Below are 57,671 nucleotides of genomic sequence, written 5' to 3' on the forward strand. Positions count from 1 at the left end.
GTAGAGCGTCTGCCTTACAAGCAGAATGTCGGCGGTTCGATCCCGTCAGCGCCCACCATATTCCCTTATCGTAAAAACCTTGCTTATCTCAAGCTGTTTTCATACACTTCTGTGCAATAATAATTTTAAAATATGACAGATTTATGAGAAACCCATATCAACGCAAAGCTGCGTCTAAAAATCAAAATATTGCTTACGATCCTCTTGAAATCTATCGTCTTTTTATCGAAACTATCGTGCATCAAGGCCATGTTATTGCCTTATACCAAGATGGCTGGGCTTTATGTGCTACGCCAACCGGTCAACGTTCATTTGCGATGTGGCAGAGTAAAGGTTTAGCACAGCTTTTAGTGAAAGATAATTGGGCAGGCTACGAAATCCAGAGTATTGGTCTTAGCGATTTAGTCGAAAAAGTGATTCCATTCTTACGTGCAGAAAAAACCACGGTCTCGATGAATTTAAGCCCAGAAGGGCAGAATGTCTTGGTTGCACCAGAAAAATTATTATTAGATATCAAAAACTATTTATATCAATTTTCAATGCAGAAGCCTGAATTATTTAAACAATTACAATTACCATCGCCACGGACAATTCGCCTCCATTAATTCAAGATGATCCCATTTTAGTATTCATTGAGTAGCCAACCACTCCAATACGCAAAATATTCACGTAACCATGCATTATAGCGAGTGGCAAGAGGTGTCTGAGCGCTGATCATGATGGGCGTTTGATAACCCTGACGTATGGCTATAGCCCGGCTACGAGGGATATGAAAATCGCTGGTCACAATAGCAATCGGTTGCTGTAGAGAAATATGCTGCTTGGCTAAAATCTTTTTACTATTGATCAAATTTAACTCAGTACTGGTGCTTTGATCTTCGGTGTAAATACGTTGTGCTGGGATATGCTGTACATCAATCAGATACTGCCGCATTGCTTCAGCTTCACTATTTTTTTGCTGAAAGGAGAGGCCGCCACTGACGACCATAATACTGTTGGGATGGTGTTTGGCATAGCTTGCCGCTTGATCTAAACGGCTGGCCAATGTTGGACTCGGTTTGCCATGCTTCAGACCACTCCCAAGAACTACAATAGCGGGTGCAGCATGAGGGGTATTTTGTTGATTTGAAAACCCTAAAAAGACGAAGAAAATGACTAAGCTAAAAACCCAAACAAAGAAAATCGCCCAAGCCCAACGCCATATTGATTGTCTGATTGTATTGGTTTGAATATAGGCGATAAGTTTAGGATAAGCCAGTGCATAAATGATTAGACCTAGTCCAATCAATAAGGGCAAGAGGGTGCCAAAATTAAAGCGTAGTTGTAAAACAAAATACAAGCCGTCTGCGAACAGTAATGACCCGATAATAAAACTAATGACTCTTTTTGATTTTTGCATATAGGCTTGTGGGTTATCGTTTGCATGATTCTAGCAAATTTACGCATGAAAAAACCGAGCGCTGTGGCTCGGTTTTTTCATTTAGACTTAGTGTTTAGTAAACATCGCGACGATAACGACCTTCTTGACGGAGTTGATCTAATTTTTCTTCGCCTAAGATTTCAATTAGGGCAGCATCGACATCGCTCGCCATACCATTAATGCTACCGCAGACATAAATTACGGCACCATTTTCAACCCATGTTTTAAGCTCAGTGGCTTGTTCACGCAGTTTATGGTGTACATAGACTTTCTCTGCCTGATCTCGCGAGAACGCTAAATCTAAGCGTTGTAGCATGCCTGTGGTTTGCCACGCTTCAATCGTACTTTGATAGAAGAAATCATGTTCACGTTGACGCTCACCAAAGATCAACCAGTTTTGCGTATAGTCTAGGCGGGTACGTGCATGGAGTAGACTCATTAAACCAGCGATACCTGTACCGTTCCCAATACAAATGATAGGACGGTTGTCATTGATCAAATGGAATGATTCATTAGTACGAATACGTAGTGCGATAGGTTGCTGAAGCTCGGCATGTTGGGTTAACCAACCAGAACCTAAGCCCAGTTCACCTGCTGAATCTTGCTGTTGGCGCACGACTAAACGTAACACTTGTTGAGTCGGTACACTTGCAATTGAGTATTCACGTGTAGGTAAAGGGCTCAACTGTTCCAGTAAATGTTCCAAATTGGCAAAAGGCTCAATCTCTGTGTTGAGGTTTTTATCCCAAAGCGCTTGCTCAATGGAAATGGCTAAAGACTCAACGATGCTCTGTGCTGCAATGTGATGCTTCTGCATAAAGGCTTGGATACGTGCTGTGCTGTTACCTGGTTGAACTTCAGCAATATCACCCGCTTGCCATGTTGCATCGAAGTTGGTTTTTAGCTCAATATTATAAGCATGTGCTCCGACACTATTTGGATTGAGTACTTCACGTTGTGCCAAATTCCATTGATCAAAGGTTTTGTCAATGTTCATGGCTTGAAGCTCAAGTTTGGTTGCAGAGGCAAGAGCACTGTTCCAACGTTGAATATCATTGTTATCTGCGTTGTTGACTTCAATGGTTGCAAACAAAGCATGTGCGCGATTGGCTTTTAACCAACTATCAATGCGATGTCCAAAACTACAATAGGAATCAGGATATTCTTGAGAGCCTAAAGCCAAAACGGCATAGTGAAGGTGTGACAAATCCAAAGTTGTATTTAAAAATTTCTTTTCAAAACTACTGGCTAAGTCAGGTGCTTCACCCGTGCCATAAGTACTTGCAACAAAAAGCACTTGCTCAGCAGCTTTTAAGTCATCCTGTGTTAAGTGTTGCACAGCTTTAACGCTTACAGGTTGTCTTGCTTCTTGTAAGCTGGTTGCAGTACGCCAAGCAATTTGTTCAGAAACACCCGTTTGAGTTGCATAGGCAATGAGCCATGGTTTCGCATGTGGATCAACTGGAACATTCAACGCTCCACCACGGGCTTGCTGGGTGAGTTTCTTTTGCTTACGGCGTTTGAGATACAGCATCCAACCCGTTACAAAGAACAGTGGCATCATCAGTGATGCAAACATGGCAAAGAATTGATAAATTGGGCCAAAGAAGCTACCACGGTGCACAGGAAGCATACTGCTCATGATTTTTTCATTCAGCTTCTTCTGCTCATACAACTCCATTTTTTCAATTTGTGAAGTTTGATAATTGAAGACCGCTGAGTTTCTCGCCCGCTCATGCTGTGGAATTGCATCTACAAATGAAAGCTCAAGTGTACCGTCAGGCTTTTTCGGAATATTTAGGGTCAGGGTTGAATAGTCTCGACCAACTTGTGCGTTAAATCCTGTCCATGTTTGGGTTAAAGCAATTTGCACTTGTTCAGGAGATAAGCCTTTACGCTCGCCATGTTGTTCGCCTTGCCCACGTTCGCCACGTGCAGCGTGCTCACCTTGTGGCCCGCCACGACCTTGCTCACGTGATTCTCCACCACGAGCACCAGCCTGTTCGCCACGTGGGCCTTGAGCTGCACCAGTATTTGGACGGGGTCCTTCTTGCATTTGTGCTTGTGGGCGTTCAACGCCGAGGACTTTAAACATGCCATCGCGCCACCAATCATAAGACCAGTACAGTCCTGTACAGGCCAAGATCAGATAAAAGATCACCACCCAAGTACCAACAACAGCATGCAAATCCCAAATGAAGTTGCGTCCTTTCAATTTAGATTTAATAAAAAACCATTGTTTGATGGAATGACGTTTGGGCCAACGTAAGTACAGGCCACTCAATACAAAAAAAATAAGCATGAGGGTACAAGCGCCAGTAATTTGTTTACCGACAGGACCGACAGTTAAATTACGGTGTAACTGTTGAATAAAGTTAAAAAACTCACGGCCTTTAACTTCGGGTAAGACTTCAGCAGTATACGGGTTCACCATCATGTTATAACCACGACGTGCGCCTTCTTTCTCGATATTGACTGTACTTGAAGTGGTTGGCTCTTGAGCAATCGTAATACTATTGATTTTGATGGCAGGATCTTGTTTTTGGAAATGTAGATACAGCTCAGCAGGGGTTAATTTATTGTTTTGTATTGCTTGAACGGTATAGCTGTCTGGGTTCATCCATTTTAAGATTTGTTGTTCATAAGAATAGATGGCCCCTGTGACGCCCATAAGCGACAAGATAAGACCCGCAGTGATTCCCAAAAACCAATGCACTTGGAAAAATGTTTTTTTAAACATGGCGATACTTAATGGTGAGCGATTTGTTGTGCGCAAATTATACCTGAAGATTGAGAAGATAATATGGATTTAGAAATTAATATTTATTCTCATTATCATTTATATTCGAGAGTTTAGGATATAAAAAAACCTCCAAAAGTTGGAGGTTTTTTACAGAAGAGAAAGCAGGACTTAAAGTGGCTGCGCTTCACCGACTGTTTCTTTTAAATGTTTACGAATCGTATTAAACGAGAAGTTTTTGCTATCCATGCGTTTTGGCAGAATGTATGCACCTTCTTGGCCTTTCACTTTGAATTTAATCAACAAAAACTCAGGTGTGTTGTACCATTCGTAGATGTCTTTCCAACCGATTGCACCGACACCTTCTTGCATGCCCATTTGCTGGCGCATAATCAGACCGTGAGGTTGTACACCTAAACGAATGCCTTTAATTTCCTGAACTGGAAACTCATTCATTTTGCGCTTCACATACCATTCTAAACCGAATTTACGGACTAAAAGGTAAACCACGACGCAGGCGATTGCGACCCAACAAAAGATGGTTGAATAATTTTTGAGTAAAATTAGGCCAAGAATCGAAAGGGCTGTAACCACAGCCATGATGATCCAAGCTTTCATGCTAATTTTGTTTGTGCTACGCCAAATTTTTAATTGAGCATCGCGTTGTTCAGCTTCAGTGATTTCATAGGTCACAGGCTGTAAAGTATAAGCGTATAAATTTTTCGCGGTCATAGTGAAAGTAACAGATTTAAAACTGCAAAAAGTTTAGCATCATTTAGAGCATTTCAGTGAGTATATTGTTCCAAAATCACCCAAATTATAATGAAGCCAGTTCTGTGGCCTCATGATCCCGTTCGTGGCTTAAACTTTGCTTCAAACGACTGAACTGATTCAAGATGCTAAACATCAAGGAAAGCTGTTGTAAAATGATCAATGCTTTCTGATCTTCCTCATTATTTTGGCTTAAACGCTGACGAATGGTCTGTAGCATATTTTGCGCAGTTAAATCAGGCATTTCATCCCGCAGGAGCGCACCTTGGATATTGTCAAAAGCGCGATCCATCAATTCTAAAATTTGTGGGTCGTCAATTTTTTCGCGATGAGCCCCCAAAGCTGCAATATAGCTAATAAAGGTATGATTGAGACATAAGAACTCAAACGCCAAGCTCTTTTGCGTTGGGTCAAAGTCGGGCTCGGTGGCTAAAGTTGAAATGAGTGAAGCAACTTCGGCATCGGTATTGTGTGCAGCACGACGAACCACGCGATAATTCAGACCGTTGTTACGTCCAGACTTATACTGTTCAATTACCTCAGCTAAATAATCACATTGAGCGGAAAGCGAACGATAAATTGTGCGGGGTAGGCGACGGAACTTCCAGTCTGGGAAAATGAAACTTACACCTAACCATGCCAGTCCACAGCCAATTAAGGTATCCATCATGCGCGGAAGGGCAGCTTCGTATCCCATACCATCTAAGTTGAAATTAATCAGCGCCAAGATAGTGATGAAAGCGGTGGCTTGAGCGTATTGTTTACTGCGAAGCTCAAAGAAAAGTACCCCGCTGATGACCAATACGAGAAGTTGTCCTTCAATCGAAGGTACAAAGTACAATACGGCATACCCTAAAATGATTCCGACCAACGTCCCGACGATACGTAAACGTAAACGACGTTTAGTTGCGTTGAAATTGGGCTGACTGACAAATAGTGCTGTAAGTAAAATCCAGTACCCATATTCAATGTTGGTGACTTGAACAAAGATATATCCAACTAATAGCACGATAGACAGACGAATCGCGTGTCGAAATAACACCGACTCTGGGGTGAGATGTTGTTTAATCCGAACTTTAATGTCATCCCAGCCTTTCAGGTCATCATCTTTGAGCTGGCTTTCGATATGTTTGGTTTTATCGAGCTTAATATTGCGTTCAGTTTCTAAATTACGTAGCTGCGCATCAATCGACTTTAAGTTTTGATACAGTGAAAACAGAGCGTTGACCCAAATTTGGTCATATTGTTGTTCGTCTCTGAGCTTTTCTAATGATAAACGGAGGTTTTCAAATGCATGTTTAAAGCGCTTATTATGGGTATAGGTTTGACGGTTTAAAATGCTGCTGCTTAAGTCCTTACAGGCTTTGGCTTGTATAGATAAAATTCGTTGAAAGCGGAATAAAATATCGCTGTGTTGAAAAATTTTCGCCAGTTTTTGATAGTCAATATGTGCTGAATCTGCACGCTCGTGAATATCTTGCGCCACAAAATAATATTGCAGACTGCGACGTGTATCCCGTTGTCCACGGTCACCTTTTAAACGGGTGAGTAGGGCGGTTTTCATGTCGTTGAAAATTGCAATTAATTTACCATTTTCCAACGACAGTTCAATCATGCTCTGTTGATAGCTGTTAGCTGTCATATCGACATCAAATAGGTTGGATTTGGCAAACAGAAAATCGGCGAGTGAGGAATAACACTTCGATAGATTGTCTTGTACTTGACGAACGGGAAAGAGCAGAAAACTGATGGTTGAAATAACGCTATACCAAATTGCCCCAATCACCAGCAGAGACGGTTGTGTATACCAGTTGTCAAAAAGTCCGACACCGAGCATGGAGTAAACGGAAACCACTAAGCAACCATAGGAAATCGTGGCATAACGACGTCCCAGTGAGCCCAGTAAAATCAGACCAATACACGAAACGATTAGACCCAGTGCGAATAAAATTGGATGCGGAAATAAAAAGTAAATCGACGTTGCAGTAATGAAAAAGCCAATATAGGTAAAAATTAAATTCATGATTCGCACGGAAAAGCGGTCATCAATATCACTTAAACCCGCAGCAACTGCGCCGAGTGTCAGCGGAATAGTTGCCAGTTGAAAACCCATGAGATATGGAACAAAAGCAGTCCCTGCAAAAGTAATGACCATGCGGAGGTTATACATGAAGGTTGTATTATAAGTAGCCTGTTTTAGACTGGTCAGCCATGCTTTCAAAGGGCACCTTTGTTTGTCGCTTAGGGTTGGACAATTTTCAAATATGAGAATATGTGAAATTTCACCTGCTCTGCTATAAATCATACTATGGAGCGTGTAAACTTGTCTGCAAACTCTCCTTCCAAAACATAAATTAATCCTATGTCGACTACACAGGAAAAAGCGGTCTATTCCAACGCTTGGATTCTCTTACTTGCTTCACTGACTGCACTCGGTCCACTGTCTATTGATATGTATTTGCCCGCTTTGCCACAAATGGCGAATGACTTTGGGGTAAGCACACAAATGGTGGCCAACAGCTTACCTGCGTACTTCTTAGGCTTGGCTATTGGACAACTGATTTATGGGCCGGTAAGTGATCGAATTGGGCGGAAAAAACCGCTGTATTTTGGCCTAAGTCTCTACATTATTGCCAGTTTACTGTGTGTGTTTGCAAACAGTGAGTGGAGTCTCATTGCCGCTCGGGTTTTACAAGCCTTAGGCGGTTGTGTGGGCGTGGTGATTGCCCGTGCTGCGATTCGTGACCGTTTAGATATGCAAGCCTCAGCCCAAGCATTTGCCAGTATGATGATCGTGACCACCATCGCGCCGATTATTGCACCGAGTTTAGGCGCGCTGGTACTGAGTTTCAGTAGTTGGCATAGTATTTTCGCCTTTTTGATGGTCGTTGGCTTGGGAAGCCTGTGCTGCGTACATTTTTTCTTTGAGGAAACTCTAGATCCGAAGCGCCGTTTAAAGCTTAACTTTAATCAAGTTTTAAACCTTTATGGCGCGATTTTGCAAGATTCGAGCTTTAGACGCCCGATGTTTGTTGGATGCTTTGCTGGGGCTGTACTCTTTTGCTATATCAGTGCTTCTGCTGCCATTCTGATGGATGGTTACGGCTTAAGTCAGCAAGTTTTTGCCTATGCCTTTGGTGCCAATGCGCTTGGGATTATGCTGTTCTCAACCTTAAATAAGCGCTTGGCACAAAAGTTAAGTGTTTTTCAGCGCTTAAAATTAGGCAGTTTTTTGCAGTTGGCTGGTGTGGGGCTGCTGTTGGTAGCGGGTAGCATGACGCATGCACCGTTATATATCGTTTGCGCAGGGATGTTTCTCGCTGTCGTAGCAATCGGTTTTACAGGGCCAAATGCCATGGCGATTGCAATGTCTGAGCAGGGTGCACGGGCAGGAACGGCCAGTGCGATTATGGGCAGTATGCAATTTGGTTGTGGTCTACTTTGTGGTGTGATTCTTAATTTTCTACTCTGGTCGGCACTTTTGAATATGGCCATTGTCATGGCTATTTTTGTGGCTTTGGCTTTGTATTATGTGTTTAAGCTTGAGCACGAAAAAGCCTAAAAATTGAAGTCGTGACTATATAAAAAAAAGAGACTTATTTTAGTCTCTTTTGTTATTTAAATGAATGCTTTAAATCTCACTCATTGTTTAAGAATACTGCAAAATCTTCAACTGGTACGCCAGATGTTATAAAGCGATTGACGATCTGCTCAGGATCCGCATAACCCAGTGCCATGCCGCAGACGAGTTCAGCATCTTGTACATTGATAGCATAAAAGTGATTCCATACGACTCGTGACAAGAGTCTGAACCTTGTGCTTTGACTGAAGTCATGACATTTCTCATCATGGCAATATCCATTTTCGCGCCGATGTTTAAGGCTTGATTGACTGCGAAGAATAGTCCGACAGGTGCATCAAAAAATTGGTCATTACGTGGTTGCTGCTGTGCGATTTTCGCTTTTCACCTTTTTGAATATTAAGCAAGCCATATAAGCCCCAACCATTTTCACGGTGGCGCTCAATAAAAGGCGAAATTCATTTTTCTGGATAATATGCAAAAGCTTCTTGGTATAGTGCGGATTTTTTTGGATGTTGAAATCATTCAAATTGAACATAACAGACCTACTCAAGCATTTCGTCACGCTTTTTTCCTATGAGCACATCTTTTTGCCCTAACCGTGTATTCATGCTTGGGGATATTTTATTCATCATGCTCAATAATAGTCTGAATAGTTAGGATTTTTTGGTGCAAAGGTGTGATTTTGACCCATCATTGGGCATAGATGGCTATCTATTAGACTAAGACTTTAGTTATAAGAAAAAAATATAGATCTCAAATAAAACTCAGTCTATATTTAAGAAAATATGAAGAATTGTTACTTAATTATTGCAAAAGTCTGTCTAAATTGTAATTTGATGCTTCAAAGCCAATCGCGAATAACATCAATTATCGTTCAAAATTGCTGGCATTAGACTTTAGTGGCAAGAGTAATAAAAGGTCATATCTTAAAACATCGAAATGTGCGATTTTTCATCTTTATAAGATTACTTTGCATATGAAAAGACCAAAACGGAGTGGTCTTTTGTGCAAAAAATTTTACTGAAATGGAATTTTTGATTCACAATTAACAATGTAATAAAGGAAGTTTGTGTATGCGTTTAGCCCTCAATAAAAAGCCATTTATCGCTCAAAGCCTAGCACTTAGTGTGGCTGCTCTGATGATGACAACAACTCATGCTGCAACCAAAGAACAACAAGAACTCGCTCAGTTGCGTGCCGAAGTTGCAGAGCTAAAAGCATTAATGCAACAACAGCAACAAGTTCAACAACAACAAGCAGTTCAGATTCAACAAGTGAAAGCACAGCCAGCTCCTGTAAAAGCTGAATCTTCACTATCTTCGTTCAAATCTAAGTCTGGCGCAGACATTAACCTATATGGTTTTGTTCGTGGCGATGCAAACTACATTATTGAAGGTGCGGATGACGACTTCAACAAAGTTTCAAGCTCAAATGGCCAAACTAAAGACAAACTTCGTGCAACAGCGAAAACCACACGCTTAGGTTTAGATTTCAATACCAATGTGGCTGGCGACAACAAACTTGGCGGTAAAGTAGAAGTAGACTTTGCTGGAACGAATGAAGCACTGCGTATTCGTCATGCATATTTGACTTATAACAATTGGTTGTTTGGTCAAACCACTTCTAACTTCCTGTCAAACCACGCACCAGAAATGATTGACTTCGGCACTAACGTGGGTGGCGGTACAACTCGTATTCCACAAGTACGTTATGGCTTTAATTTGGCACCTGCAACGAAATTATTCATTGCTGCGGAAGAAGGAAATAGTTCAGCAAACCAACTTAAAGTTACCACGACTAACGGTGTAACTACGAGTGAGACTGTTAGTTCAGATGTGAAATATAGCTTACCAGTATTAACTGCGAAATTAACGCAAGGTTTTGCAGATGGTAAAGCAAATGCATCTGTTCGTGGTTTGGTAGAGCAATACAAATCTGAAACAGCTGGTGATGACAAAACTGGTTGGGGTATTGCTGCTGGTGTAAATTATCAAGTGATTGATCCGTTAAAACTCAGTGCTGATGTGTCTTATGTACAGGGTAATAGCAACTACTTATACGGAAGCAACACTGCATTTTATGTAGATAATGCGAATGGCAAGATCGAGCAAAATGAAGCATTCGGTGTACAAGTCGGTGGTACGTATAAATTCAACGAAAAATTACGTTCGACTTTAGCGTATGGCGCACTCTTTGCGGATGATGGTACTGATTACGCGCGTTTAAACACAGCTGCAAATGAAGAAGTTTACCAAGCATGGATTAACTTCATTTATTCACCAGTTAAGCCTTTGGACTTAGGTGTTGAATATATCAATGGTAAACGTGATACCTTTGCTGGGGATAGCTACAAAGACAACCGTGTTGGCTTAATGGCGAAATACAGCTTCTAATCATGTGATGAAATAGTTGCGGTTTTAAAAACAGGAGCTTTAGGCTCCTGTTTTGTTTTAGTCGACAAATTTATACAGACTAAATACATTCTGAATATAGACTTAAGTATTAGGTCAGAAAAGAATAAGTGAAATAGTTGGAAATTATTGTAAAAAAATAAAGATTATCTATAAAAAATCTGCATAATGTCGGTCTTTCGCCCATATTGTACTTTTATTGGTTGTTTTTGAGCCAATATGGGGCGGTTTTGTGATTTTTTTCAAAAAACCGTATCTGTGTCCAAACATTATTGGGCATTACGTTATTTCAGTTTACTCATCGTGTAGAACTGAACATGTTATGCATCAGATCGCTTAGTTTGTTACCAATTTACCCGTTGCCTGAATTTCCATACGCAAGACTGAGTTTGTCTCAGATTTACGAAATATCTCTTGAAGTATCAATGGATTCGGTGGCTTATTAGCCAGATAACAAAATCTAAGCATCCGCTTTATGGACAATTGTCATGGAATTTACTTTTAACGCTTTTTATACCTTGATTGCTGCTGTCATCGTTTTGTTACTTGGCCGCTTCTTGGTAAATAAAATTGGTTTCTTGAAACGCTACAACATTCCTGAGCCTGTCGCAGGTGGTTTAGTTGCAGCGATTATCTCCTTGGTTGTGCATAGTCTTTGGGGCTATAGCATCACGACCAGTAGCGAATTGCAAACAAGTTTTATGCTGATTTTCTTCGCCTCAATTGGTTTAAGTGCAAACTTTGCCAAATTGCGCGAAGGCGGAATTGGTCTGGTTATTTTCTTGATGGCTGTCGCATCATTTATTGTGGTGCAAAACTTTGTCGGCATTAGCCTTGCAACTTTATTGGGTATTGACCCACTTATTGGTTTGATTGCAGGTTCAATTACCTTAACTGGTGGTCATGGTACTGCGGGTGCTTGGGGTGAAATTTTAGAAGTTAAACATGGTATCCAAGGTGCATTAGCTTTGGGTATGGCGAGTGCGACATTTGGTTTGATTATTGGTGGTTTGATTGGTGGCCCTTTAGCGAAGTTACTCATTAACCGCTATCAATTGGCGACGCCACGTACCAATGAACAAATTGAAAAGAGTGATAACACGCCACTGACTGATATTAATTCAACAGAATATGTACCGTTTGAATATCCACATCGTGTGCGTTTAATCACTGCGGATAATGCGATTACCACATTAGGTTTGTTTGCAGGCTGTTTGGCTTTTGCTGACTTTATGACCGGCCATATGAAAGGCACAATGCTTGAGTTACCGACTTTTGTTTGGGCGCTTGCAGGTGGTGTGATTTTACGTAATGTGTTGGAAGGTATTTTCAAAGTTCAAATCTTTGACCGTGCGATTGATGTATTTGGTAATGCATCATTGTCGTTGTACCTTGCGATGGCGCTACTTTCGTTGAAATTATGGCAATTGGCTGACCTTGCAGGTCCGCTTGTGGTAATTTTAGGTGCGCAAACGATTACGATGGGCTTATATGCTGCATTTGTGACATTCCGTGTAATGGGTAAAAACTACGATGCTGCGGTGTTATCTGCGGGTCACTGTGGATTTGGTATGGGTGCAACCCCGACTGCGGTTGCAAACATGCAGGCGATTACCAACATGTATGGTCCTTCGCACAAGGCATTCTTGATTGTGCCTTTATGTGGCGCATTCTTTGTAGACTTGATTAACGTGGCTGTCATTCAGTCTATTTTGCAATATTTTAACTAATTGGAAATGCAATTTGCCCTAGGAAACTAGGGCTTTTTTGCTTTCAGGTCTCTCACAATAATTAGGATATCGAGATGAATGATCAATTAAATGAAACATTACTCGGGTGGGTGAATACACTGAATGGACCTCTGTGGGACTTTTTGGTGATTTTCCTTGTTGCGGTCGGTGTGTTTTACACGCTAATTACGGGTGCAGTACAGGTTCGCTTATTTTTGCACAGCATCAAGGTCATGAAATCAAGCCGTAAGGAATGTGATGATGATCATGGCATTACACCTTTTCAGGCTTTTGTCACTGGGCTTGCAAGTCGTGTAGGGGTAGGTAATGTTGCGGGCGTTGCGATCGCAATTGCGATTGGTGGACCGGGTGCAGTATTTTGGATGTGGGTCACTGCATTTTTAGGCATGAGTTCGGCTTTTGTTGAGTCATCTCTTGCACAGTTGTTCAAGGTGCGTGACCAAGAAAATAAACAGTTCCGTGGTGGACCTGCCTACTATATTACCCAAGGCCTGAAACAAAAATGGTTGGGGGTAGTCTTTGCCGTTGCCCTCATTTCAACCTATGGTTTCGTGTTTAATGCAGTACAAGCCAATGCAATTACAGGTGCGACAGCACATGCATGGGGATGGGATAAAGCCAATCTGGCATTTGAACTCGGCGGCATTCATATTGTGGTGTCTTGGGTTGGACTAGCTTTAGTCTTGCTGACCGCGATGATTATCTTTGGCGGAATCAAACGTATTGCCAAAGTCGCAGAAAGTTTTGTGCCATTAATGGCCTTGTTGTATTTGGCTGTTGCTTTATATATCGCCGTAATCAATTACGCTATTTTACCTGATATCTTCCAACTCATTTTCTCTAAAGCTTTTGAGTTTGAAGCTGCTGCGGGCGGTTTCTTTGGTGCGATGGTTTCTATGGCAATGATGATGGGGATTAAACGTGGTTTATTCTCTAATGAAGCAGGGATGGGGTCGGCACCGAATGCGGCAGCTGCATCGGATGTAAAGCACCCTGTAAACCAAGGTTTGGTACAAATGGTCGGTGTATTTGTGGATACCTTCGTGGTGTGTTCATGTACAGCGATTATTATTTTGGCATCAGGACTTTATCATGATGCGGGCTTTGAAGGCGTAGCGCTCACCCAAATGGCTTTAGAGAGCCAAATTGGTTCTTGGGGTGATGACTTCCTTGCAACGATTTTATTCATGTTTGCCTTTTCATCAGTCATTGGTAACTATGCTTATGCTGAAGGGAATGTGCAATTTATCAATAACAATGCCAAGGTGATGTTCGTCTTCCGTATCTTTGTTTTGATTATGGTGTATCTCGGTTCAGTGATGAGTGTGCCTCTCATTTGGAACACTGCCGATTTGTTCATGGGCATTATGGCCACCATTAACTTGTTTGCTATTTTGCTGTTAACACCATTCTTATTGATGCTGTTAAAAGACTATTTGGCACAGCTGAAACAAGGTGTGAAAGAGCCAGTGTTTAAATTGGATAACCATCCTAAATTTAAAGACAAAGTGAAATCAGACATTTGGTAATCTTTTAGCACATTAAAAAAGCCTCTACATTGATAGGGGCTTTTTTATGGCTATTTAGCCGCTAAAGTAAAACAACAGCTGATACAGTGCAAAACTTAAAATCAGGCTTAGCCAAATCGGGAGTTTGGTTCGAAGTAGTAAAATAACAGCGATTACAAAAACTAAGTCAGTCCAATGCTTGAAATAACTTTGTCCCATTTGTATCACTAAACACAGCAGTAAACTGACCACTGCCGCATTGATCCCAATCACGGCTTTTCGGATCGCAGCTTGCTGCATAAGCCAAGACCAATAGGGCAAGGTGGCAAATATTAAAAAGAATGAGGGCAGAAAGATTGCTAAAGTGGCTAGAACCACATTCAGCCAAACAAATGGCGTTAAAGGCAGTAAAGCACCTAAGTAACTGGCGAAACTAAATAAGGGGCCGGGCATGAGTTGAGCCAGCGCATAACCTAAGTCAAATTGTTCGGCAGATAAAATATGGTTGGCAACAAAGTCCTGATGTAAAAGTGGCAAAATAATATGTCCACCACCAAAAACTAAAGATGCGGCTTGGTAAAAACTAAACAGGCTCTGTGAGAAGAGTGAAGAAGATGAATGCCACACCATAAAAACTACAAAAGGCAAAACAAATGCAATCAGCCAAAGATAAGCCTGCTTTGCTTGGACTTTTGATTTTAAGCTGCTGTCTTGAAGCTTTGATGTCGAATCTGCTGCAAAATAAATACCGACGAGAGCAGCCACTAAGATGACGATAACTTGGCTGAATGACCATGGTACAAAGTAAAGAAACAAGGTGCTAAGTAACATCAGCATATATTGCCAAATGGTTTTGCAGAAACTTGTCAACATTTGCCAAAAGGCCCAGATCACTACAGCAAAAACGATCAACTGAATGCTATGTAGTGTCATCGCACTGAGTTGATTGAAATACTGCTGACCCAGTACCGCGAAACATGCCATGAGGAGCATAGACGGCAAAGTAAAACCGAGCCAAGCCGCGCACGCACCGCGGTAGCCTTGGAGTTGATAACCAATGGCAATACCCACTTGGCTGCTGGTTGGCCCTGGAAGTAATTGTGCGAGAGCAACCAACTGGGCGTATTCAACATCACTCAACCACCCAAGTTGCTGTACAAAATGACGGTGAAAAAACACCAAATGAGCAGCAGGCCCACCAAAAGACATGCAGCCCAATTTTAAAAAGTGCAGAAAAATTTGAGTGATATGCTGAGTGCACATGTTGAATTATGCTGACAAATTGAAACAGATTATAATGGGGGAATATGACGCTTTTACGAAAAGCAACAGTACATGGACTGCTGATTTTCATACACTATGCTGCTGGAAAACTTCGCTCTATCTCAACTTCGGTGAATCATGTTGAACATTAAACTTAGCCTTATGTCGTTTACATTGCTCGCTTTAGCAGGCTGTCAAAGCATGCCCAAAGTTGCTCAAGAAACGCCAAGTCAGGCATTTTTAGCTGAAACTGACTCAGGGGAACCCCAAGAGCGACTCAACCAGATTAACTTTAAACAGCTCAAAAAAGAACAAAACCGCCCAATCATTGCTTTGGTATTGGGGAGTGGTGGTGCACGTGGTTATGCACATATTGGCGCAATTCAAGTTTTAGAGCAGTCGGGGGTTCGTCCCGACTTTATCGTGGGAACCAGTGCCGGTAGTATCGTCGGTTCACTGTATGCTAGCGGTAAAAATGCCAATCAAATTCGTGATATTGCGCTGAATATGAAAGCCAATGATGTGCGCGATATCCGTTTGGACATGAAAGGTTTCTTTGATGGTCAAAAAGTTGAAGACTATGTCAATGAGCAAGTAAGCGATGTTCCACTTCAGCGCTTACCTATCCCGATGTATGTGGTGGCCACGCAGTTAAAAGAAGGTAAAAAAGTCGTCTTTAACTATGGCAATACTGGTCAAGCAGTTCGAGCATCGGTATCGATCCCGAGTATGTTTATTCCAACCAAGATTGGTGCTGATGAATATGTAGATGGTGGTTTAGTCAGCCCCGTACCTGTTGATGTGGCACGCAAGTTAGGGGCAGATATTATTATCGCGGTCGATATCTTGGCACAGCCGATGTATACCGAAACCTCAAATGTTTGGGGGCTGTTTAACCAAAATATCAATATTATGCAAAAGAACCTTGCGCAAATTGAGCTGAAAAATGCAGATATTGTGATTCAGCCAGACTTGCGTGAGAAAGTACATATTTTCGATGTCAGCGGACGTGAGTTGACCATGCAAGCTGGGGTCGATGCAACCGTTGCACAGTTAGGACAGATTCAAAAAGTTTTTGCGCAGAAAAATTATAAGCAAAAATTGAATATTCAAAATATCCAAGCGCGAACGCATTGATCTGGCGCTATGTAGAAATAAATGCTTGAATGGGCTTTTATACATCACTATAACTCGAAAAACAGTCAATCAGGCAAAAGCCATTTATATTCTGTGAAAATATCACAGCGACAATGTTTTTGAATAAATTAAAATTTAAAGAAGGCTTATAGATTCAAAAGCTTAGTGTTCTTTATATATATTTTTTTGAATGATAGTCAAATCACTATAAATAATAATGATGGTTTTGTTACCAAATTTAGCGTTCAAAACCGATATAATAAATGTCACATATCCTATTATCTTACCAATTAGAGAACGCGATGTCCCCATTAGATCAAATTGCTGCGGCTGCGGATGACCAGTCTGAACTCACTATGTCGGTCTTAATGACACCTGATATGGCGAATTTTTCAGGAAATGTGCATGGTGGCACCATTTTGAAACTGTTAGACCAAGTGGCATATGCGTGTGCGAGTCGTTTTTCAGGAAGTTATGTGGTGACCTTATCGGTTGATAAAGTTAATTTTAAAGAGCCGATTCATGTGGGCGAGTTAGTGACTTTCTTGGCAAGCGTGAACCATGTCGGTCGTACTTCGATGGAAATTGGTATTCGTGTTGAAGCACAAAATATTCAAAAGCGTACAGTACGCCATACCAATAGTTGTTACTTTACCATGGTCGCGGTAGATGAAAATGGTAAGCCAAAACAAATTCCTGCATTGAATTTGGACAATGACTGGAAGCGTTGCCGTTTTGAAGCAGCAGAACAACGTAAGGTCGCGCGCTTACAAGAGAACCATCATCCTTCGTGCAGTATTTATAAAAAAACATCGCATAGTTAAGTTTTAAAAAAAGATCTCCTACATAGGGGATCTTTTTTTATGTCTGACGTTGATGTTTTGAATAGAAGCTCATATGGGAAAACTACGCAAATTTGGTTTTCTGCACCTGTTGATCTCGAATTTCTAAAGCCCATATGCATAAATAAAAAGAAACCAAGACAGGATATATCTTGGTTTCAAGTGACGCTAAAAAGTTGTTGCGATCCAGCAGGAGAGTAAAGCCACTGGATCTCTCAACATTTCAATTATTTAGCGGCTTTTTCTTGATTCGGTTGTTCTGCTGATGCTTCCGAAGCAGGTGCATTTGCACTTAAGTCTGTAGTTTCAGCTGTTTCTTGGGTTGATACTACAACTTTGTCTTCTTGAGCTGGCGCTTGTTGAGGTGCAGCAAAAGTTGCAAAGCTCGCAGCTGTTAAAGATGTTGCAATAATTAAGTGAGAAAGTTTCATGGTTTTGGCATCCTTATATTTTATAGATAAAAATAGTTCAGACTGATCATCACATCAATTTGAACTGAGCTTCATGCTATCGCCTGAATATCTGCGGTTCAATCGAAGCAACAATGTGAAAAGTGCACATTACCTAAAACTACAGATGATGAAAAAATAGTAAGCTTTAAGTAACAAGTAGAAGTTTTTTGTGAATAGATTGAGAGGAAATGAAGAATTAATGATCAATATGGATGTTAGAAAACTCACATAAACTGTACAAAGCATGCGAATTAAGTGCGAAACCCTAATTTCAGTACTGAGTAAAATGTAAGGAAGTTTGTCCAATAGGGGTATAAATGAATGAAATGTCAGCCAACTGAATGCTGAGTGTTCGATGCCATGGATTTGAGATGAGAAAGTTGGTGATTTAAATTAAGATAAAGGCTTATTTTATTGTGCTGTTTTTATCATATTCCATGCTAGGTATAAAATTTTGAAACTGATGTCGATGCCGCAGGCGGTTCCTACGCATATTATTTCGGGCTTTCTTGGTGCAGGTAAAACCACTTTGCTCATGCATTTGTTAGGTCAGAAACCGGAACATGAAGTTTGGGCGGTACTGATGAATGAGTTTGGGCAAATTGGCGTAGATCAACAGCTCATGCCACAAACGGAAGGCTATGCGGTGAAAGAATTACTCGGTGGTTGTTTATGTTGTAGCAGCCAACTACCGATGCAAATTGCACTGTCTCGTTTGCTTTCAGAACAAAAGCCTGATCGGCTGTTTATTGAACCCACAGGCTTGGGACATCCAGCACAGTTACTAGAGCAACTGACCGAGCCTCATTGGCACTCGACCCTGCACATGCGTGCGCCGATCACGGTGCTGGATGGTTCGCGTTTACATGATCATGCATGGACAGCACAAAATCTCTATCAGGATCAATTAAAAGCGGCGCAGATTGTGGTGGTTTCGCATCAAGCTCAAATGCAAAAAACAGATCAAGATGCTCTTGAAAAACTGCAAAGTGAATATCAGCCTTATGCTCAGCAGTGGTTGATGGCGGAGCAGGGCAAGATTGAGCTTACACAAATCGATTTTGAGTACATCGGAACAAAACGATTCAAGCAGCCTTTACTGAACGTTCAGCAACAGTTGAAAGCGACTCAACAAGATTTTCCCGAGATTAAACAGTTGCCGTATCACTATGTAGAAACAGCACAAGGTTATAGTGTTGCAGGTTGGAAAATGCCGAAGCGTTGGGTTTTTAACTTTTACGATTTACTCGATTTACTTTGTGAACAGCAAGATTGGCGACGGATTAAAGGAATTTTCCATACCAATCAGGGGTGGAAGGCATTTAATTTCAATCCTGAACAATTTAACTATCAAGATGTCGAAGAAGGGATTGATAATCGAGTTGAATTGATTGTTCAAAACGAAAGAGATTGGATGGACTTTGAAAGCGCACTTTTTGAATGTCGCATAGAGCAATGACTTAAATTGTTTTAAGCAAAAAAAGCCGAAATCTTATATGCTAGTCGGCAAATTTGAGGATGGTATGTATGGCGCTTAAAGCTACAATTTATAAGGCAGATTTGAATATTGCCAATATGGATGTCCACCAATATGGGGACTATCAACTGACTTTGGCATTGCATCCTTCAGAAACCATTGAGCGTTTGATGGTGCGTTTGTTGGCATTTGCACGTTTTGCGGATGAAGCTTTAGAGTTTACCAAAGATTTATTTGAAACCAATGAGCCTGCGCTGTGGGAAAAAGACCTAACGGGTCAGTTGGTAAAATGGATTGAAGTGGGCAGCCCAGACGAAGATAAAGTGAAAAAAGCCAGTGCACGTTGTAAGCAAGTGGCTATTGTTACTTATGGCACAGCGGTCGATGAATGGTATAAGCGCAACAGTAAGTTGAAGACATTGAACAATGTTGAAATTTGGCAGTTGTCGACTGCAAGTACTGAAGCGGTTCAAGCCCTGTGTGAGCGGACCATGCAACTTCAGTTAAATGTAATGGATGGTGAGTGGACCTTAATTGGTGACAATGCTCAAGCCATTATTGAGTGGACGCAATTGCAATAAACAAGCAGTTTAACTAGATTTATTGATTGAACAGGTTGGAGCGAGAACATGAGCGCAGAATTAGAAATTATTGATTTGGTTGTCGGTGAAGGCAAAGAAGCAGTCAAAGGTGCTTTAATCACTACGCATTATACGGGCTGGTTAGAAGATGGAACCAAATTTGACTCATCTTTAGACCGCGGGAACTACTTTGAAACTGTGATTGGGACAGGCCGTGTCATTAAAGGTTGGGACCAAGGGATTATGGGCATGAAAGTGGGTGGTAAACGTAAACTCATCGTGCCATCACATTTGGCTTATGGTGAGCGTAAAATGGGCAATATTATTCCTGCCAATTCAAATTTGATTTTTGAAATTGAATTGTATGATGTAAAAACACGTGATTAATCAAAAATAGTGATAATTAAAAGAGTCAATTACAAGGATGTATTTGATTCATTTGTAAAAACACTTGGTTTTTAAGAAAAACATTTGTAGATTAATTATTAGGCAGAGCGTATTTAAGGGAAGAGTCGCTTTTGTATAGCTCATTGAGCAAACGGTCTTTGTTTGGGTTTGTTTTAAGCTGTTTGCTGGTTTTAAGTTTGATACCTTCGACGTGGGCACAATATGAAGCTGAGCCCACGCAGTATTATTTGCATCAAAAAAATGTCAATGACATTCAATTCACCGAACAAACCACCAGTTATTTAAAAGGCACATGGTCTTATTATGACCAAGAGCTGATTTCTCAGCCCAATCGTAAACTCCCTTCTAAAACTACCGAACTGCCAATTTCATTTCAAGAACTTACCGGCAGTAATACGGGTTATGGGACTTTTGTCGGTCATTTCAAGATTCCAGATGAATTTATTGGCCGAAGACTAGCCATTCATATTCCCAATCAAAATTGTGCTTATCGGATTTATCTCAATGGCGATTTTTTAGTTCGTTTAGGGGATGTCGCGGATAATGTGGGAGCACAGCAAACTGAAAATGCACCGCGGATTGCTTATTTTGTCCCTGACGGCCCCTATTTTACTTTAAGTATACAAGCCTCAAACTTTAACAATTTACGCGGCGGCCTTGAAAGCCCCATGCATATTGGCATTGCTAAAACGATTAATCGACATTATCAGCAACTGATGATGAGTATCGCCATGATCTGTGGCGTGGTGTTTGGTGTAGGAATGTTCACCACCATGTTCTCGATGTTCCGTGGTTCAGATGAACGGAATAGTAAAAGTATTTTTGTTTTTGGTATTTTTATTTTATTTCTTGCCTTACATAATCTTTTTACCGCGCCATATGCTTATACGACTTTCTTAGATATCAACTGGTTGTGGGGCATACGCTTAGAATATTTATTTATCTATTTAGCGGTCATGTTTTTTTTGAGCTATATGTATTTGCTCAATCAGCACTATTTACAGCATTGGATTTATACCGTCTCCATGTTGGTTTTGACCTTGAATATCGTCATTACCTTGTTATCCGAGCAAGTTGTTTTTGAGCAGCTGGCTTTTTATAGTGCATTCTTCAGTATTATTATTTTGCTTAATTTTGCCTATGGTTTTTACATTACTTTAAAGACCAAGCAAAAATATTCAAAACTCAATTTATACGCCGTGGTATTGCTGTGTATATCGTTCATTCATGACTTTTTGTTGACGCTACATGTAATTGATTCGATTCATCTCTCTTTTATCTCTACCAGTCTGTATGCACTCTTGGTGATGTTCCAACAATCACGTAACTATGCTTATCAGACTTACCATACCGAACGTTTAAATAATAATTTAATTGAATTGAATGATTCTCTAGACCAAAAAGTGCAACAGCGCACCTCTCAATTACATGACTTAAATGAAAAACTCGAATATCAAATTAAAATTGATGCCTTAACAGGTGCTTATAATCGGCGTGCATTGAATCAAGAAATTCAGCAGCGCTTTATTGAAACACAACAAGATAGTCATGCAACTTTGGTTTTTGCCATGATGGATGTCGATTATTTCAAAAATTATAATGATTACTATGGGCACTTAAAGGGCGACGAAGTCCTGCAAAACCTGGTCAAAGTGATTGGTGCGGTACTGCCACATAATGCTTACTTAGCACGCTATGGTGGGGAAGAGTTTGCCATTGTTTTATATAATGTCCCAATTGTGATTATTAGTCAGATTATGCAAACCGTTTTAGATGCGGTGCGTAGTGCGCGCTTTGAGCATCATAACCGCCAAGATGGCAAAGATTATGTGACTTTGAGTATGGGCGTGTCGTGGATGGATCGTGAAACGAGTTATGTCAATATTCACGACCTCATGAAAGCAGCCGATTTAAAACTCTATCAAGCCAAAGAAGCGGGCCGTGATCAGATGAGAATGCCCAATGAATCAGATGAAAATGAGTGAATTTAGTTGAGTCATACTTCTGTTAATAAACATTAGGATAAGAGTTTAACCATGGTCACCATTTGGGGATTTGGGATGTCTTGAGCATGGATTTGAAAGCCATGTTTTTGATAAAAAGAGCATGCTGTTTGGGTGCTTTCTAAACTCATTTGACGAATTTTTTTACGTTTAAGATGTTCAATAACGGTTTCTAATAAGGCTTTACCAATGCCGCGCTGTTGTTCAGCGGATGAAATATAATTAAGTAGAATACGACCTTGATCACTGACCATAATAAAACCCACTACGTGCTGATTGAGTACATAGACCCAGCTGTCGTTATAGTGCATCCACATAATCAGGTTGGATTGGGTTTTATTTTCTAGCCAAATTTGAATCGTACTTTCATGGCGATGGTGGTCTTTGATACATGATCGAATACTGTCGTGTACGACATTTAAAATTTCAGGAATGTCCTGAAGTTGGGCTGCCCGTATCATCTTTTCTTCTTAGAGCTATAGAAACAGCTATTTCATGCTAGGGACTGTATTTATTAAATTGAATTACTGTTAGTACGGATGTAACTTTGTTGTTCAATCGCACTAAGTTAATTATTTTTTATAGTGATTTTGTGAGTGAAAAATCACAGTTTGTGATGCCTTTCACGTTTGTGCGAATATGTGTTGAATCACTTGAATTGGTCTGAGAATCAACACCCAATTACAAGTCATCGAATTGAGCATTTGAGTTTATACGTAGTCTGCTTTAATTAATTTGGTGTTTATTTGAGCGATAATGTTGTATTTTAAAAGGGAATATTTGTTACGAGAGCAGAGCATGGTGACATTTTTACTGATGATTTGCACACTCATTGCTTTGGTTGCGACATCTGTTATTGGAATCAAAATTCAAAAAAAGCACCGCTTTCTGAAGCGACAAAAAAAAGCGGTTGAATCGGAAGCAGCATCTGTGCAAATGGCAACGCATACCAATAGAGCACCTCAGATTGATCGTGTTATTGAAGTTGATGCTTATGAACAAGAGCTGTTCGATGACGTGGCGACTCTATTTCTAGATCAAGCGATATTACTCACGGCTGAAGAAGATGCAACGCTGATGCAAAGCACCTTATTGGTCAAAATGCCTGCGAAAACCCAGACACAAATCCGCAAAATGGATTTAAATGAATGGTCTATTTTTTGGAGTTTCTATGATCAGTCGCTTGAATACTATGTAAGTCGTTATGGCATGTTTTGTACGCATATTGACCGCAGTGGACGCGAGCATAAAAAAAGCCATCGTACTCGTGATTGATCTCCTCGCTTAAGCCTCTTCAGCGTCCATCACAGCCATGGATAACTGTTTAAGAATTCGCTCTGCGACATGAGCCAAATAGAAGTCATCTTGTTTTAAACGTGTCATTAAAATTGCGCCCTCATAATCGGCAACACTGATTTTAGCCAGTGCCTCAGCTTGAGCAATAGGCATGACTTGCTGAAAGTAGTGCAACAACGCCAACTCCCAATCTTGGAAAATCGATTGAATTTTGAGATGTATTTGTTCGGATAAATGTGGGACTTCCAAAGACAGCATCCCGACTAAACAGCCTTGAACACCCGTATTAAAAAAGCTGACAGATTGCTGGTGCAAGTGTTCAAAGCGAACGCAATACTCTAAGTGCGTATCACACAAAATACTGAACAGTTTATGGTTTAAGTATTGCTGGCTGACTTGCAAAATATCTAAAACCAAAGCTTCTTTATTGGGATAATAATAATAAAATGCCGCTTTACTGAGCCCACAAGACTTTGCTAGTAAATCCATACTAGTGCCTGCATAACCATGGGTTTTAAAGGTTTGCATGCAGTGCAACTGGATTTGTTCTTTACTCAGTTTTTGTGGGCGCATAGAGCTTTAACGTTCCGTAGGGGTTGGTGAAGATAAATAGCCATCGAAAGTGTTCAGCATATCGTCCCAGATGGCTTCGGCCCCCTGGCGGAAATATCCCATGTGTCCAATTTCTTTTAAGCCATAGTCATTGGCTTCAATATTGAGGTAATGCATGTTCGCATGCCGATAATGCTGCATAAATGCATGCCTTGAGTTCGGTAAAGCCCAGTCATCATCCAGTGCTGAAACAGCATAGATTGGAGTTTTGACCTGTGCATATTGTTCCAGTAAGTGTTGTTGCTCGGGATCTGCAAAAAAGTAGGTCGGATTTTTACACCATTTTCGCCACTGTGTGTAGACATCCACAGGTAAATCGGTGCCCATTTTCAGCAGGCTCCAAGGCAGATAGCCCTTTAGTGCAACCATCGGCGGGAAAATAAGATTCCACATGACATGTACTTTCATTTTCTCCCGAAACGGCATATAGCCATGCCAACCCGCACCTGTGCCGAAGCAATACATCGCAGTGACTTGGTCATGGTTGTGGGTTAAACCGAGCGCTTGGCCTCCATATGAGTGTCCAACCACAAAAAGAGGTTTGTCATCTTTGCGGATAGAGTCAATGGCAGCCGACAAGTCTAGCTGCCCCCAGTCCAAATAGGACATGCTAAAACCTTTGAGTTGCTTCGGTGCAGAGAGCCCCACACCGCGATAATCAAAAGTTAGGACTTGATAACCTAGCGCTACTGCATACTCGGCAAAGCGACGATAGAACTGCTGTGGTACACCTGTTGCACTGGCAACAATGATGTTGGCTTTGATCGGCTCAGATGAGCGATAACGTGTACCAACGAGTACATAACCATCGGTTGCTGAAAATTTTTCAGGTTGTTTCTCAATTTGGGTCGAATCTAAATGGGCTGTGGCTTGCATCATTGTTTCTTCTTTTTTGTTAAATACTAAAGTCGGTTCCAGACTTTTGAGCTTTATTGCCCTTTAAACTGAGCAGGGCGGCGTTGCAGCATCGCTATGACACCTTCTTGGACATCTTGGGTTTTGAGTAGCGGGTTGAGGTGCTCTTGTAAATGTGCAAAGGCATAGTCTGCGCCGTGTTGTACTGCTTGTTGTGCAGAAGCCAGTGTGGCTTGAACGGCGAGTGGAGCAGCTTGTGCAATTGATTCTGCAAGGCTCAATGCTCGCTCTAATGCAGCATTTGGCGTGGATGCTTCTATGACCTCGGTAATTAAATTGAGATCGATAGCTACTTGCGCATTGAAGCTGTCACCTGTGAGTAGATAGCGCATAGCCTTGTTCCAACCCGCCGCTTGTACAAAGCGAACCGTTGCACCGCCAAAGGGTAAAATGCCGCGCTGTACTTCCATTTGGGCAAATTGTGTATTGGCATCGGCAATCACCACATCGGCATTGAGCATCAGTTCAATTCCGGCGGTGAAGCAAAAGCCTTGGACTGCCACAACCACGGGTTTGGCGCGGGGTCTGGAACTGGTGCCCCAAGGGTTAATTTGTGACGCAGGAAAGTCGAAAACGCCTGCAGTGAGTTTGGGTTGCAACTCAACCAAATCAAGCCCAGCAGTAAAGTGTTCTCCGTGCGCAAAAATTACAGCACAGCGCAGTGAAGGATCATCCTCATATTCGGTAAGGGCCAGTGATAAGTCATGAATCATATGGCTATCAAAAGCATTGCGCTTGGCTGCGCGATCTAAACCAATTAAAAATAATGAACCGCGAACTTCGCGACTGACACGACCTTGTTGTTCTGACATTTTGATTATTCCTGCATCGTTTTATAAGTTTTTAAACGATTGTTAGAAAACTGTCAAAACTTATGCGTATGCATTCTGTGACTCGACAGTTTGATCCGATTCCCCGAAAAAAGAGCGGTGTTTAGATTGAGCGGAATTGTCTTGCCTTTATTGAGTTTTTTTTCATAATAGCAGCACTTCTTTGAATGCCAGTTGAACCATGTCTAGCCTTGAAATATTTGCAGTCATCATTAGCTTAATTGGGGTGACGTTGACCATTAAGCGCAATATGTGGTGTTGGTGGTTTAACTTCGCTGCTTTCTTGTTATATGCCTATTTGTTTTATACCTATAAGTTATATGGCGAAACCATTTTGCAGTTTTTCTTTGTGGTGGTGAACTTTTACGGTTTTTATCACTGGCTCAAAGGCAAACAACAAGATCACGATATTCGGATTGAACCGATTACAGCTCGGCAAGTGATTTTGCAAATGCTATTTGCCGCAGCGGCTGGTGCAGTATTTGGTCTGAGCTTAAAGTATTTGACCGATGCAGCTGTACCGCTATTGGATGCGCAGCTCGCAGCGTTTAGTCTGTTGGCGACCTATTGGACCAGTCGTAAACATATTGCGACATGGGTGCTGTGGGTATTTGTCGATATTGTTTATGTCGGTATGTTTATCCATAAAGATCTGTTTCTGACCGCGGCTTTATATGCAGGCTTTGTCGGTTTGGCGGCTTTTGGTTGGTGGCAATGGACTCAGGTACGTCATAAACAACAGCTAAAAAGTGTATAGGCTGGGTAGTGTTGATTGATTTTAAACACGCACAATTGGCTCAATTTGAGTCGGCCATTGAGCGGTTAAAGGGAAGTCCAAAGCAATATTTGGACTTTGCTTCGGTTGCAGATTTTTATCAGGCCAATTGGCTGGATGACTTACCCAGCAGTGCAAGTTGGGCGGTTACAGGACTGGATGATGGGGCCGAGCATTTTGATATTCGCTTGGCCTGTTTTGAGCGCGTGGTTTTTATTTATATTGCAGATGATATTGTCATACAGAATGGTGCACATTGATATCTAGATCGCGGTATAGTCGGTGCTGGAGCATCGTCTATATTTGACCCTTCTACAGGATGACGAGATCCCGTTTTTCAGTCCTGATCAGGGCATGGATGTTTACAAAAACAAAAAATAAAGGATTTAATGTTATGGCACATCAGTTTGTAGTCAATGCCACCATCAACGGTGTTTCATTGGATGACTTCCGTCGACTCGCAGCCAATATCAGCTTACATGAAAATGTTTGTCGTCGTATTCCCGGTGAGAAGTTGGAAATTTTGGAGTCGAATAAAGTCGGCGATATTTATACCCTCAAGCGCGCGTATAATTTGGATGTCAATATTCCCGATATTGCGAAGAAATTTCTAAAAGATGCATTTCGTTTACAACGTACCGACGTCAGCAATTTAGTTGTGCTCAGTTCGGAAGTTCGTTTAGATCCCAACCTACCTTTAGAAGCTGTGTGCCAACGTAGTGTATCGGGTAATGATGAGCAGATTCACTTTCAACTGGAATGGACGGTAAAAGTGAAAGTGCCATTAATTGGCGGTATGTTAGAAAAACATGCTGAAGGTGAAATCCGTAAGTTTAGCCAAATCGAGCTGGATATTGTGGAAGATGAACTGCGTCAAAATCTGCATGCAGAAACTTTAAGCTAAAGGCTTTGACCTCATGTTTTCAAAGTAGCTTGCATAAAAAGAAACCCTTCGATTGAAGGGTTTTATTATTTTAGGGTTTGGCTTCAAACTGAGTTCGATAAACCAAAGCTGTGAAGAAGCAAACCAAACAGACTAGCCAAATATAATACATCGCGCCAATGTTGCTATAGAGACTGAGCCATTGAACCAAAGGCAGTGTGATGCCTCCCGCAATAGCATAGGCGACATTGTAGGAAAACGAAATGCCCGAAAAGCGGATTGGAGCAGGGAACATTTTGACCATGCTATAGGACACAAGCCCTACCGTGCCTGAAAAGAATCCCAAAAGCATATACAGTGCAAACACCGTAGTTGGACTGACCGCACCTAAACTGTGATAGAAAATGGTTGCGATAGCGGCGACACCGAGCGAGCCAAAAATCAAGACCTTGGCTGCACCAAAACGATCTGCCAATGTCCCAGCGAGTATACATCCCAACATTTGCATGATGATCGCAGCACTTTGCATTTGAAAAGCATCGCTACGTTCAAATCCAAAGGCACCCGTCAGTAAGTTTGGCATGGCTAAAATTAGGACTACCACACAAGCAGTTAAGAACCAGGTCAAGAGCATGCCAATCACCACGGCGGTTTTATGGTTGGCTAAGACTTGTTTCACTGGCATTTCTTTAGACAGCTCTTTACGTGCTTGCATGGCTTTGAATACTGGGGTTTCTTTCAAATAACTACGTAAATACAAGGCCACTAAGCCAAAAATACCGCCCACAATAAAGGGAATACGCCATGCCCAATCATGTATAGCTGCTTCACTAAACTGAAGAGAAATGAACAGTGACATTAAAGCACCGAGCAAGATGCCGAGTGACAAACCAGCCGTAAGTAAGCCATTGGCAAAACCAATTTTTTCAGAAGGGACATGCTCAGAAACAAAAGTCCATGCCGCTGGAATTTCTCCACCAATCGCGATGCCTTGTATTACCCGCATAAGGAGCAAAAGCAGCGGTGCAGCATAACCAATCGTTTCAAAAGTTGGCATAACCCCGATCATGAGGGTAGGTAAAGCCATGAGCAAAATAGATAAGCTAAATAGGCGCTTGCGCCCGATGAGATCACCAAAGTGTGCCATGACTACACCGCCAAGTGGACGGAAGAAGTAACCTGCGGCAAAAATACCGTAAGTATTCAGCATTGCCCAAAATGGGCTGAGCCCTGCGGGAAAGAATAGCTCAGAAATAATTTTGGCGTAAAAAACATAAATAACAAAGTCATAGAACTCAAGTGCACCACCGAGTGATGACAGCCCAAGGGTACGTTTGTCTTCTCTGGTCAAACGTGGTGTTGCATCCATGCGTATATTTCCAAAGCTGAATAAAGGTTTATATTTGATTTTAAAGAAGTCTTTTTTGAATGAATAATCAATCTTTCTTTACTGGGTTTGAACTAAAAATTATACATGAATCAACATCGTTGATTTGACGGTCAACGTAAATTTATAACGCAGGTGAGATAAAAGGCTTATGATATAAAAAGAATAAATAGGTATAAAAATTTAGGATTTGTGTATGAGTGTCATTTTACCTGTTGCACAACGTGGTGAAGATATTTTAAGACTCAAAGCTGCTCGCGTCGCAGATGCAGAATTTAATAGCGACTGGCTTATGCAGTTGGCTTCTGCCATGATTGCGACCATGTTGGAGCGGAGCGGTGTGGGCATTGCCGCACCACAAGTCTATATTTCAAAGCGGGTTGTTATTGTGGCTTCACGGCCAAATTTACGCTATCCCGATGCGCCTGAAATGGACGCCGTGGTGATGGTCAATCCTGAAATTTTAGAGTTTTCTCAAGCAATGACCTTAGGTGAAGAAGGCTGTTTAAGCGTACCGAATGAGCGTGGTCAGGTACAGCGTGCGCAAAGCATTAAGGTGCTGTATCACACTTTGACTGGTGAGGTAATGGAAAGTACTTTTGAAGGTTTTCCTGCACGCATTGTGCAACATGAAATCGATCATCTAAATGGTATTTTATTTGTCGATCGCCTGAGTGCTTAGTCGCGAGTGTCATTTTATTCATCTTTATATTTAAACTGTTGTGGGGTCTGCCCCAAATGACGTTTAAACATGGCACTAAATGCACTCGGATTGCTATAGCCAAGAGATCTTGCAATCTGCGCGACAGATTCACCACTGGCAATTTTACTTAAGGCATGGGCAATATGCATTTGCTGAACCCATGCGCGATAAGACAGCCCCGTTTCCTTTTGAAACATGCGCATCAAGGTTCTGGAGCTGGTGCCAATTTCATCTGCCCATGTGCTTAAATCTTTTAACTGATCGGGCGTACTTAATAGTGCTTGGCAAATATTCATTAAGCGTTTGTCTTGTGGCCACGGAATTTGAATGGGCAACAGATTGGCTTTATGAATTTCATCAAAAATTAAAATCTGTAAAGATCGAGACAGTTCATCAGAGCTGATCAGCTCGGAAGGTGGAATGTGTTCTATCGCATTGAGCCGAATCAATAACTCATGCAATAACTTGCTGACCCGAATAATAAAACAATGTTGCCCCAGCAGTGCAGCTGCATCGGCCTGAACCAATGCAGTATTGAGTTTAACTCGGCTTAATGAAATCACACTGTGTTCAACATGGGTCGGAATCCATAGTGCGCACATCGGCGGCACGATCCAAACGTGGTTTGGGGTGAACACTTGAATCATCCCTGTCGAAGCATACAGAAACTGTGCCCGCGAATGGGTATGCGCAGGGGTAATCTCTCGATAGGTATGCTCAGAAGAAAGCCCAATCACCAATTCGGACATTTCGGTTTGAATCAGAGAATTTGGCATGTGTGTCTTTAAGTTGTCAGTTATACAATGATTATTGGAAGATAGTCTTATGAATGACATTTTACAATCAATGCCTGATGAAAAATACATGGAGTTTGCGAGGTATGTCGTCTTCAATTCAAATGAAAGAGGGTATGGGCGAAGCTACGATCAATGAGCAGCCGCAAGGCATGATCATAAAAGTGGTGGGGGCTGTGGCGGTTGCACATCTGCTCAATGACTTGATTCAAGCCGTTTTGCCAGCCATTTATCCGATGCTGAAAACCAATTTCTCCTTAAGCTTTGCGCAAGTCGGATTGATTTCATTGGTGTATCAAATTACGGCATCGCTACTGCAACCTTGGATTGGACTCTATACCGACAAACATCCGAAACCTTATCTGTTACCACTCGGTATGGTGGTGACTTTTAGCGGCATTTTACTGTTGGCATTTTCACCAAATTTTATCGTGCTGCTCATGGCCTCAGCATTGATTGGTGTAGGTTCATCGACCTTTCACCCTGAAGCCTCACGTGTGGCACGAATGGCTTCGGGCGGGCGTTTTGGCACAGCACAATCAACCTTTCAGGTCGGTGGCAATACAGGAACTGCAATTGGGCCTTTATTGGCAGCGCTGATCATTGTGCCCTTTGGACAGCATGCAGTGGCATGGTTGATTGTATTTGCCTTACTGGCGATTTGGGTGCTGTTCGGTGTCAGCCGTTGGAGCATCAGCCACAGTAAAAAACAATTGGCTGCCAAAGCGCATCAAGTGCAAAGCAAACTGCATGGGCGTCAACTCGTCATCGCGCTGTCGACCATTTGCGTGTTGATGTTTGCCAAATTTACTTACATCGCCAGCATCAGTAACTATTTTACTTTTTATTTAATGCACAAGTTTCACCTCAGTTTGCAAAGTGCGCAGTTACATTTGTTTGCCTTTTTGGCTGCGGTGGCTCTGGGTACATTTGCTGGTGGGCCGATTGGAGACCGAATTGGACGTAAAGCAGTAATTTGGGTGTCCTTTGTCGGCATGGTACCATTCGCTTTAATGATGCCCTTTGCCAATCTATTTTGGACGACCATCTTGTCGGTGATCATTGGTTTAGTCATGTCATCTGCCTTTGCTGCCATGGTGGTATATGCGCAAGAAGCTGTGCCAGGTCGAGTCGGCATGATTGCAGGTTTAATGTTTGGCTTAATGTTTGGCGTGAGCGGGATTGCTGCAGCAGGTTTGGGCTATTTGGCAGACTTACACGGCATTGAATGGGTGTTTGGTGTGTGCTCTTTATTACCTTTACTCGGGTTTGCTACCGCCTTTTTACCGAAGACCCAAGCAAACTAACTGAATACGGCTGACCTTCAGTTTCAATCGCGCTATTTTATCAAACGAAGATGGTGCGAATACATTTCGGCAGGATGATTATCGTTATGTAAATGCACTAGGGTTGTGTGTTTTGATTTTAGAGGATTGATGTAATGACTGATCCGAATGGTGTACTCAAATTTTCATTAGGACTAGACCAACTTTCATTTGAAATGGATGGACAGCGTATCCTGCTAGATCAAGGTTTAAGCTTTATACAGTCAAAGAGTATGCGTCATGGGTTGCTGGATGAACTTGCGATTGAGTCGATGATTTATATGATTGAAGAGCTTTTAGAATCCGTTCAAATGAAGTATGCCCAACCTAAGACTGCTGCGACTTCAGATGCGTTATTCCAAAAGGTTTTAACATTGTTTTTTCCAGATCAGCAGCAAATTGACCGTGTGCAACTTGAAAGTGCTTTTAATACTTTTGTTGAGCGTAGGCAATGCTATGTGTCTAAAGTGGCCGATAATGGTCTTTCTAGTTTGGTTTACTTTATTGTACTACGGGAGATGATGCATCACTGGAATGTGGTGGAGATTCAATATGAACAGCTTTGATTTTTAGTGGAATTAAAAGCGTAAAAAGTAGGGAGCAGCAGATAAAAGTAAGCCGATACCACCTAACAAAGCATTACTTTCAATAAAATAAGGGAAAACCATTAAAACTAGACCTGCAACAAAGGACACAGTCATTTTTTGTTTTTTGCCATAGAGAAAATAGCCTAAGCCAATTGAGCTAAAGATCACACTGAGTAAAAGTTGAGTGCTGTTCATGATGATGTTTTCTGCATTGTTATTCTCTGAAAGATATTATCTCAAGATTCTTAAAAGAAGATTATACAACCTGAAATAAATATGAAATGCGATGTAGTTGAGTGTACCGAATGATCGTTAGTCAGTGATAGAAGCACCAGCAGTAAAAATACGATATTAAATGTTATAAAGTGAGGTAGTAAAACGACTTTTGAGGGTTTGGCTACAGAAATTGTCAAGTATAAAGTAGATCATTCAGATGGTGTAGTGTTGTTGGAGCGAATATATAACTGATAACAGCTTCATTATTTCTGAAGCTGTTATAAGTATAGTTATCAGTTAATTGGGTGTATTTTCCATAAATTTTAGACCTAATGCTACGATTTTTTCGGTTCTATTTCCTATTTTAATATCCCATCTTTTTTCTAGAAAATCTAACATTTTTATGCCCCTTTCCATAATTTCTTGAGCAGTCCATTCTGCCGAGTTAGAAACTTCAATTTCAGAATAACTCCCATATTTATAGCCTACAAAACTAATCTCAACCCCATTTTTCTTTAACTCAAAAGGTTTGTTTCCTAAGCTTGAATTTTTAGGTGTTGATAAAGCTAACAAATTCCCAAGTGAATTTCTAAGTGCAGTTCTTTGTCGAGTATTGTAGCTTGAGAACTTTGTAGTCCATGATACATCACGAGCACGCTGGGGATAGATATGTTCTACAGATCTATATTCAGTTCTGAAATCTTCTTTACAGAATTCAGTCCATGAAATCTTGTCTCTATCAGTTTTTGATTGATCTTTTAAATATAACTCATATTCATACAAGAAAAATCTGACTGTTTTCCAACCATAATATGAACCATTATTACTAAAAGTGTTTTGAAGAAGAGTTGATAAGTTTTCATCACCTATAGATTGTGTTATGTAATTGTTAAAGGTTGAGATGAGATCTTTGTCACTTAAATTATCACAAATATATTTGTATAATGATATTTGAACTTCATTTTCAGCAATATTGAAGTGACTTTTTGTTAGTGATTTTATAAATAAGTATCGTTCATAAGCTTTTAAAAACTCTAGTCTCTCTTGCTTTTGTTTTATTGTGGATTTATTGGATTTTAAATAAAATGTCAGCATAAGGTTATTTGAGTCATAGCCTCTGAGGCGAATAATTCTTTCAATATAAATTTTTTCATCTTCTGACATAAAGCTACAGAATGAAGGATTTGAAAGATAAAAATATATTTCAACAGATTTTTTTAAATTATCTATGTAGTCGATAATAAAGTTGTTATCTATATTTGGTAGCCAGATCTTAGGTTTTTTTATATCTTCTTGGTTTAGATTTTCTTTATTATTTATACGGCTTCTAACGAAAATAAATTCTAATAAAAATTTATTGATATTATCTGAAATAAATCTATTAATTCCAATCAAATAACCTGTTTTATTATCATCCTTAAAGTCTATCTGATTATTTGTACTCAATAGATGATTGTAGAAAAATTGAGTATGTGTTTCTAAGAAACGATCATCATTTAACTGCCTTTCTTCACTTCTACCAATATAATAATATATACTTTTCCATACCTCATTGATATTTTTCCTCAGTACAACACTCTGTTCATCATCAAAAAATGTAGTAACTAAATAAATTAATCGATTTTTTAATAATTCTAGGGTAGATAATTGTTTACCTCTATTATTCATGGTTTCAAATGCTACAAATACGTCAATTTCTTTAGAAATTTCATAAGCATTGAAAACAAGATTTTGCGTTAATTTAGCAAAAATTCTATTAGTTTCATCGTCATCTAAATTAGATATCTTCTCAATAAAAAATTTTTTTGCAGCCTCTAAATTCCGCGTATAGATAGTTTTTTCATCAGGATAATGTGAGTTTGAGCTTTCTTCAAAAATATTATTCTTTAAAAACTCGTAACTTGGATTATCCTTTTCATATCCAAAAATAAAAGTTTGTTCAGGGCTATTTGGTCGTTTTAATACAAGATATTTTTTTGATATTTCTTCTTTAGATGTGTCATTTAATATATCCAAATTTGTATGTTTTATAAAAACACTAATTAAGATGGATATAGTGGTTAAGCGTTGTTGACCATCTACAACATAGTAAGGCTTAAATTTTCTAGATTTAATTAACCATATGTCATCATTCCATGTACTCCAATTTTTTCAGATACATTTTCAAAAGTTAAAACTCCTGTGTAATGATCTTTTCCTTCACCAAGTTGGTTTAGATCATTCCAAAAATCTTCTAATTGCTCAATCCCCCATGAATATCCACGTTGAAAGTCAGGAATTCTAAATAGCGATTCATTAAAAATTCTAGAAACAGTTAATAAGTCAGTTTGCATTTTTTGATAAATAATTCGTGTTAAAGTAAATATATTATAATAATGTTTAAGTTTAATTGTCTATTTTATTTATATTTACGAAAATCTAATAAGCTTTTAATAACACTTATTAGATTTTCATTTACTGAATTTATTTTTAGTTAATCGAATCATCTAAATTCGGTGCTAACCAACGCTTCGCGACATCTAGTGACCAACCTTTACGCTTTGCATAATCCTCAAGCTGATCTTGAGAAATCTTGCCTACGTTAAAGTATTCACTTTCAGGGTGTGAGTAATAGAAACCACTTACAGAAGAAGGTGGCATCATTGCAAAGTGTTCAGTCAACTTAGTCCCAATCTTCGCTTCAGAACCCAACCAGTCGAACAATGCCGCTTTTTCAGAATGTTCAGGGCAAGCAGGGTAACCTGGTGCAGGACGAATACCGACATACTTCTCTTTAATCAGCTCTTCATTACTCAAGGTTTCATCGGCTTTATAGCCCCAGAACTCTTTACGAATACGCTCGTGTAAGTGCTCGGCAAAAGCTTCTGCAAAACGGTCTGCCAATGACTGAACCAAGATCGCCGAGTAGTCATCACCTTTGGCTTTATATTCGTTTGCCAACTCTTCCGCACCAAAAATCGATACGGTAAAACCACCCAAATAATCTTGCTGAGTTGTCGTCGGCTTAATGTAGTCCGCCAAAGACAAGTTTGGTTTGCCTGTCACTTTGTCAGACTGTTGACGTAAATGCTCAAAAGTATGCGTTACCGTTTGACCTGCTTCATCAAACACACTCACGCTATCTGCACCTGTACGTTGTGCAGGGTATAAACCAAACACTGCACGCGCATCAAAACGATTGTTGTCGATGATGTCTTTCAGCATCGCTTGCGCTTGATTGTACAAATCAGTCGCTGCTTCACCCACCACTTCATCTTCTAGGATTTTCGGGAATTTACCCGCCAAGCTCCAAGAAATAAAGAATGGTGTCCAGTCAAAATATTCAACCAGCGTCGCCAATGGATAGTTGGTGATGACTTGTGTACCCAAAGCATTTGGCTTTGGTGGTACATAGTTGTCATCAATCTTAAAGCCATTTTCAACCGATTCTGCATAGCTGAGTTTCGCTGCTTTCGGTTGCTTGTTGGCTAGACGCTCACGAATTTTGGCATATTCAGCGCGATGTTCTGCAATAAAGTTGCCACGCATTTCTTTCGAAAGCAGAGTGGTTGCTACACCCACCGCACGTGATGCATCGGCCACATAAATCACTGCATCATTAGAATATTGCGGGTCAATTTTGACTGCGGTATGTGCTTTAGAGGTGGTCGCACCACCAATCAACAATGGAATGTTGAAGCCTTTGCGTTGCATTTCTTTGGCAACAAACACCATTTCATCTAAAGATGGGGTGATTAAACCCGACAAACCGATGATGTCACATTTCTCATCAATCGCGGTTTGTAGGATCTTCTCGGCAGGCACCATCACACCAAGGTCAACAATGTCGTAACCATTACAGCCGAGGACCACGCCCACAATGTTTTTACCAATATCGTGTACGTCGCCTTTTACGGTCGCCATCAACACTTTACCTTTAGACTGGCTACCGGTTTTTTCAGCTTCGATGTACGGGTTTAACCACGCTACGGCTTGCTTCATCACACGCGCAGATTTCACCACTTGCGGCAGGAACATTTTGCCCGAACCGAACAGGTCGCCGACCACGTTCATGCCATCCATCAATGCGCCTTCAATCACATCGAGTGGACGTTTGGCTTTTAAACGGGCTTCTTCAGTATCTTCATCAATATAAGTGGTGATGCCTTTAACCAGTGCATACTCAAGACGCTTTTCAACGGATTCATTACGCCATTCTAGGTTTTCAGCTTCGCGCTGCGCGCCACTATGACCACGGAATTTTTCTGCCACTTCAAGCAATTTTTCTGTGGCGTTTTGGCCTGATTCACCTTGGTTTTGATTCAGAACAACATCTTCAACCGCATCTTTCAGTTCTTTTGGAATATCATCATAAATCGCCATTTGACCAGCGTTTACGATACCCATAGTCATGCCTTGTTTAATGGCATAGTAAAGGAACACAGAGTGAATCGCTTCACGTACAGGTTCATTACCACGGAATGAGAAGGAGACGTTAGAGACACCACCCGAGATCATGGCATGCGGTAGGTTTTGTTTGATCCAACCTGTGGCTTCAATAAAATCTACGCCATAGTTATTATGTTCTTCAATCCCTGTTGCGACTGCAAACACGTTCGGGTCAAAAATAATATCTTCGGCAGGGAAGCCAACATCATTGACTAAAACATCATAAGAACGTTTACAGATTTCACGCTTGCGTTTTGCGGTATCTGCCTGACCTGTTTCATCAAAGGCCATAACAATGATCGCAGCACCGTACTGACGGCATAAACGCGCTTTTTCGACAAACTCGTCATAACCTTCTTTTAAGGAAATCGAGTTGACGACTGGCTTACCTTGTACGCATTTCAAACCAGCTTCAATGATTTCCCATTTTGATGAGTCAATCATGATTGGCACACGAGAAATATCAGGCTCAGATGCAACCAGATTCAGGAAATGCACCATCGCATTTTGCGAATCGAGCATCCCTTCATCCATGTTAATGTCGATGATTTGTGCACCAGCTTCAACTTGTTGTTGTGCAACTTCTAAAGCTTCAGCAAACTTTTCTTCACGGATGAGACGTAGGAATTTTTTTGAGCCTGTGACGTTGGTACGTTCACCGACGTTCACGAATAGCGAATCATCATAAATGTTAAACGGTTCTAAACCACTTAAACGGCAGGCAGGTTTGGTTTCTGGCACCTGACGTGGCTGAATGTCTTTCACTGCATTGTAAATTGCACGGATATGATCAGGCGTTGTACCACAGCAACCACCGGTAATATTGATCAAACCACTTTCTGCAAATTCTTTAATGAAGGCTGCGGTTTGCTCTGGAGTTTCATCATACTCACCGAAGGCATTCGGCAAACCAGCGTTTGGATGCGCAGAGACAAAAGTATCAGCGACATCAGCAATGGTTTTTACATGTGGGCGCATCGCGTCTGCACCCAAGGCACAGTTAAAACCGATTGAGAGTAAATCACCATGACGTACTGAGTTCCAGAACGCTTCAGCAGTTTGGCCTGTTAAGGTACGACCTGATGCATCGGTAATGGTGCCTGAAATCATCAACGGCAGTTCATGACCGATTTGTTTGAATACTTCTTTGACTGCAAAGATCGCGGCTTTACAGTTCAAGGTATCAAACACAGTTTCGATCAAAAGAATGTCTGCACCACCTTCAATCAAGGCGTGGGCAGCTTCAATATAATTTTCTTTTAATTCATCAAATGTAATATTACGGAATGCAGGGTCGTTAACATTCGGTGAAATCGAACAGGTACGTGAGGTAGGGCCAAGTACGCCTGCAACAAAACGCGGTTTCTCTGGGGTTGAATATTTTTCACATGCTGCTTTGGCTAAGCGCGCCGCTTCACGGTTGATCTCTGGAACAAGGTCTTCCATGTGGTAGTCTGACATTGAAACACGGGTGCCGTTAAAGCTGTTGGTTTCGATAATATCTGCGCCTGCATCCAAATAAGCTTCATGGATACCTTGAATAATTTGCGGCTGAGTCAGTACCAAAAGGTCATTATTGCCTTTGAGGTCAGAAGCCCAATCTACAAAGCGTTCACCACGATAATCTTCTTCTTCGAGCTTGTGACGCTGAATCATGGTACCCATTGCACCATCGATAATAAGGATGCGCTCGGCAAGAAGTGCTTTTAAGGTGGCAAGTGTAGACATTCAAAACTCACAAACAGGTTTTCAAAACGTGCAATATTTTAGCAGAAAAGCAGGTTGATTGATGCCTAATTCAAGTGGTATTGGCTATATGGCAAATAAAAAAGGCTGATTTAGCTTTAGTTTTCACGAAAGTGAAATATAGACCCGCTATGTTTATAGATCAGAATAAATAGAGATGAAAAATATTGATTGGAGCAGATTGTTACAGACAGCATAGTCAAATGTAAGAAAATAATTCAGCGTAATCCGCACCGAAAAGTTAAATTTTGAGCCAGCACATTGCGTTCAAGGCTTATAAGCGATTTACTGCTGATCTAAAATAAGCCAATTATGAAAAAATTGGCTTCATGTGACACGCATTTGTCATATAATTGTCACAATTAAATTGAACAATAGGGGATATTGATATCCTCTTTAGCCGTCTGCATGAATTCTAATATTCCTCCCGTCCAAGATCAGGTGCACGTGACACAGGTCAAGTCGACGAATGTGCACGTACCTACACCGAAATTTTTTATGCCGGTGTTTTTAACGGTCATTATTTCAACGCTAATTTATATTGGCTTTCAGCTTTCTGCTGACTTATCGCATGTTCCTGCACTGAATCTTTACTCTTTAATTCTTTTAGCGACGGCATTGTTCATTGCTTTGGGTTTTGAGTTTGTAAATGGCTTTCACGATACTGCCAATGCGGTTGCAACGGTCATTTATACCAATGCACTGTCTGCACCTGTTGCGGTGATGTGGGCTGGTTTCTGTAACTTCCTTGGGGTTATGGTCGCAAGTGGTGCAGTGGCTTACGGTATTATTGCGCTACTGCCCGTTGAGTTGATTATGAATGTCAGCTCAGGCGCAGGTTTTGCCATGGTGTTTGCCATGTTGATTGCTGCAATTTTGTGGAACTTGGGCACATGGTTCTTGGGTATTCCAGCATCAAGTTCACATACTTTGATTGGTTCAATCTTGGGTGTGGGCATCATGAACTACCTGATGCATTCAGGCAGTGGTGCTTCGGGTGTAGATATGGATCAGGTGATTAAAGTCGGTAAAGCTTTACTGTTTTCACCTATGATCGGTTTTGCTTTTGCAGCAGTGTTGTTCTTATTGGTGAAAAAAATCTTTAAGAAACAACTGGAACTGTTCCAGCCACCTGAAGGCAACAAACCACCACCTCCACTGATTCGTGCCATTTTGATTTTTACCTGTACAGGTGTGAGTTTTGCGCACGGTTCAAATGATGGTCAAAAAGGTATGGGGCTAATCATGCTGATTTTGATTGGTATTGTGCCTTTGGCTTATTCTTTAAATAAGAATTTAGATTCACAGCACATTCAGTCATTTGCTCAACTTTCAGATCAAACTGCGGCTGTGATTTATCCGAATCATAACGATATTGCAGATGAAAAAGCCCGTACGGTGATCACGCAATATATTCAAACCAAAGAAATGACCCCAGAAGTCGTACCTGCTTTAGCCAGTTTGACAGATCATTTGGGTGAGCGTGTTGGTCATTATGGAGATCTTAAAGATATTCCTGAAGCTGAAGTTTCTGCACTACGTAATGACATGTACTTAAGCACGACAGCATTCAAACGTTTGGATAAAGCGGATCAATTGCCAGCGATGTCGGAAGCGGACAAGAAGACAGTAAAAGAATATCGTAGTAACTTAGATTCATTCTTACAGTACATCCCAACATGGGTGAAAGTGGCTGTGGCATTGGCTTTAGGTCTTGGTACGATGGTGGGTTGGAAGCGTATTGTCGTGACTGTAGGTGAGCGTATTGGTAAAAACCATATGACTTATGGTCAAGGCATGTCAGCAGAATTGGTGGCGATGACCACGATTGCAGCTGCTGATGGCTTTGGTATGCCAGTCTCGACTACACACGTATTGAACTCTGCGGTTGCAGGGACCATGGTGGCGAATAAGTCAGGTCTGAATTTTGCGACAGTGAGAACCATTCTTTCGGCTTGGATCTTTACTTTGCCAGCTACGATCTGTTTATCAGGTGGTTTGTTCTGGTTGTTCCTACAGTTCGTTTAATCTGATGTGTAAAAACCAATGATAAAAAACGCTACCTTGAGTAGCGTTTTTTTAGCTCTGTATTTTATGAACGATGCTGTTCATATTTTACTTTTTGAACTTCGCCCAGACTTTGTCTAAAGGTAGTTTATCTGCGGCAAAGCCATAAAGTGCTGCAAAGGGCAGTGCAGTACGTGCTAAATAAGCTACACGCCATAAGCCACCGTGGTTTGCACCATGCATCATCAGCTCTAGAGGATGTTCAAGATTGACCTCTGGGTTAGCTACAGACTCAGGATTACGGAGATCATGGATCCATAAGGCCGCCATAATGGCATTGGTGGTTGCTGGCTTAAAGGCTTCTACATCAAACAAACTCGCCCCATTAAATGCGGCTTTGAGTAGTGGGTTTTTGGTGACAGAATGCGTGGTGGTTGATGGTGCAATATTGATGCTGACGCGTTGACCTTCCGAGCGAGCAAGCGTTGCACGCCACTGCTGAATACGTTTAGCCAATGCATAGTTTGGCCCTTGCTCAATCACTAAACAGTCGGTGATGCCGTAAGACTTGTCATTATCTGATTCGACGAGGTCATGTAGGTTTTTCTTAAAGAAAAGTTGCCCGCTGAGGGTTGAAATACTCTTGCTGATCACTTGCTGTGTTTTAGAGCGTCCACTGAACTTTTGCTCAGATGCGGTAATGACTTCCTCTGGAACTGCATAGACATCGGTAGGTGTACACATATACATCAAACTGGTATCTACTTTGTGCGCACTGACATATTGCATAATCGCATCCATTGCAACAGAAACACGGACATGCTTTTCACCATCCAAATACGCAATCGCGGCCAAATCTAACTGATGTGGGTTTTGTACCAACCATTGTGCAATTTCAGGCACTTGTGTCAGTAAGTTCGCGCCGAGTTTTTCTTTGAGAACAGACACTGGTGTTTCCGCACTCAAGGCTTCAACCGATGGGGCATATAGCGTGGCATTGCCGTGTTGAATGGTGTCTAAAATTTTGCCCCATACACGGCTATTGGGTAAATCAACCGCCACAATATTGGCTTTCCATTGAGCTAACCATGTGAGTGGACCCGCTTCAGATGCGGCACCGAACAAGACCATCGTGCGGTCAGATAAATCAAACCATTCAGGATGTTCCACACAAGCAATCAGTGCTTCAGCATGACTGGGTTCAATCACACCTGCATCTAACCATGTTTGGATTTGTGCAAGTAAAGTACCCCCTTTGAGTTGTTGGCCTTTATAAGGCACTGACCATTCAGGCGTCGCATGACTTTCGCCTTTGAGTTTAATAGTATGCAGTGGTGCGCTTTCAAGTGACATTACATCTTTGAGGAGATGCTTTTGCCCATCTCGATAAAACTCAAACACATTATGTGCTTTGTTGAGCCCATCTTGTGCCATTTGAATCGGTGCAATTTGATTACGAATCCCAAATTCAACTAAGGATTTAAAATAGCGTGGATATTGTTTACGCCAGTTCTTTTCTGTAAGTGCAGTAACAGAGGTTTGGTGATCAACATTGGCTAAGGCCTCTGCAATAATCTCTTTCCCTGTACGTGAGGTACTAACTTTTTGTGTTTTCGAGTAAATTGGAAATTGAAGACCATCTAAGGGATTGGACATGCAAGAAATCTCACTGGCATTTGCTATTTATATACAGTTGTAAACATTATCTATGCCAAATCAAATTCCTGCTTGGCATTTCATGCCAAATTTATGTAAAAATATATGTAATAAAAAAGCCTTCTGAATAGAAGGCTTTTGAGTTTAGCAGCGACCTTTTTTGGCCTGTCCGGGTGGACAGAAATCGCCTTGGCCATGAGGATAATAAGAACGATCAGGATCGACGATGATACTCCCTTCAGGGGTGTGTACCGCACAGGCTGTAAAACTGAGGCTGATCATCAAGGCTGCAAATATAGACATTATTTTCATCGCAATTTCCTTGGTTTATAGTTGTCCTGATGTTTATTGTAAAAATCAGGACCACCCGTTGCTGTGAAAAAATGTTACTGAGCCTATATGCGTATGGATGCAATCCATTTGCAAGCTACGGCTCAGCTTTAAAAAGGTAACTGGGTTAATTTGTTCAGAAAATGCGGAATAAGACGTGGCTCTAAAATTAAGGTCATGATGACCCCATAAGCAGCTCCCCAAAGGTGGGCGCTATGATTGATGTTGGAGTTCCCTTTTTTACCAGACCAGACGCTATACGCCACGTACAACACTGCAAAAATAATCGCAGGTACTGGAATAAAAAACACAAAAATGAGCTTCCAAGGTTCAAACAACACATAAGCGAACAAGACCGCAGAGACTGCACCAGACGCACCAAGGCTTGCCCAGCGCACATCATTCTTATGTTTTAAATAACTCGGTAAAATGGCAAAAATTAAACCACCCAAATAAAACAAAACAAAACCTAAGTCAAAGAAGTATTGGCGGTAAAAACTTTCAATAATGCTGCCAAAGAAAAATAGGGTGAACATGTTGAACAGGAGATGCATACCATCGGCATGAATAAAGCCATGCGTAATAAAACGATCGTATTGTCCACGTTGCATGGCAGGAGGCCAGAAAATCAGACGGTTCATCACGTTCTGATTTGAAAATGCCACCATAGAAATTATGACCGTAATAATAATGATCGTAACTGTATGATTAAAAGGTAAATCCAACATTTCTGAGATGTTCTACATATAACTATCTTGTGGTCATAATGCCATTAAATTGAGCGAAAAGATGAACTTTCACAATAAATCCGACAATTTTGGTTGATTTTTTTTAATTACCCCGCATCTTCAGTTAAAATAGCAACTTCAGCTTGAGGAAATGATTGTTATGTCGACTGAGAACAGCAGCACTGCAGTTGCAGAGGAAATTCCAAACTTATTGATTACTCCAACTGCACAAGAGTATTTACGTGATTTATTAGAAAAACAAAATACCCCGGGCATTGCTGTACGTGTATTTGTTGAAAATCCGGGTACACCACGTGCTGAATGTTGTATGGCATATAGTGCGCCTGAAGAAGTGATCCCAACCGATTACCGCCAAGATTATCCAGACTTTCCTGCGTATATCGACACACCGTCTATTCCATATTTATTGGATGCAGTGATTGATTACAACAAAGACCGTTTTGGTGGGCAGTTAACTTTCCGTGCACCAAACTCGAAAGTGCCACGTGTCGGTCCTGATGCATCGATTGAAGAGCGTATTACGTATATTCTTCAATCTGAGATTAACCCAGGTCTAGCAGGACATGGTGGTAACTGTGCATTGGTTGAAGTAGTTGAAGATGAAGAGCATGGTTTAACAGCTGTACTGAAATTCGGTGGTGGTTGCCAGGGTTGTTCAGCAATTGATGTCACGTTGAAACAGGGTGTTGAAACGACTCTGCAACAACACATTCCTGAGTTACGTCGTGTGATTGACCAGACGGATCATACGCAGGCTGAAGGCGCGTACTTCAAATAAATTTCAATCAACTTTACCAAATAACCTCCTTAAACTAGGGGGTTATATTTTATCTAAAGCTAAAATGTAATTGAGAATAATTATCAATATTTATTGCAATATGTTTATCGTTTGTTAAAATGCCCTACGAAATTTACACAATCTCTCCTTCTTTTGTATTTTGGGTGTATGCGTTATGGGTAAAAATCTGACGAGATCAACTTTAGCTTTGGCTGTTGTAGGGGCAATGAGTTCATTTGCGATGGCAAATGACGTTGTGGAAACTACAAAAGAGAAAGAAGCAACACAATTACAGACGATTGTTGTATCGGCAACGGGTTATGAGCAGGATGTTTCAAAAGCACCAGCATCAATTACTGTGATTAGCCGTGAAGAATTAGATAAGCGTGAATATAACGATATTACAGATGTTTTGAGAAGTGTTCCGGGTGTTGTCATTACGGGTGAAAATGCAAGTCAAACAGTTAGTATTCGAGGAATGTCTTCGAATTACACCTTGTTCTTAGTCGATGGAAAGCGTCAATATTCTAAAGACGTTAACCCAAATGGCGATGACTACGGTATGGAGAAAAATATTCTTCCTCCAGTTGCATCCATTGAGCGAATTGAAATTATCCGTGGTCCAGCATCTACATTGTATGGTTCTGATGCAATGGGTGGCGTGATTAATATTATTACTAAAAAGGTGACGGATGTTTGGACTGGGAATGTTGAGTTAGGCACAACTATTCAGGATAAAAATAATTCTGGAGACATTCGTAATGGTTCTGTTTATTTAGCAGGGCCGATTATTCAAGATAAAGTTGGCTTGCAGTTAGGTCTAAATCGTTTAGAGAGAAAAGAAGACTCTTATTTAGGTGGTTTTACAGGCCATACAACGGAAAGTTTAAATTCACGTTTAACTTATGTGCTTAATGATCAACACGACTTAGCTGTAGAGGCAAATTTCTTCACACAAGAGTCTGAGGCTACGGCAGGTAAAACGGTTGCGGCAACAGGTACTGACTCTGCAAGTCGAAATATACGTAGTGTTTATGCCTTAACGCATAATGGTCGATATACCGATAATTTGGATAGTAAATCTTATATTCAATATGAAAATTCTAAAAACCCAGATCGTGAAAATACAGTCGTGGGAACGAAGGGAATTGATTTAGAAACATGGACTGCAAATACACAGTGGAATTGGTTGTTAGGTAATCATACACTGGCTTTTGGTGGGTATTATAAAGATGAAAGTTTGTTAGATCGAGCAACAAACCGAAATCCGTTGGTTCCAGAGTTTGATGAATTGACACGTTGGTCAGCTGCTGCATTCTTAGAAGACACATGGAGTTTAACCGATCGTTTTAATTTAACGCTTGGGGCCCGTTATGACCATGATGAACTATATCAAGGTAATATTTCTCCGCGAATTTATGGTGTTTATAACTTTACTGACCAATTTACCGTGAAGGGTGGGGTTTCTACAGGATATAAACAACCAGATATTCGTTCTGTGACTGACGGCTTCTATAGTGTGACAGGAGGAAGTGGTTCTCCAACAACAACGGGTCGAGGAATTATTAAAGCAAATCCAGACCTAGAACCAGAATCAACTGTTACTTCAGAATTAGGTTTTTACTGGAACAATGACTACGTTAATACCTCTATTACAGGTTATGTAACTCAATTTAAAGATCGAATTGAAGAAATTCGTGAATGTGATTCAACGGGTAATGCTGACTACAACCGTAATGATGTTTCAACGTGGAAATGTTCTGAAAGCGGTATTCCATTTGCATTTATCAGCACACGTGAAAACATTGGTAAAGCTGAGTTACGTGGTGTAGAGGTGACATTTGATGCCAAATTAGCTGAATATACAACCTTAACTGCAAATTATACGTTCACAGATACAGAAATTAAATCAGGTCAATTTAAAGGGCAGCCTTTAAATGGCATGCCTGAACATGTATTTAATGTAACAGTAGATCATGACTTAACCGATGCTTTGAATATTTGGAGCCGATTACATGTGCGCGGAGAAACTACACCGTATTTAGGTCGCTCAAGTATGTCTGACCCAATTCCTGGATATAACTTCCTGGATGTTGGTTTCAACTATAAATTTGCACCAAACTTGAAAGGTAAATTTGGTGTCTATAATGTGTTAGATGAAACTGCACAGAATGCTGATGGTGAGCAAACTTTAGATGGTCGTCGCTATGGTGTAAGTTTTGTTGCTAATTTCTAATTCATAGAAATAAGAATTAAAGACCCGTTTACTCAACGGGTCTTTTTATTTAGGGGATTAAAATACTCTGTGCTTGGTCAGAATAATAAAACTGTTCTAAATAATAGCGCGCTCGATCACGTAAGTAATCAGAACGAATGAGTTCTTGAATAATAGGGTTAAACAAATCTTGAAGTTGATTTTGGACTAAGGCTTCGTCGATATTTAAGTCGCGTAGTAGTAAATCAAAAGGCTGTTCTTGGTTGCGAATGTACCAAGCGTAAACACCATCATGCACCTGTTGCTGCAGATAGTCTGTTTGACGCATATGCTCCCAAATTTCGTGCCCCATAGCGACAGTTTGAGGCAAGTCCTGCACTTCAATATAATTTTTCAAAACTGATAAAGGCATATCTTTGATTTTGTGCCAGAGGTTGGCTTGAAAGTGATATAGCTTTTCATCATTAAAGTTTTGATTTAACACTTGTTCGCTCATTTGACTGAGTTTTAAGATGTTCTTTTGCAAATAATGCCCAATAGTGTCATTTAGGTTTGAGTCTGTGACGGTTTCCAGTACGGACTTGCCCATTTTCATAAAACTAGAAACACCCGGCACACGTTTAGTCATCACAGAGTTGTTCAAATAGTCTTGAATCGAGTGTTGAATCAGCTGGGTAATCATGGCTGAAAAAGCTGGGTTATTTACCACAGTTTTAATTAGACGCTGACGATGCCCACTTTTACTCGCGACATACTGCGCAATTTTATCGATGGTGAGTACAGGAATCACATCGGCAATTTTTGTTGTTTCATTGATGGGGTGAATCAAAGCAAACTTAATGTGCTCAGCAATTTGTGAAATCAGATGATCGGTTGCAGGTGTGGCTAAGATTTGTTTTTGCAACAGCGCATTGATGTCTTCAAAGCTCCACAGTTGCTGCAAAGTTTGTTTTCTAAACCAGTGATAAAAGAGGGTGGATTCATTTTGTACGGTACTTGCTTGCGAAAACTCATGATCTAAAAAATTAAGATGAGCTTCAATGAGCTGCTCAATCATCGGGTGTTTCTGCATACGTACTCAACAAAATTAATTTAGTGGAATCAGTTTATCAGCCAATGGATTTTTTAACTTTTGTGTTTTTGCAAGAAAAGGCAGGTAGTGCTGTGCAACAGCTTGTTCTGCCTCCAAAAGTGGCATATGACCAACATTGTTAAGGATGACAGGAGCTTCAGCACGTTTCAATAAAGATTTGAGCTCATTCGCCACTTCGACATTGATAATTTTGTCCTGCTTACCCCATAAAATGAGGGTGGGTGCTTCAATGTTACGGGTCACTCGGGCAAAGGAGTCAGTGGTATAAATTCGGTTCAAGGTCACCAATTGATCAATCACTTTACTGTTTTTTTCAGCCTGAGTAATTAACTGTTTTTCTTGGGCGCGTTTTAAATAATAAGGCATTTTGATTGGGGTTTGCATGACACGTTGCATTACATCATCTAAATCGCCCGGCTTGCTCACAATCAAGTGCTTTAAATATTGCGGGTCTTTGGCATAGTTGGTGTTGGCGTTCTTATAAATCCCAGCACTGTTTAATAAAAACAAACTTTGCGTGTCAAAAGGATATTGCGCGGCATATAGGGTTGCAATAGAACCACCGATGGAATGTCCAGCAACATTCAGCTTATCTTGTATATGAATGGCTTCAACAAAACGTCGGAGTCGCTCTGTGACATTTGGCATAGAGAGATCAAAATCATCAGGGACTTTGGTGTCGCCATTGGTCGGAAGGTCAGGGATGACCACGTGGTAATACGGCGTTAGAAACTGTGCCACACGGTTCCAATTGTCCCGATTTCCAGCAAAACCATGAATCAACAAAATAGTCGGTTTATCAACTGCACCACCTTCGTTATAGCTCCAAACGATATCATCCACTTTAAGTGTTTTAGTTTTTAAGCCGGCGGTGACGCGTTCTTGTAGAAGGTAGCTTTGTAAACTGAGTTTGTCTTTGATGATGGTATTTTCGACCGCATGGCTGGCGAAAGAAAATGACAAAGCTAAGGCGAATAGACCGGCCTTTAGACTTTGTTTCAAGACGGATTTTGAGCGCATCATCATGGTTCATCCTTAAACGGAGATGAATGAAAAAACTGACCGAATAAGATAAAAATGCTCTGATTTTGAATAGTTTTTATGTTTATTTACAGGTCTGTTTGATTTTAATCGCTTTCATGCAAATGTCATTAATTATTTATTTGAAAGGATATACTGCATTTGGATAAAGTGTGAACTGTGTAATGGTTTTATTGATATAAAATGCAACTTTAAAATTAAGCAAAAAAATAAGACGCTATGTTTTTTGCAAGTGACAATCAATTTCGCTGGGATTAAACTAGTCCAACTTAATAACAATCGGGTGGGAAAGGGAATGCTAACAGCTCAAGAAGCTTTAAGCCGTCTAAAACAAGGTAACCAACGTTTTGTAGCGGGTGAGACAACCCACCATAAGCAATTGTCTCACCAAGAACGAGCAGAGATGGCGGAAGACCAAAACCCATTTGCGATTGTACTCGGATGTTCTGATTCCCGTGTACCTGCAGAAATGGTCTTTGACCAAGGCTTGGGTGATCTGTTTGTCATTCGTGTTGCAGGAAATGTGGTTGCACCTTCGCAAGTTGGCAGTGTTGAATTTGCGGCTGAGCGTTATGACTGCGCGGTAGTTGTGGTACTTGGCCATAGTCACTGTGGTGCGATTCAAGCCACCATTGACACCTTGATGAACCCAGATAGTCCACCGTCTGCAAACTTGATGTCGATTGTAAACCGTGTCCGTCCTTCAGTTGAAACCTTGATGCAAACCGAACTGAAACATGACTTATGCAAACTGTCTAAACACGCGGTGCGTTCAAATGTATTTGCCTCTGTAAATCAGTTACGTCATGGCTCAGCTGTGCTTGAAAGTTTAATTGCCAAAGGCAAGTTACAAGTGGTTGGTGCTGAGTACTCACTTGAAAGTGGTGAAGTGGTTTTTTTTGACTTCTGATCAGCGGATATGATCAGCATAAAAGGCGCTTTATAAAGCGCCTTTTATATAGGGATAAGCTAAATTTAATAAAATAGGCTGTGCCTTGCCATTTGGATGAACCAAATCTTTTTGCATCAAGCTGTTATTTCCCGCTATACCTTCTAAAAAGAAGGGCAGTAATTTCACTTTGAACTGTTGACTGACCACTTTGTAATTATTTTCAAATGCCTTGCTATAGGCTGTGCCATAGTTTGGTGGCATTTTCATTCCCAAGACAACCACGGTGGCATTGGCTTTTTGACTCTGTTGAATCAGTTGCGCTAAATTTTTTTGAATCATCTGAGGGGGTTGACCACGCAGCCCATCATTCCCGCCAAGCTCAATCACCACCACATTTGGCTTATGCGTTTGCAATAGTTTGGGTAAACGAGCCAAAGCGCCACTGGTGGTTTCACCACTCACACTGGCATTGACCACTTTGTGTTGTTTCGGATACTGTTGGTCTAACCGTTTTTGCAGTAAATTTACCCATGCTTGCTGTGGTTCTATGCCATAACCTGCACTAATGCTATCTCCTAAAACCATCACGGTTTTTGCAAAAACCCAAGTGGGGCTTAGGCACAGTGCAAGCAAAACCAAGTATGAACTGATACGTTTTTTAAATTTGCGATTTTGCACGAATATTTGCATATAGGGATGTTATGACCCAAGTTCATAGTGATGTAGGCATCATGCCACAAGTGATTATTTCTGCCCAGCAACTGACACAAAAGATTAAACTTCCGCAAAAAGAACTGACTATTTTCTCAGATTTGAGTCTGAGCATATTAGCAGGTGAGCAAGTCGCAATTACAGGACGTTCAGGTTCAGGAAAGTCTACCTTACTAGGTATTTTGGCGACTTTAGATCAGGCTAGCGGTGGTGAGCTAATCGTTTGTGGTGAAAGTATTTCCAAGCTCAATGAAGAACAGCGTGCACAGGTGCGTTTAAAGCATATTGGCTTTGTGTTTCAGTCCTTTCAACTGCTGCCACACCTGACTGCGGTTGAAAATGTGATGCTGCCGTTACGCCTTCATGCATCATTTAACTTTGTAGAAGCTGAACGTCGTGCTTTGAGTTTATTGCAAAAAGTTGGATTAGAGCGACAGGCCACCCAAACACCGAAGGTACTTTCGGGTGGGGAGCAGCAGCGCGTTGCAATTGCCCGTGCGCTGATTGCTGAGCCAAAAATTATCTTTGCCGATGAACCGACAGGAAACTTAGACAGTCAAACTGCGCGAGAAATTGAGCAACTATTGTTTCAGTTGAACCGTGAGTTGGGTACGACCCTCATTTTAGTGACGCATGACCATACGCTTGCAGAACAGTGCCAGCGCCATTTTGAATTACTCGATGGTCAGTTGATCGAACATCCTCGAACAGGAGGATGAAATGAATTCTCTATTTCAGCCCTTACTGAAGCAAAGTTTTAAAAGTAGTGGTGTGTATTTATTGATTATTGCGTTGATTCTCGCGATCAGTGCAACGACCGCGCTGAAGTTTAGTAATGAACAAATTCAAAATGCCGTAGCGCTGCAAGCCGCCGAGATGCTAGCAGGGGATTTGGTTTTAACGGACAGCCAAAAACTCGACCCGAAATGGAAAGCGCAAGCGACAGCTCTTGATTTAAAACAATCCGAAGTCACTGTCTTTAGTTCAATGGCATATACCAATGATCAGTTTGTTATGGTCAATGTGAAAGCCATCGACCAAGCTTTTCCTCTGCGCGGAGAGTTACGCATTCAGCCTGCGGCGAAGCATATTGCTTCGGGTGAAGTGTGGTTGAGTCAACGTGCTATGGATTTGCTACAGGTTAAACTGGGCGATCAACTGAATATTGCAGATGGTACTTTCAAGGTGACAGGCTTGATTGAGCATGACTCCAATCAAGAGTTAGGCTTTTCTGGGTTCTCACCGACGGTGATTATTTCAGAAGCGGATATTGCCAAGACTAATGCCATACAAGTCGGTAGTCGTATTGACTATCGTCTACTGATGGCAGGTACAGCAAAAAATACTCAGCAGTTTGAAGCAAATTTTAAAAAGCAAAATGTATCGTCTGAAGATACTAGTACGGCCGCTCAAAGTCCTAATGCGGAAGAAACACAAAACAGCTTACGCTTACGCAATGCCAGTGAGGGTAATACCCGTTTAATGAAGCCAATTGCAAATTTGGACACTTTTTTGCAGTTGGCGAATATCTTAACGATTTTGCTGTGTGGAATTGCGATTGCTTTGACCAGTCAGCGCTTTGTACAACAAAATCAAGATCACATTGCGCTATTGCGTTGTATGGGGGCGGCGAAGTCACAAATTCTCTGGGCTTATCTCAGCTTGTTGGGTGTGGTGTTCTTGCTTGCGATGCTGGTCGGGAGTGTCGTGGGGGTAGGGCTGGGTTATGGCCTGTTACAGTTGATGTTACAACTGATTCCACACTTAAGTATTGCGTTTTCAGCTTGGGATATGCTGCTCGGGCCGATTCCGATTGCCATGTTGACCAGTGCCGTAGTGCTTCTGGGTTTTGTCTTACCGAGTTTTTGGGAGCTTTTGAATACTCCTCCGATCCGTGTCATTCGCAGCCAAGAAAAATCGGTTTCGTCGATGTTTTGGATGTTGCTCGCAGGAACGGCTAGTCTGGTGCTGTTTAGTATCGTTCTGACTGAAAACATGGTACTGACAGCCATGGTGATTGGTGCAATTATCCTTCTATGTGGAGTGTTATACAGTGTAGTTTGGCTGAGTTTGAAGTTTATCCGTGGCTTAAAAAATGCGGTTTCTGCTTATGTCCGCACGCCTTATCAAACTGCATTTCAGGTTACCGCTTTGGCTTTGGGGCTTAGTTTAATTACGGTCTTAGCCGTGTTACGAACCGATTTGTTAGAGCGTTGGCAGCAGCAAATCCCTGCGGGAACGCCCAATCAGTTTGTATATGGTTTACCGCCTTTTGACATGCCTGAGTTAAAAGCACAAATTGAGCAGAACCACTGGAACAGTACGCCGCTCTATCCGAATATTCGAGGTAGACTGATTGCCAAAAATGGACAGCCTTTTGCTGCGGATTTGGTGAAGCAAAATAATTCCTTGCGCCGCGAATTAAATTTGACTCAAGCAGACAGTTATCCTAAAGACAATATGATTGTCTCTGGCGCATCAAAACTCACAGCAAAAGGACAAGTTTCGGTAGAAGCCAATACCGCAACAGAGCTTGGGATAAAAGTGGGGGATCAACTGACCTTTAGCTTACCAGAGGGTGTCATTCACGCCAAAGTGGCAAACTTACGAACTGTAGAATGGGAAAGTTTTAGCCCAAACTTCTTCTTTATTTTTGCGCCACAGACCATGGATGAAAATGCGGGCAGTTATTTGGGCAGTTTCTATGTACCAGAGTCTGACAAAGCGAAATTGGTCAGCATTATTCAGCAATTTTCCAACACCGTCTTTATTGATGTCAGTTTAATTTTAGACGAAATTAAGCGCATTGTTACGGTGTTGGTGCAGATTGTCACGATCCTTGCAGTTTTAGTGAGTATTTCAGGTATTCTGGTTTTAATTGCGTGCCTGAACTTACTTATGGATGAGCGTAAACGAGAAGTGGCGCTATTACGTTCATTTGGTGGTTCCAAGCAAAAACTCAGAAGCATGCTCAGTCTAGAAATTGGCTTTATTGGTTTTATGGCGGGTGTGGTTTCTTGTTTATTTGCTGAAGCGATAAGTGCGGTCGCATGTTATCGCATGGGCTTAGCCATTCAGCCACACTGGGAAATCTGGCTCATTTTACCACTGTTCATGACCTTACTCTGCGCGCTGATTGGGCGTTATCGCTTAAGTTATCTCAGTGATATTCCACCTTTACAAAGTTTGAGAGAGATCAATCAATCGTGATTGATCTCTTAATACGTTAAGTGTTGAATCTTAGAAATTGAGCTGTTGACGCATCATCATTAACACTTCTGACCATAAGGGTTGAATATAGACCACAAGGTTTTGGCAGTGTAAGTAAAACCAATACGAACCGCAGGCTGCCAAAACAAGGCTCAGCGGCATAATCCAACGCTGCTGCGTCTTTTGGGAGAGATACCAAAGTGCCGCCAAAACAGCACCCATCAACATGCCGCCAATATGTGCGGCATTGTTAATCCCTGAAATCATAAAGCCCATGGCTAAGTTGATTCCCATCACGATGAGCAAAGTCTTTTTATCTAAAATAAAACGTTGCTGTGGGAGCATTGGCAGTAGCGATAGAACCGTCAGTGCTGCACCCAGTCCCATGACGGCACCTGAAGCCCCTGCACCGACACGCGGCAAGAGTTCAGGGTTTGCTAAACCCACACGAATTAGTTCATAACTGTCTTGAATGGCAATATAACCACTGAGCAAGCTACCCATGAGACCAGCAAGAACATATAGTGCAACAAAATAGACACGTCCAAACATTTGCTCCAACACGCTGCCAAAAATATACAACGCCCACATGTTCAACATGAGGTGAACCAAGCCAAAATGAAAGAACATACTGCTCAATAAACGCATCGGTTCAGCCAAGAAGGTGAGCGGTGCATAGTCTGCTCCCCAGCGTATGGCATCCGCCGTACTTGGATTGCTGACATCCATGCCATGCAGGACTTGCCAAAAAAACAACCCAACATTCACGGCAATAATGACGGCGGTAATCCACCATAAATGTACGTCAAATTTTGTTTTGATTTGCGGAGGTGTAAGCTCGGTCATGCTATTCTTGCTAAAATTTTGCTATATTTGCCCAAGCTTAGCATGAATAAAAATGATTTTTGGAGTAAGCCACTGGCATGAAAGCTTTTATTGTTCGTAGTTTGTTAGTCGTTGTCAGCTTCGTGCTTTTGGTACAGTTGTGGATTTTTGCAAGCCTAGTGTGGTGGCGTTACAAGCCAGTGGAAACCACCATGTTTATGCGGATTGATTATTGGTCTGAGCCATCTAAACCCATTCAACATGAATGGCGTGATTATGACGAAATCAGTGAGTACATGAAAAAAGCCATTGTTGCTGCTGAAGATGGCAAATTTATGCAACATCATGGTTTTGACTGGGATGGGATTCAAGCGGCGCTTGAGCGTAATAATGACACGGGCAAAGTGGTTGCCGGCGGTTCAACAATTTCTCAGCAATTGGCCAAAAACTTATTTTTATATAACAAGCGGTCATTCATTCGTAAAGGTCAAGAAGCTGTTGCAACTTGGATGATGGAACGGATGTGGAGCAAAGAACGCATCTTAGAGGTATATCTGAACTCGGTGGAGTTTGGCGATAATATCTATGGCGTCGAAGCTGCAACCCAACACTACTTTGGTAAAAGTTCACGTAGCTTAAGCCGTGAGCAGGCAGTCTTTTTAGCGGCCATTTTACCCAATCCGAAATACTATCAAGACCATCAAAATGACCGTAAGTTGCAAAACCGTGAGCGCATGATTCGAAAGTATATGCGCTATAGCGATATCCCTTAATTTGATTGATCTGAAAAAGCCCAAATTTATGGGCTTTTTTTTATGAAATTGTCACAAAATTGAAGCATACTTATCATGATAAAACGCATTCAAATAATCAAAGGTTAGCTATGAATACGGCAGCAAGCACATCTCCGATACTACAACCTGAATACGCGTATAACGATCGCTATATTAACCGTGAGTTATCGATATTAGATTTCCATTTACGTGTATTGGAACAAGCCGTAGATCCTTTACATCCGCTGTTAGAACGGATGAATTTCTTACTGATTTTTTCACGTAACTTAGATGAGTTCTTTGAAATTCGTGTTGCGGGCGTCATGGAACAGTTGGATCTGGGCAATGAAAGCCGTAGCCCCGATGGCTTAACTCCACGCCAAGTACTCGATCAAATTTCGCAAACTGCACATGCTGCAATTGAACGTCAGTATCGTATTCTCAATGATGAAATTCTACCGAAATTGCGTGAGGAAGACATTTGCTTCTTACGCCGTGGGGAACTGACGCCTGCACAGTCTTCATGGGTGAAGAAATATTTCCAAGAACAGGTTGCACCTGTCTTAACACCGATTAGCCTTGACCCTGCGCATCCATTTCCGCGTTTAGTGAATAAAAGTCTCAACTTTATCGTGACTTTGGAAGGGAAAGACGCATTTGGTCGTCAGATTGATTTGGCTGTTGTGCCTGCACCACGTTCATTGCCACGTGTGGTTCGTCTACCGGATGAACTCACAGGTGGAAAAGAGCATCATGTGATGCTTTCAGCTATCATCCATGAGCATGTTTCTGACTTGTTCCCAGGGATGACAGCAACAGGCTGTTATCAGTTCCGTGTCACACGGAATGCTGATTTGGCGCTCAACGAAGATGTTGAAGACTTAGCCAAAGCACTGAAAGGTGAGTTAAGTTCACGTCGTTTTGGACGAGCAGTACGTTTGGAAGTTACACAAAACTGTCCAGAACATATTTATAACTACTTGCTAGATGAATTTGATCTGCATCAGGAGCAGTTGTATAAAGTCGAAGGACCTGTGAACTTGGCGCGTTTATTGTCCAATTTTAAACGTCCACATCTACGTTATGACGCACATATTCCTGTTATTCCTAAAGTGTTGAAAAAGTCGGAAAGCATGTTCTCTGCAATGCAGAAACAGGATATTTTACTACATCATCCGTTTGAGTCTTTCGCACCTGTGATTAACTTATTGCGTGAAGCTGCACGTGACCCACAAGTGTTGGCGATTAAGCAAACCCTATACCGCAGTGGTGCAGACTCTGAAATTGTACAAGTCCTAGCCGAAGCGGCGCGTAATGGTAAAGAAGTTACCGCAGTGATTGAGCTGCGTGCGCGTTTTGATGAAGAGTCAAATATCGAAGTGGCAAATGTGCTACAAGAAGCAGGCGCAGTGGTTGTTTACGGCATTGTGGGCTATAAAACTCATGCCAAAATGATTCTTGTAGTACGCCGTGAAAATAATAAACTCGTTCGTTATGTGCACTTGGGAACGGGTAACTACCATGCGGGTAATGCACGTATTTATACCGACTATGGTTTGCTCACGACCGATAAAGAGTTGTGTGAAGATGTACACCGTATTTTCCAAGAATTGACAGGTATGGGGAAAATGGCGAAGCTGAAAAAGCTACTTCATGCGCCGTTTACGCTCCATGCACAACTGATCAACTTTATTGATGATGAAATTGCCAATGCGAAAGCGGGTAAGAAAGCGCAGATTATTGTGAAAGTGAATGCACTAACTGAAGTGCAACTGATCAACAAGCTGTATGAGGCATCGCAGGCGGGTGTACAAATTGATCTCATTATTCGTTCAATTTGTTGTCTACGCCCAGGCTTGCCAGGGCTTTCGGAAAACATTCGTGTACGTTCGATCGTGGGGCGTTTCTTAGAACATACGCGTGTTTTCTATTTTAGTAATAATGGCGATGCGCGTATTTATGGTTCGAGTGCCGATTGGATGGATCGGAATCTATTTAATCGTGTTGAGGCTTGTTTCCCAATTGAAGATCCAGCTTTGAAAAAACGTATTTATCAGCAAGGTTTGTTGACTTATTTGCAGGATAATCAACAAGCTTGGTTACTACAGGGTGATGGAACTTGGCTTCGTGCGACGCCAGCTGAAGGCGAAACCGAGCATAATGCGCAGCGTTATTTGCTAGATGTGATTAAATAATTTTAGGGGGAGGCTTGGGTCTAAAAAAGATTCAGGCACAAAAAAAGGAGTCATGTTTGACTCCTTTTTTATGCACTAAAATAAGCTTAGTGTAGATCTTGAGTAATTTTTTGCAGGATTTGTAATAGCACATCAAATTCGCTTTGTAGCGGAGTGCTTTTACGTGTCACCAAAGCCAAGATACGACTTGGAGCAGCTTCAATTTGTTTGACCATTAAATCTGGATTCGCTTTAATCATATTGGTATGAATTGCGATTTCAGGTAATAAAGTAAAACCAAGATCAGCCGATACCATTTCCACAAGGGTTGGTAAAGAGCTCGCTTTTAAACGATGATCGTTTTTACGCTCAC

51 protein-coding genes (1 of these 51 running past the window's edge) are annotated in these 57,671 nt (G+C 41.2%); 26 read left to right on the forward strand and 25 right to left on the reverse strand.

The genetic code is table 11. The annotated features are described in order from the left end of the window. The first annotated feature begins 143 nt into the window (after positions 1 to 143). Positions 144 to 605 carry a DUF2750 domain-containing protein gene (locus tag PTT44_RS07860; protein ID WP_004981136.1) on the forward strand — a complete coding sequence of 154 codons (462 nt, stop codon included), beginning with the start codon at positions 144 to 146 and terminating at the stop codon, positions 603 to 605. Positions 606 to 622: 17 nt separating this feature from the next. On the opposite strand, the gene PTT44_RS07865 is transcribed toward PTT44_RS07860, so the two are convergent. The 4 genes from PTT44_RS07865 to yccS form a co-directional block, all read right to left on the reverse strand. Beyond that, a complete protein-coding gene (locus PTT44_RS07865) occupies positions 623 to 1,399 on the reverse strand; it encodes a YdcF family protein (protein ID WP_168158360.1) in 777 nt (258 codons plus the stop codon). A gap of 94 nt (positions 1,400 to 1,493) precedes the next feature. Further along, entirely contained in the window at positions 1,494 to 4,160 is a 2,667-nt protein-coding gene (locus PTT44_RS07870) for a PepSY domain-containing protein (protein WP_168158359.1), read from the reverse strand. Positions 4,161 to 4,331: 171 nt separating this feature from the next. Next, positions 4,332 to 4,892, reverse strand: coding sequence for a YcxB family protein (locus PTT44_RS07875; RefSeq protein WP_004981126.1), 561 nt, complete (start codon positions 4,890 to 4,892; stop codon positions 4,332 to 4,334). Positions 4,893 to 4,977: 85 nt separating this feature from the next. Then, the gene (gene yccS, locus PTT44_RS07880; RefSeq protein ID WP_168158358.1) at positions 4,978 to 7,152 is read right to left on the reverse strand and encodes a YccS family putative transporter; all 2,175 of its coding nucleotides are present in this window, start codon (positions 7,150 to 7,152) and stop codon (positions 4,978 to 4,980) included. Between the two features lie 141 nt (positions 7,153 to 7,293). Between yccS and PTT44_RS07885 the strand changes: the two genes are divergently transcribed. Beyond that, positions 7,294 to 8,493: a multidrug effflux MFS transporter gene (locus PTT44_RS07885; protein WP_273795607.1), complete on the forward strand. Its 1,200-nt coding sequence runs from the start codon at positions 7,294 to 7,296 to the stop codon at positions 8,491 to 8,493. Between the two features lie 76 nt (positions 8,494 to 8,569). Here the strand turns inward: PTT44_RS07885 and PTT44_RS16590 are convergent, their stop codons facing one another. Continuing rightward, positions 8,570 to 8,734, reverse strand: coding sequence for a hypothetical protein (locus PTT44_RS16590; protein WP_168158314.1), 165 nt, complete (start codon positions 8,732 to 8,734; stop codon positions 8,570 to 8,572). 853 nt (positions 8,735 to 9,587) lie between these two features. On the opposite strand from PTT44_RS16590, the gene PTT44_RS07895 reads away from it, so the two are divergent. The 3 genes from PTT44_RS07895 to PTT44_RS07905 all read left to right on the forward strand — a co-directional run bounded on the left by PTT44_RS07895 (position 9,588) and on the right by PTT44_RS07905 (position 14,205). Beyond that, the gene (locus PTT44_RS07895; RefSeq protein ID WP_168158356.1) at positions 9,588 to 10,907 is read left to right on the forward strand and encodes a DcaP family trimeric outer membrane transporter; all 1,320 of its coding nucleotides are present in this window, start codon (positions 9,588 to 9,590) and stop codon (positions 10,905 to 10,907) included. A 506-nt stretch (positions 10,908 to 11,413) separates the two neighbouring features. Next, positions 11,414 to 12,655, forward strand: a complete 1,242-nt coding sequence (gltS, locus tag PTT44_RS07900) for a sodium/glutamate symporter (RefSeq protein ID WP_058869175.1) — start codon at positions 11,414 to 11,416, stop codon at positions 12,653 to 12,655. A gap of 74 nt (positions 12,656 to 12,729) precedes the next feature. Beyond that, positions 12,730 to 14,205: an alanine/glycine:cation symporter family protein gene (locus PTT44_RS07905; RefSeq protein ID WP_168158355.1), complete on the forward strand. Its 1,476-nt coding sequence runs from the start codon at positions 12,730 to 12,732 to the stop codon at positions 14,203 to 14,205. Positions 14,206 to 14,259: 54 nt separating this feature from the next. On the opposite strand, the gene chrA is transcribed toward PTT44_RS07905, so the two are convergent. Beyond that, positions 14,260 to 15,447, reverse strand: coding sequence for a chromate efflux transporter (gene chrA / locus PTT44_RS07910; protein ID WP_168158354.1), 1,188 nt, complete (start codon positions 15,445 to 15,447; stop codon positions 14,260 to 14,262). 138 nt (positions 15,448 to 15,585) lie between these two features. Here chrA and PTT44_RS07915 point away from each other — a divergent pair, with 138 nt between their 5' ends. Together PTT44_RS07915 and PTT44_RS07920 are read left to right on the forward strand one after the other, a co-directional pair. Then, on the forward strand, positions 15,586 to 16,584 hold the full coding sequence (locus PTT44_RS07915; protein WP_168158353.1) for a patatin-like phospholipase family protein: 999 nt from the start codon (positions 15,586 to 15,588) through the stop codon (positions 16,582 to 16,584). A gap of 302 nt (positions 16,585 to 16,886) precedes the next feature. Beyond that, a complete protein-coding gene (locus PTT44_RS07920) occupies positions 16,887 to 17,408 on the forward strand; it encodes an acyl-CoA thioesterase (protein WP_058869179.1) in 522 nt (173 codons plus the stop codon). A 245-nt stretch (positions 17,409 to 17,653) separates the two neighbouring features. Here the strand turns inward: PTT44_RS07920 and PTT44_RS07925 are convergent, their stop codons facing one another. Continuing rightward, the gene (locus tag PTT44_RS07925) at positions 17,654 to 17,857 is read right to left on the reverse strand and encodes a hypothetical protein (protein ID WP_004694446.1); all 204 of its coding nucleotides are present in this window, start codon (positions 17,855 to 17,857) and stop codon (positions 17,654 to 17,656) included. A 475-nt stretch (positions 17,858 to 18,332) separates the two neighbouring features. Between PTT44_RS07925 and PTT44_RS07930 the strand changes: the two genes are divergently transcribed. The 4 genes from PTT44_RS07930 (at position 18,333) to PTT44_RS07945 (ending at position 22,329) form a co-directional block, all read left to right on the forward strand. After that, entirely contained in the window at positions 18,333 to 19,337 is a 1,005-nt protein-coding gene (locus PTT44_RS07930) for a CobW family GTP-binding protein (protein WP_216076704.1), read from the forward strand. Between the two features lie 68 nt (positions 19,338 to 19,405). Continuing rightward, complete coding sequence (locus tag PTT44_RS07935) at positions 19,406 to 19,936, forward strand: YaeQ family protein (protein WP_087010480.1); 531 nt, start codon at positions 19,406 to 19,408, stop codon at positions 19,934 to 19,936. Between the two features lie 48 nt (positions 19,937 to 19,984). Next, entirely contained in the window at positions 19,985 to 20,323 is a 339-nt protein-coding gene (locus PTT44_RS07940) for an FKBP-type peptidyl-prolyl cis-trans isomerase (RefSeq protein ID WP_004981094.1), read from the forward strand. 158 nt (positions 20,324 to 20,481) lie between these two features. Further along, positions 20,482 to 22,329 carry a sensor domain-containing diguanylate cyclase gene (locus tag PTT44_RS07945; RefSeq protein WP_435781930.1) on the forward strand — a complete coding sequence of 616 codons (1,848 nt, stop codon included), beginning with the start codon at positions 20,482 to 20,484 and terminating at the stop codon, positions 22,327 to 22,329. 32 nt (positions 22,330 to 22,361) lie between these two features. Here PTT44_RS07945 and PTT44_RS07950 read toward each other — a convergent pair whose 3' ends face one another. Further along, the gene (locus tag PTT44_RS07950) at positions 22,362 to 22,808 is read right to left on the reverse strand and encodes a GNAT family N-acetyltransferase (protein WP_168158351.1); all 447 of its coding nucleotides are present in this window, start codon (positions 22,806 to 22,808) and stop codon (positions 22,362 to 22,364) included. Positions 22,809 to 23,145: 337 nt separating this feature from the next. Between PTT44_RS07950 and PTT44_RS07955 the strand changes: the two genes are divergently transcribed. Beyond that, the gene (locus PTT44_RS07955; protein WP_252726106.1) at positions 23,146 to 23,622 is read left to right on the forward strand and encodes a hypothetical protein; all 477 of its coding nucleotides are present in this window, start codon (positions 23,146 to 23,148) and stop codon (positions 23,620 to 23,622) included. Between the two features lie 9 nt (positions 23,623 to 23,631). On the opposite strand, the gene PTT44_RS07960 is transcribed toward PTT44_RS07955, so the two are convergent. The 3 genes from PTT44_RS07960 to PTT44_RS07970 are packed head-to-tail and all read right to left on the reverse strand — an operon-like array spanning position 23,632 to position 25,982. Then, positions 23,632 to 24,216, reverse strand: coding sequence for a TetR/AcrR family transcriptional regulator (locus tag PTT44_RS07960; RefSeq protein WP_168158349.1), 585 nt, complete (start codon positions 24,214 to 24,216; stop codon positions 23,632 to 23,634). Positions 24,217 to 24,222: 6 nt separating this feature from the next. Then, on the reverse strand, positions 24,223 to 25,131 hold the full coding sequence (locus tag PTT44_RS07965; RefSeq protein ID WP_168158573.1) for an alpha/beta hydrolase family protein: 909 nt from the start codon (positions 25,129 to 25,131) through the stop codon (positions 24,223 to 24,225). Positions 25,132 to 25,184: 53 nt separating this feature from the next. Next, a complete protein-coding gene (locus PTT44_RS07970; RefSeq protein WP_168158348.1) occupies positions 25,185 to 25,982 on the reverse strand; it encodes a crotonase/enoyl-CoA hydratase family protein in 798 nt (265 codons plus the stop codon). Between the two features lie 199 nt (positions 25,983 to 26,181). On the opposite strand from PTT44_RS07970, the gene pnuC reads away from it, so the two are divergent. The 3 genes from pnuC to PTT44_RS07985 all read left to right on the forward strand — a co-directional run bounded on the left by pnuC (position 26,182) and on the right by PTT44_RS07985 (position 27,679). Continuing rightward, positions 26,182 to 26,757, forward strand: coding sequence for a nicotinamide riboside transporter PnuC (gene pnuC, locus PTT44_RS07975; RefSeq protein WP_168158347.1), 576 nt, complete (start codon positions 26,182 to 26,184; stop codon positions 26,755 to 26,757). 8 nt (positions 26,758 to 26,765) lie between these two features. Beyond that, positions 26,766 to 27,035 (forward strand): hypothetical protein, encoded by a 270-nt coding sequence (locus PTT44_RS07980; RefSeq protein WP_168158346.1) that lies wholly within the window; start codon positions 26,766 to 26,768, stop codon positions 27,033 to 27,035. 134 nt (positions 27,036 to 27,169) lie between these two features. Next, entirely contained in the window at positions 27,170 to 27,679 is a 510-nt protein-coding gene (locus PTT44_RS07985; RefSeq protein WP_004694421.1) for a DUF2505 family protein, read from the forward strand. A gap of 70 nt (positions 27,680 to 27,749) precedes the next feature. On the opposite strand, the gene PTT44_RS07990 is transcribed toward PTT44_RS07985, so the two are convergent. Further along, entirely contained in the window at positions 27,750 to 29,027 is a 1,278-nt protein-coding gene (locus PTT44_RS07990; protein ID WP_168158345.1) for an MFS transporter, read from the reverse strand. A 214-nt stretch (positions 29,028 to 29,241) separates the two neighbouring features. Here PTT44_RS07990 and def point away from each other — a divergent pair, with 214 nt between their 5' ends. Beyond that, positions 29,242 to 29,727 (forward strand): peptide deformylase, encoded by a 486-nt coding sequence (def, locus tag PTT44_RS07995; RefSeq protein ID WP_168158344.1) that lies wholly within the window; start codon positions 29,242 to 29,244, stop codon positions 29,725 to 29,727. A 14-nt stretch (positions 29,728 to 29,741) separates the two neighbouring features. Here the strand turns inward: def and PTT44_RS08000 are convergent, their stop codons facing one another. Continuing rightward, complete coding sequence (locus PTT44_RS08000) at positions 29,742 to 30,524, reverse strand: AraC family transcriptional regulator (protein ID WP_168158343.1); 783 nt, start codon at positions 30,522 to 30,524, stop codon at positions 29,742 to 29,744. Between the two features lie 104 nt (positions 30,525 to 30,628). Here PTT44_RS08000 and PTT44_RS08005 point away from each other — a divergent pair, with 104 nt between their 5' ends. Together PTT44_RS08005 and PTT44_RS08010 are read left to right on the forward strand one after the other, a co-directional pair. After that, complete coding sequence (locus PTT44_RS08005; protein ID WP_168158342.1) at positions 30,629 to 31,849, forward strand: MFS transporter; 1,221 nt, start codon at positions 30,629 to 30,631, stop codon at positions 31,847 to 31,849. Positions 31,850 to 31,983: 134 nt separating this feature from the next. Then, positions 31,984 to 32,433 (forward strand): hypothetical protein, encoded by a 450-nt coding sequence (locus tag PTT44_RS08010; RefSeq protein WP_168158341.1) that lies wholly within the window; start codon positions 31,984 to 31,986, stop codon positions 32,431 to 32,433. A 12-nt stretch (positions 32,434 to 32,445) separates the two neighbouring features. Here the strand turns inward: PTT44_RS08010 and PTT44_RS08015 are convergent, their stop codons facing one another. From PTT44_RS08015 to metH, 4 genes are all read right to left on the reverse strand, one after another. Continuing rightward, positions 32,446 to 32,649, reverse strand: a complete 204-nt coding sequence (locus PTT44_RS08015) for an amino acid transport protein (RefSeq protein ID WP_168158340.1) — start codon at positions 32,647 to 32,649, stop codon at positions 32,446 to 32,448. Between the two features lie 318 nt (positions 32,650 to 32,967). Continuing rightward, the gene (locus PTT44_RS08020; RefSeq protein ID WP_337960670.1) at positions 32,968 to 34,794 is read right to left on the reverse strand and encodes a DUF262 domain-containing protein; all 1,827 of its coding nucleotides are present in this window, start codon (positions 34,792 to 34,794) and stop codon (positions 32,968 to 32,970) included. Further along, on the reverse strand, positions 34,785 to 35,003 hold the full coding sequence (locus tag PTT44_RS08025) for a GmrSD restriction endonuclease domain-containing protein (protein ID WP_168158338.1): 219 nt from the start codon (positions 35,001 to 35,003) through the stop codon (positions 34,785 to 34,787). The genes PTT44_RS08020 and PTT44_RS08025 overlap by 10 nt, the downstream gene beginning before the upstream one ends. A 136-nt stretch (positions 35,004 to 35,139) precedes the next feature. Beyond that, positions 35,140 to 38,826, reverse strand: coding sequence for a methionine synthase (metH, locus tag PTT44_RS08030; RefSeq protein ID WP_168158337.1), 3,687 nt, complete (start codon positions 38,824 to 38,826; stop codon positions 35,140 to 35,142). 426 nt (positions 38,827 to 39,252) lie between these two features. Here metH and PTT44_RS08035 point away from each other — a divergent pair, with 426 nt between their 5' ends. Then, complete coding sequence (locus PTT44_RS08035) at positions 39,253 to 40,872, forward strand: inorganic phosphate transporter (protein ID WP_125281190.1); 1,620 nt, start codon at positions 39,253 to 39,255, stop codon at positions 40,870 to 40,872. 87 nt (positions 40,873 to 40,959) lie between these two features. Here PTT44_RS08035 and PTT44_RS08040 read toward each other — a convergent pair whose 3' ends face one another. From PTT44_RS08040 to PTT44_RS08050, 3 genes are all read right to left on the reverse strand, one after another. Continuing rightward, positions 40,960 to 42,507 (reverse strand): hypothetical protein, encoded by a 1,548-nt coding sequence (locus tag PTT44_RS08040; protein ID WP_168158336.1) that lies wholly within the window; start codon positions 42,505 to 42,507, stop codon positions 40,960 to 40,962. Between the two features lie 144 nt (positions 42,508 to 42,651). Next, positions 42,652 to 42,819, reverse strand: coding sequence for a hypothetical protein (locus tag PTT44_RS08045; RefSeq protein ID WP_004694400.1), 168 nt, complete (start codon positions 42,817 to 42,819; stop codon positions 42,652 to 42,654). A gap of 128 nt (positions 42,820 to 42,947) precedes the next feature. Next, positions 42,948 to 43,565, reverse strand: a complete 618-nt coding sequence (locus tag PTT44_RS08050; protein WP_168158335.1) for a rhomboid family intramembrane serine protease — start codon at positions 43,563 to 43,565, stop codon at positions 42,948 to 42,950. A 160-nt stretch (positions 43,566 to 43,725) separates the two neighbouring features. Here PTT44_RS08050 and nfuA point away from each other — a divergent pair, with 160 nt between their 5' ends. Beyond that, the gene (gene nfuA, locus PTT44_RS08055; protein WP_004981041.1) at positions 43,726 to 44,364 is read left to right on the forward strand and encodes a Fe-S biogenesis protein NfuA; all 639 of its coding nucleotides are present in this window, start codon (positions 43,726 to 43,728) and stop codon (positions 44,362 to 44,364) included. A gap of 175 nt (positions 44,365 to 44,539) precedes the next feature. Beyond that, positions 44,540 to 46,600 (forward strand): TonB-dependent receptor domain-containing protein, encoded by a 2,061-nt coding sequence (locus tag PTT44_RS08060; protein WP_168158334.1) that lies wholly within the window; start codon positions 44,540 to 44,542, stop codon positions 46,598 to 46,600. Between the two features lie 49 nt (positions 46,601 to 46,649). Here the strand turns inward: PTT44_RS08060 and PTT44_RS08065 are convergent, their stop codons facing one another. Together PTT44_RS08065 and PTT44_RS08070 are read right to left on the reverse strand one after the other, a co-directional pair. Then, positions 46,650 to 47,651 (reverse strand): hypothetical protein, encoded by a 1,002-nt coding sequence (locus tag PTT44_RS08065; RefSeq protein WP_168158333.1) that lies wholly within the window; start codon positions 47,649 to 47,651, stop codon positions 46,650 to 46,652. Between the two features lie 15 nt (positions 47,652 to 47,666). Next, the gene (locus PTT44_RS08070; RefSeq protein WP_148826457.1) at positions 47,667 to 48,698 is read right to left on the reverse strand and encodes an alpha/beta fold hydrolase; all 1,032 of its coding nucleotides are present in this window, start codon (positions 48,696 to 48,698) and stop codon (positions 47,667 to 47,669) included. Positions 48,699 to 49,008: 310 nt separating this feature from the next. Here PTT44_RS08070 and PTT44_RS08075 point away from each other — a divergent pair, with 310 nt between their 5' ends. Then, positions 49,009 to 49,623 (forward strand): carbonic anhydrase, encoded by a 615-nt coding sequence (locus PTT44_RS08075; RefSeq protein ID WP_004694391.1) that lies wholly within the window; start codon positions 49,009 to 49,011, stop codon positions 49,621 to 49,623. A gap of 30 nt (positions 49,624 to 49,653) precedes the next feature. Here PTT44_RS08075 and PTT44_RS08080 read toward each other — a convergent pair whose 3' ends face one another. Next, positions 49,654 to 50,295: an arylesterase gene (locus tag PTT44_RS08080; protein ID WP_168158332.1), complete on the reverse strand. Its 642-nt coding sequence runs from the start codon at positions 50,293 to 50,295 to the stop codon at positions 49,654 to 49,656. Between the two features lie 11 nt (positions 50,296 to 50,306). Here PTT44_RS08080 and PTT44_RS08085 point away from each other — a divergent pair, with 11 nt between their 5' ends. Together PTT44_RS08085 and PTT44_RS08090 are read left to right on the forward strand one after the other, a co-directional pair. Continuing rightward, positions 50,307 to 51,035, forward strand: coding sequence for an ABC transporter ATP-binding protein (locus PTT44_RS08085; RefSeq protein WP_168158331.1), 729 nt, complete (start codon positions 50,307 to 50,309; stop codon positions 51,033 to 51,035). Position 51,036: 1 nt separating this feature from the next. Next, a complete protein-coding gene (locus PTT44_RS08090) occupies positions 51,037 to 53,526 on the forward strand; it encodes an ABC transporter permease (RefSeq protein ID WP_168158330.1) in 2,490 nt (829 codons plus the stop codon). A 30-nt stretch (positions 53,527 to 53,556) separates the two neighbouring features. On the opposite strand, the gene PTT44_RS08095 is transcribed toward PTT44_RS08090, so the two are convergent. After that, on the reverse strand, positions 53,557 to 54,372 hold the full coding sequence (locus PTT44_RS08095; RefSeq protein ID WP_168158329.1) for a rhomboid family intramembrane serine protease: 816 nt from the start codon (positions 54,370 to 54,372) through the stop codon (positions 53,557 to 53,559). Between the two features lie 77 nt (positions 54,373 to 54,449). Here PTT44_RS08095 and mtgA point away from each other — a divergent pair, with 77 nt between their 5' ends. Both mtgA and ppk1 read left to right on the forward strand, forming a co-directional pair. Next, complete coding sequence (gene mtgA, locus PTT44_RS08100) at positions 54,450 to 55,124, forward strand: monofunctional biosynthetic peptidoglycan transglycosylase (RefSeq protein WP_168158328.1); 675 nt, start codon at positions 54,450 to 54,452, stop codon at positions 55,122 to 55,124. A gap of 110 nt (positions 55,125 to 55,234) precedes the next feature. Further along, on the forward strand, positions 55,235 to 57,319 hold the full coding sequence (gene ppk1, locus PTT44_RS08105) for a polyphosphate kinase 1 (RefSeq protein ID WP_125274041.1): 2,085 nt from the start codon (positions 55,235 to 55,237) through the stop codon (positions 57,317 to 57,319). An 86-nt stretch (positions 57,320 to 57,405) separates the two neighbouring features. On the opposite strand, the gene oxyR is transcribed toward ppk1, so the two are convergent. Next, positions 57,406 to 57,671: the final stretch of a LysR family transcriptional regulator OxyR gene (gene oxyR, locus PTT44_RS08110; protein WP_004981021.1), read on the reverse strand. 637 nt of this gene lie beyond the right edge of the window; only the last 266 of its 903 coding nucleotides appear in the window; its start codon lies beyond the right edge, outside the window — the gene reads right to left on this strand; it ends in the stop codon at positions 57,406 to 57,408.

Source organism: Acinetobacter sp. Gutcm_16 (assembly GCF_028649355.1).
Taxonomy (GTDB): Bacteria; Pseudomonadota; Gammaproteobacteria; order Pseudomonadales; family Moraxellaceae; genus Acinetobacter; species Acinetobacter johnsonii.

What these genes read in the sequence shown, in the direction of transcription:
- PTT44_RS07860 (WP_004981136.1), top strand. Translation starts at nt 144, where the DNA reads ATGAGAAACCCATATCAACGCAAAGCTGCGTCTAAAAATCAAAATATT.
- PTT44_RS07865 (WP_168158360.1), bottom strand. Translation starts at nt 1,399, where the DNA reads ATGCAAAAATCAAAAAGAGTCATTAGTTTTATTATCGGGTCATTACTG.
- PTT44_RS07870 (WP_168158359.1), bottom strand. Translation starts at nt 4,160, where the DNA reads ATGTTTAAAAAAACATTTTTCCAAGTGCATTGGTTTTTGGGAATCACT.
- PTT44_RS07875 (WP_004981126.1), bottom strand. Translation starts at nt 4,892, where the DNA reads ATGACCGCGAAAAATTTATACGCTTATACTTTACAGCCTGTGACCTAT.
- PTT44_RS07885 (WP_273795607.1), top strand. Translation starts at nt 7,294, where the DNA reads ATGTCGACTACACAGGAAAAAGCGGTCTATTCCAACGCTTGGATTCTC.
- PTT44_RS07895 (WP_168158356.1), top strand. Translation starts at nt 9,588, where the DNA reads ATGCGTTTAGCCCTCAATAAAAAGCCATTTATCGCTCAAAGCCTAGCA.
- gltS (WP_058869175.1), top strand. Translation starts at nt 11,414, where the DNA reads ATGGAATTTACTTTTAACGCTTTTTATACCTTGATTGCTGCTGTCATC.
- PTT44_RS07905 (WP_168158355.1), top strand. Translation starts at nt 12,730, where the DNA reads ATGAATGATCAATTAAATGAAACATTACTCGGGTGGGTGAATACACTG.
- chrA (WP_168158354.1), bottom strand. Translation starts at nt 15,447, where the DNA reads ATGTGCACTCAGCATATCACTCAAATTTTTCTGCACTTTTTAAAATTG.
- PTT44_RS07915 (WP_168158353.1), top strand. Translation starts at nt 15,586, where the DNA reads ATGTTGAACATTAAACTTAGCCTTATGTCGTTTACATTGCTCGCTTTA.
- PTT44_RS07920 (WP_058869179.1), top strand. Translation starts at nt 16,887, where the DNA reads ATGTCCCCATTAGATCAAATTGCTGCGGCTGCGGATGACCAGTCTGAA.
- PTT44_RS07925 (WP_004694446.1), bottom strand. Translation starts at nt 17,857, where the DNA reads ATGAAACTTTCTCACTTAATTATTGCAACATCTTTAACAGCTGCGAGC.
- PTT44_RS07935 (WP_087010480.1), top strand. Translation starts at nt 19,406, where the DNA reads ATGGCGCTTAAAGCTACAATTTATAAGGCAGATTTGAATATTGCCAAT.
- PTT44_RS07940 (WP_004981094.1), top strand. Translation starts at nt 19,985, where the DNA reads ATGAGCGCAGAATTAGAAATTATTGATTTGGTTGTCGGTGAAGGCAAA.
- PTT44_RS07950 (WP_168158351.1), bottom strand. Translation starts at nt 22,808, where the DNA reads ATGATACGGGCAGCCCAACTTCAGGACATTCCTGAAATTTTAAATGTC.
- PTT44_RS07955 (WP_252726106.1), top strand. Translation starts at nt 23,146, where the DNA reads ATGGTGACATTTTTACTGATGATTTGCACACTCATTGCTTTGGTTGCG.
- PTT44_RS07960 (WP_168158349.1), bottom strand. Translation starts at nt 24,216, where the DNA reads ATGCGCCCACAAAAACTGAGTAAAGAACAAATCCAGTTGCACTGCATG.
- PTT44_RS07965 (WP_168158573.1), bottom strand. Translation starts at nt 25,131, where the DNA reads ATGCAAGCCACAGCCCATTTAGATTCGACCCAAATTGAGAAACAACCT.
- PTT44_RS07970 (WP_168158348.1), bottom strand. Translation starts at nt 25,982, where the DNA reads ATGTCAGAACAACAAGGTCGTGTCAGTCGCGAAGTTCGCGGTTCATTA.
- pnuC (WP_168158347.1), top strand. Translation starts at nt 26,182, where the DNA reads ATGTCTAGCCTTGAAATATTTGCAGTCATCATTAGCTTAATTGGGGTG.
- PTT44_RS07985 (WP_004694421.1), top strand. Translation starts at nt 27,170, where the DNA reads ATGGCACATCAGTTTGTAGTCAATGCCACCATCAACGGTGTTTCATTG.
- PTT44_RS07990 (WP_168158345.1), bottom strand. Translation starts at nt 29,027, where the DNA reads ATGGATGCAACACCACGTTTGACCAGAGAAGACAAACGTACCCTTGGG.
- def (WP_168158344.1), top strand. Translation starts at nt 29,242, where the DNA reads ATGAGTGTCATTTTACCTGTTGCACAACGTGGTGAAGATATTTTAAGA.
- PTT44_RS08000 (WP_168158343.1), bottom strand. Translation starts at nt 30,524, where the DNA reads ATGCCAAATTCTCTGATTCAAACCGAAATGTCCGAATTGGTGATTGGG.
- PTT44_RS08005 (WP_168158342.1), top strand. Translation starts at nt 30,629, where the DNA reads ATGTCGTCTTCAATTCAAATGAAAGAGGGTATGGGCGAAGCTACGATC.
- PTT44_RS08010 (WP_168158341.1), top strand. Translation starts at nt 31,984, where the DNA reads ATGACTGATCCGAATGGTGTACTCAAATTTTCATTAGGACTAGACCAA.
- PTT44_RS08015 (WP_168158340.1), bottom strand. Translation starts at nt 32,649, where the DNA reads ATGAACAGCACTCAACTTTTACTCAGTGTGATCTTTAGCTCAATTGGC.
- PTT44_RS08025 (WP_168158338.1), bottom strand. Translation starts at nt 35,003, where the DNA reads ATGCAAACTGACTTATTAACTGTTTCTAGAATTTTTAATGAATCGCTA.
- metH (WP_168158337.1), bottom strand. Translation starts at nt 38,826, where the DNA reads ATGTCTACACTTGCCACCTTAAAAGCACTTCTTGCCGAGCGCATCCTT.
- PTT44_RS08035 (WP_125281190.1), top strand. Translation starts at nt 39,253, where the DNA reads ATGAATTCTAATATTCCTCCCGTCCAAGATCAGGTGCACGTGACACAG.
- PTT44_RS08040 (WP_168158336.1), bottom strand. Translation starts at nt 42,507, where the DNA reads ATGTCCAATCCCTTAGATGGTCTTCAATTTCCAATTTACTCGAAAACA.
- PTT44_RS08045 (WP_004694400.1), bottom strand. Translation starts at nt 42,819, where the DNA reads ATGAAAATAATGTCTATATTTGCAGCCTTGATGATCAGCCTCAGTTTT.
- PTT44_RS08050 (WP_168158335.1), bottom strand. Translation starts at nt 43,565, where the DNA reads ATGTTGGATTTACCTTTTAATCATACAGTTACGATCATTATTATTACG.
- nfuA (WP_004981041.1), top strand. Translation starts at nt 43,726, where the DNA reads ATGTCGACTGAGAACAGCAGCACTGCAGTTGCAGAGGAAATTCCAAAC.
- PTT44_RS08060 (WP_168158334.1), top strand. Translation starts at nt 44,540, where the DNA reads ATGGGTAAAAATCTGACGAGATCAACTTTAGCTTTGGCTGTTGTAGGG.
- PTT44_RS08065 (WP_168158333.1), bottom strand. Translation starts at nt 47,651, where the DNA reads ATGCAGAAACACCCGATGATTGAGCAGCTCATTGAAGCTCATCTTAAT.
- PTT44_RS08070 (WP_148826457.1), bottom strand. Translation starts at nt 48,698, where the DNA reads ATGATGATGCGCTCAAAATCCGTCTTGAAACAAAGTCTAAAGGCCGGT.
- PTT44_RS08075 (WP_004694391.1), top strand. Translation starts at nt 49,009, where the DNA reads ATGCTAACAGCTCAAGAAGCTTTAAGCCGTCTAAAACAAGGTAACCAA.
- PTT44_RS08080 (WP_168158332.1), bottom strand. Translation starts at nt 50,295, where the DNA reads ATGCAAATATTCGTGCAAAATCGCAAATTTAAAAAACGTATCAGTTCA.
- PTT44_RS08085 (WP_168158331.1), top strand. Translation starts at nt 50,307, where the DNA reads ATGACCCAAGTTCATAGTGATGTAGGCATCATGCCACAAGTGATTATT.
- PTT44_RS08090 (WP_168158330.1), top strand. Translation starts at nt 51,037, where the DNA reads ATGAATTCTCTATTTCAGCCCTTACTGAAGCAAAGTTTTAAAAGTAGT.
- PTT44_RS08095 (WP_168158329.1), bottom strand. Translation starts at nt 54,372, where the DNA reads ATGACCGAGCTTACACCTCCGCAAATCAAAACAAAATTTGACGTACAT.
- mtgA (WP_168158328.1), top strand. Translation starts at nt 54,450, where the DNA reads ATGAAAGCTTTTATTGTTCGTAGTTTGTTAGTCGTTGTCAGCTTCGTG.
- ppk1 (WP_125274041.1), top strand. Translation starts at nt 55,235, where the DNA reads ATGAATACGGCAGCAAGCACATCTCCGATACTACAACCTGAATACGCG.